Origin of the sequence: Limnohabitans sp. (genome assembly GCF_036804465.1) — a bacterium.
Classification (GTDB): domain Bacteria; phylum Pseudomonadota; class Gammaproteobacteria; order Burkholderiales; family Burkholderiaceae_C; genus Limnohabitans.
This window is the reverse complement of record NZ_DAIRSK010000010.1, coordinates 56105-113315: the sequence shown is the minus strand read 5'-3', so window position 1 is coordinate 113315 and position 57211 is coordinate 56105. Positions and strand designations below refer to the sequence as shown.

At 55.3% G+C, this 57211-nt stretch carries 54 protein-coding genes and 1 pseudogene (1 of these 55 only partly in view); 35 read left to right on the top strand and 20 right to left on the bottom strand.

All coding sequences use genetic code 11. The annotated features are described in order from the left end of the window. Positions 1–117 precede the first annotated feature (117 nt). From lptF to V7Q41_RS07185, 13 genes are read left to right on the top strand one after another with little or no spacing between them, the layout of a single operon-like run. Positions 118–1206, top strand: a complete 1089-nt coding sequence (gene lptF / locus V7Q41_RS07245) for an LPS export ABC transporter permease LptF (RefSeq protein ID WP_333844806.1) — start codon at positions 118–120, stop codon at positions 1204–1206. 12 nt (positions 1207–1218) lie between these two features. After that, the gene (lptG, locus tag V7Q41_RS07240; protein ID WP_333844804.1) at positions 1219–2319 is read left to right on the top strand and encodes an LPS export ABC transporter permease LptG; all 1101 of its coding nucleotides are present in this window, start codon (positions 1219–1221) and stop codon (positions 2317–2319) included. An 8-nt stretch (positions 2320–2327) separates the two neighbouring features. Beyond that, on the top strand, positions 2328–2726 hold the full coding sequence (locus V7Q41_RS07235; RefSeq protein WP_333844802.1) for a sirohydrochlorin chelatase: 399 nt from the start codon (positions 2328–2330) through the stop codon (positions 2724–2726). An 18-nt stretch (positions 2727–2744) separates the two neighbouring features. Then, the gene (locus tag V7Q41_RS07230) at positions 2745–3911 is read left to right on the top strand and encodes a nucleotide sugar dehydrogenase (RefSeq protein WP_333844800.1); all 1167 of its coding nucleotides are present in this window, start codon (positions 2745–2747) and stop codon (positions 3909–3911) included. 26 nt (positions 3912–3937) lie between these two features. Continuing rightward, positions 3938–4741 carry a phosphatase PAP2 family protein gene (locus V7Q41_RS07225; RefSeq protein WP_333844798.1) on the top strand — a complete coding sequence of 268 codons (804 nt, stop codon included), beginning with the start codon at positions 3938–3940 and terminating at the stop codon, positions 4739–4741. Beyond that, a complete protein-coding gene (locus tag V7Q41_RS07220; RefSeq protein ID WP_333844796.1) occupies positions 4738–5667 on the top strand; it encodes a lysylphosphatidylglycerol synthase domain-containing protein in 930 nt (309 codons plus the stop codon). Before V7Q41_RS07225 ends, V7Q41_RS07220 begins: the two co-directional genes overlap by 4 nt. A gap of 12 nt (positions 5668–5679) precedes the next feature. Next, positions 5680–6693, top strand: a complete 1014-nt coding sequence (locus tag V7Q41_RS07215) for a glycosyltransferase family 2 protein (RefSeq protein ID WP_333844793.1) — start codon at positions 5680–5682, stop codon at positions 6691–6693. Next, a complete protein-coding gene (locus V7Q41_RS07210) occupies positions 6690–8252 on the top strand; it encodes an ArnT family glycosyltransferase (RefSeq protein WP_333844791.1) in 1563 nt (520 codons plus the stop codon). The genes V7Q41_RS07215 and V7Q41_RS07210 overlap by 4 nt, the downstream gene beginning before the upstream one ends. A gap of 22 nt (positions 8253–8274) precedes the next feature. Beyond that, positions 8275–9843, top strand: coding sequence for an ArnT family glycosyltransferase (locus V7Q41_RS07205; RefSeq protein ID WP_333844789.1), 1569 nt, complete (start codon positions 8275–8277; stop codon positions 9841–9843). Further along, positions 9840–10526 (top strand): phosphatase PAP2 family protein, encoded by a 687-nt coding sequence (locus tag V7Q41_RS07200; protein WP_333844787.1) that lies wholly within the window; start codon positions 9840–9842, stop codon positions 10524–10526. Before V7Q41_RS07205 ends, V7Q41_RS07200 begins: the two co-directional genes overlap by 4 nt. A gap of 32 nt (positions 10527–10558) precedes the next feature. Next, on the top strand, positions 10559–11566 hold the full coding sequence (locus tag V7Q41_RS07195) for an NAD-dependent epimerase (protein ID WP_333844785.1): 1008 nt from the start codon (positions 10559–10561) through the stop codon (positions 11564–11566). A gap of 57 nt (positions 11567–11623) precedes the next feature. Then, positions 11624–12565 carry a CysB family HTH-type transcriptional regulator gene (locus V7Q41_RS07190; protein WP_333844782.1) on the top strand — a complete coding sequence of 314 codons (942 nt, stop codon included), beginning with the start codon at positions 11624–11626 and terminating at the stop codon, positions 12563–12565. Positions 12566–12575: 10 nt separating this feature from the next. Continuing rightward, positions 12576–13739 carry a pyridoxal phosphate-dependent aminotransferase gene (locus V7Q41_RS07185; protein ID WP_333844779.1) on the top strand — a complete coding sequence of 388 codons (1164 nt, stop codon included), beginning with the start codon at positions 12576–12578 and terminating at the stop codon, positions 13737–13739. Between the two features lie 258 nt (positions 13740–13997). On the opposite strand, the gene V7Q41_RS07180 is transcribed toward V7Q41_RS07185, so the two are convergent. The 11 genes from V7Q41_RS07180 to hrpA all read right to left on the bottom strand — a co-directional run bounded on the left by V7Q41_RS07180 (position 13998) and on the right by hrpA (position 30036). Continuing rightward, a complete protein-coding gene (locus V7Q41_RS07180; RefSeq protein WP_333844776.1) occupies positions 13998–15026 on the bottom strand; it encodes a LacI family DNA-binding transcriptional regulator in 1029 nt (342 codons plus the stop codon). 72 nt (positions 15027–15098) lie between these two features. Continuing rightward, positions 15099–16052, bottom strand: a complete 954-nt coding sequence (locus V7Q41_RS07175; protein WP_333844774.1) for a glycoside hydrolase family 16 protein — start codon at positions 16050–16052, stop codon at positions 15099–15101. After that, on the bottom strand, positions 16036–17319 hold the full coding sequence (locus tag V7Q41_RS07170; RefSeq protein ID WP_333844771.1) for a hypothetical protein: 1284 nt from the start codon (positions 17317–17319) through the stop codon (positions 16036–16038). Before V7Q41_RS07170 ends, V7Q41_RS07175 begins: the two co-directional genes overlap by 17 nt. Before the next feature lie 37 nt (positions 17320–17356). Beyond that, positions 17357–18103 carry a hypothetical protein gene (locus tag V7Q41_RS07165; protein WP_333844769.1) on the bottom strand — a complete coding sequence of 249 codons (747 nt, stop codon included), beginning with the start codon at positions 18101–18103 and terminating at the stop codon, positions 17357–17359. Between the two features lie 130 nt (positions 18104–18233). Continuing rightward, entirely contained in the window at positions 18234–20495 is a 2262-nt protein-coding gene (locus V7Q41_RS07160; RefSeq protein ID WP_333844766.1) for a glycosyl hydrolase, read from the bottom strand. Positions 20496–20525: 30 nt separating this feature from the next. Continuing rightward, positions 20526–21599, bottom strand: coding sequence for an ABC transporter ATP-binding protein (locus V7Q41_RS07155; protein ID WP_333844763.1), 1074 nt, complete (start codon positions 21597–21599; stop codon positions 20526–20528). Position 21600: 1 nt separating this feature from the next. Then, on the bottom strand, positions 21601–22926 hold the full coding sequence (locus V7Q41_RS07150; protein WP_333844759.1) for a GH1 family beta-glucosidase: 1326 nt from the start codon (positions 22924–22926) through the stop codon (positions 21601–21603). A 17-nt stretch (positions 22927–22943) separates the two neighbouring features. Continuing rightward, entirely contained in the window at positions 22944–23786 is an 843-nt protein-coding gene (locus V7Q41_RS07145) for a carbohydrate ABC transporter permease (RefSeq protein WP_333844756.1), read from the bottom strand. Continuing rightward, positions 23783–24706 (bottom strand): carbohydrate ABC transporter permease, encoded by a 924-nt coding sequence (locus V7Q41_RS07140; RefSeq protein WP_333844754.1) that lies wholly within the window; start codon positions 24704–24706, stop codon positions 23783–23785. Before V7Q41_RS07140 ends, V7Q41_RS07145 begins: the two co-directional genes overlap by 4 nt. Continuing rightward, on the bottom strand, positions 24706–25935 hold the full coding sequence (locus V7Q41_RS07135; protein WP_333844751.1) for an ABC transporter substrate-binding protein: 1230 nt from the start codon (positions 25933–25935) through the stop codon (positions 24706–24708). Before V7Q41_RS07135 ends, V7Q41_RS07140 begins: the two co-directional genes overlap by 1 nt. Before the next feature lie 87 nt (positions 25936–26022). Beyond that, on the bottom strand, positions 26023–30036 hold the full coding sequence (gene hrpA / locus V7Q41_RS07130; protein ID WP_442918819.1) for an ATP-dependent RNA helicase HrpA: 4014 nt from the start codon (positions 30034–30036) through the stop codon (positions 26023–26025). 163 nt (positions 30037–30199) lie between these two features. On the opposite strand from hrpA, the gene argA reads away from it, so the two are divergent. Beyond that, on the top strand, positions 30200–31546 hold the full coding sequence (gene argA / locus V7Q41_RS07125; RefSeq protein ID WP_333844745.1) for an amino-acid N-acetyltransferase: 1347 nt from the start codon (positions 30200–30202) through the stop codon (positions 31544–31546). Positions 31547–31593: 47 nt separating this feature from the next. On the opposite strand, the gene V7Q41_RS07120 is transcribed toward argA, so the two are convergent. Beyond that, positions 31594–32154 (bottom strand): disulfide bond formation protein B, encoded by a 561-nt coding sequence (locus tag V7Q41_RS07120; RefSeq protein WP_442918817.1) that lies wholly within the window; start codon positions 32152–32154, stop codon positions 31594–31596. 32 nt (positions 32155–32186) lie between these two features. On the opposite strand from V7Q41_RS07120, the pseudogene V7Q41_RS07115 reads away from it, so the two are divergent. The 7 genes and pseudogenes from V7Q41_RS07115 to V7Q41_RS07085 all read left to right on the top strand — a co-directional run. Then, positions 32187–32693: pseudogene (locus V7Q41_RS07115) on the top strand (cysteine dioxygenase); the annotation flags it as partial. Positions 32694–32786: 93 nt separating this feature from the next. Then, positions 32787–34424, top strand: a complete 1638-nt coding sequence (locus tag V7Q41_RS07110) for a rhodanese-like domain-containing protein (protein ID WP_333844817.1) — start codon at positions 32787–32789, stop codon at positions 34422–34424. A 55-nt stretch (positions 34425–34479) separates the two neighbouring features. Beyond that, positions 34480–34752: an oxidative damage protection protein gene (locus V7Q41_RS07105; RefSeq protein ID WP_333844740.1), complete on the top strand. Its 273-nt coding sequence runs from the start codon at positions 34480–34482 to the stop codon at positions 34750–34752. 5 nt (positions 34753–34757) lie between these two features. Continuing rightward, positions 34758–36332, top strand: a complete 1575-nt coding sequence (gene mnmC, locus V7Q41_RS07100) for an FAD-dependent 5-carboxymethylaminomethyl-2-thiouridine(34) oxidoreductase MnmC (protein WP_333844738.1) — start codon at positions 34758–34760, stop codon at positions 36330–36332. A gap of 30 nt (positions 36333–36362) precedes the next feature. Further along, the gene (gene chrA / locus V7Q41_RS07095) at positions 36363–37739 is read left to right on the top strand and encodes a chromate efflux transporter (protein ID WP_442918816.1); all 1377 of its coding nucleotides are present in this window, start codon (positions 36363–36365) and stop codon (positions 37737–37739) included. Positions 37740–37810: 71 nt separating this feature from the next. Further along, complete coding sequence (gene ppx / locus V7Q41_RS07090; protein WP_333844735.1) at positions 37811–39316, top strand: exopolyphosphatase; 1506 nt, start codon at positions 37811–37813, stop codon at positions 39314–39316. Positions 39317–39389: 73 nt separating this feature from the next. Continuing rightward, entirely contained in the window at positions 39390–39890 is a 501-nt protein-coding gene (locus tag V7Q41_RS07085; RefSeq protein WP_333844732.1) for a hypothetical protein, read from the top strand. Here the strand turns inward: V7Q41_RS07085 and V7Q41_RS07080 are convergent. Together V7Q41_RS07080 and ppk1 are read right to left on the bottom strand one after the other, a co-directional pair. Then, positions 39859–40359, bottom strand: a complete 501-nt coding sequence (locus V7Q41_RS07080; protein ID WP_333844729.1) for a SixA phosphatase family protein — start codon at positions 40357–40359, stop codon at positions 39859–39861. The two genes, V7Q41_RS07085 and V7Q41_RS07080, sit on opposite strands and share 32 nt — an antisense overlap. Positions 40360–40379: 20 nt before the next feature. Beyond that, the gene (ppk1, locus tag V7Q41_RS07075; RefSeq protein WP_333844727.1) at positions 40380–42506 is read right to left on the bottom strand and encodes a polyphosphate kinase 1; all 2127 of its coding nucleotides are present in this window, start codon (positions 42504–42506) and stop codon (positions 40380–40382) included. Between the two features lie 144 nt (positions 42507–42650). On the opposite strand from ppk1, the gene V7Q41_RS07070 reads away from it, so the two are divergent. Further along, on the top strand, positions 42651–42911 hold the full coding sequence (locus V7Q41_RS07070) for an MgtC/SapB family protein (RefSeq protein WP_333844724.1): 261 nt from the start codon (positions 42651–42653) through the stop codon (positions 42909–42911). 79 nt (positions 42912–42990) lie between these two features. Here the strand turns inward: V7Q41_RS07070 and V7Q41_RS07065 are convergent, their stop codons facing one another. The 3 genes from V7Q41_RS07065 to phnF are packed head-to-tail and all read right to left on the bottom strand — an operon-like array spanning position 42991 to position 45018. Then, positions 42991–43569 (bottom strand): phosphonate metabolism protein/1,5-bisphosphokinase (PRPP-forming) PhnN, encoded by a 579-nt coding sequence (locus tag V7Q41_RS07065; protein WP_333844721.1) that lies wholly within the window; start codon positions 43567–43569, stop codon positions 42991–42993. Beyond that, positions 43566–44288: a DUF1045 domain-containing protein gene (locus tag V7Q41_RS07060; protein WP_333844719.1), complete on the bottom strand. Its 723-nt coding sequence runs from the start codon at positions 44286–44288 to the stop codon at positions 43566–43568. Before V7Q41_RS07060 ends, V7Q41_RS07065 begins: the two co-directional genes overlap by 4 nt. Further along, positions 44278–45018, bottom strand: a complete 741-nt coding sequence (gene phnF / locus V7Q41_RS07055) for a phosphonate metabolism transcriptional regulator PhnF (RefSeq protein WP_333844717.1) — start codon at positions 45016–45018, stop codon at positions 44278–44280. The genes V7Q41_RS07060 and phnF overlap by 11 nt, the downstream gene beginning before the upstream one ends. A gap of 74 nt (positions 45019–45092) precedes the next feature. Here phnF and phnG point away from each other — a divergent pair, with 74 nt between their 5' ends. The 12 genes from phnG to V7Q41_RS06995 all read left to right on the top strand — a co-directional run bounded on the left by phnG (position 45093) and on the right by V7Q41_RS06995 (position 54701). Continuing rightward, on the top strand, positions 45093–45590 hold the full coding sequence (gene phnG / locus V7Q41_RS07050) for a phosphonate C-P lyase system protein PhnG (RefSeq protein ID WP_333844714.1): 498 nt from the start codon (positions 45093–45095) through the stop codon (positions 45588–45590). Next, on the top strand, positions 45587–46204 hold the full coding sequence (gene phnH, locus V7Q41_RS07045) for a phosphonate C-P lyase system protein PhnH (protein WP_333844711.1): 618 nt from the start codon (positions 45587–45589) through the stop codon (positions 46202–46204). Before phnG ends, phnH begins: the two co-directional genes overlap by 4 nt. Before the next feature lies 1 nt (position 46205). Further along, positions 46206–47327, top strand: a complete 1122-nt coding sequence (locus tag V7Q41_RS07040) for a carbon-phosphorus lyase complex subunit PhnI (protein ID WP_333844709.1) — start codon at positions 46206–46208, stop codon at positions 47325–47327. After that, a complete protein-coding gene (locus V7Q41_RS07035) occupies positions 47324–48220 on the top strand; it encodes an alpha-D-ribose 1-methylphosphonate 5-phosphate C-P-lyase PhnJ (protein WP_333844707.1) in 897 nt (298 codons plus the stop codon). The genes V7Q41_RS07040 and V7Q41_RS07035 overlap by 4 nt, the downstream gene beginning before the upstream one ends. After that, entirely contained in the window at positions 48217–48660 is a 444-nt protein-coding gene (locus V7Q41_RS07030; RefSeq protein ID WP_333844705.1) for a GNAT family N-acetyltransferase, read from the top strand. The genes V7Q41_RS07035 and V7Q41_RS07030 overlap by 4 nt, the downstream gene beginning before the upstream one ends. Position 48661: 1 nt before the next feature. Next, positions 48662–49450, top strand: a complete 789-nt coding sequence (gene phnK / locus V7Q41_RS07025; protein WP_333844703.1) for a phosphonate C-P lyase system protein PhnK — start codon at positions 48662–48664, stop codon at positions 49448–49450. 18 nt (positions 49451–49468) lie between these two features. Then, complete coding sequence (gene phnL, locus V7Q41_RS07020; protein ID WP_333844700.1) at positions 49469–50185, top strand: phosphonate C-P lyase system protein PhnL; 717 nt, start codon at positions 49469–49471, stop codon at positions 50183–50185. After that, positions 50182–51336 carry an alpha-D-ribose 1-methylphosphonate 5-triphosphate diphosphatase gene (locus V7Q41_RS07015; RefSeq protein ID WP_333844698.1) on the top strand — a complete coding sequence of 385 codons (1155 nt, stop codon included), beginning with the start codon at positions 50182–50184 and terminating at the stop codon, positions 51334–51336. The genes phnL and V7Q41_RS07015 overlap by 4 nt, the downstream gene beginning before the upstream one ends. Before the next feature lie 79 nt (positions 51337–51415). Then, positions 51416–52270 (top strand): phosphonate ABC transporter ATP-binding protein, encoded by an 855-nt coding sequence (phnC, locus tag V7Q41_RS07010; RefSeq protein WP_333844696.1) that lies wholly within the window; start codon positions 51416–51418, stop codon positions 52268–52270. 37 nt (positions 52271–52307) lie between these two features. Further along, entirely contained in the window at positions 52308–53252 is a 945-nt protein-coding gene (phnD, locus tag V7Q41_RS07005) for a phosphonate ABC transporter substrate-binding protein (protein WP_333844694.1), read from the top strand. A 91-nt stretch (positions 53253–53343) separates the two neighbouring features. Next, positions 53344–54141 carry a phosphonate ABC transporter, permease protein PhnE gene (gene phnE, locus V7Q41_RS07000; protein ID WP_333844691.1) on the top strand — a complete coding sequence of 266 codons (798 nt, stop codon included), beginning with the start codon at positions 53344–53346 and terminating at the stop codon, positions 54139–54141. A gap of 8 nt (positions 54142–54149) precedes the next feature. Further along, on the top strand, positions 54150–54701 hold the full coding sequence (locus V7Q41_RS06995) for a phosphonate degradation HD-domain oxygenase (RefSeq protein WP_333844688.1): 552 nt from the start codon (positions 54150–54152) through the stop codon (positions 54699–54701). Between the two features lie 5 nt (positions 54702–54706). On the opposite strand, the gene ugpQ is transcribed toward V7Q41_RS06995, so the two are convergent. The 3 genes from ugpQ to asd form a co-directional block, all read right to left on the bottom strand. Beyond that, positions 54707–55456 carry a glycerophosphodiester phosphodiesterase gene (ugpQ, locus tag V7Q41_RS06990; protein WP_333844685.1) on the bottom strand — a complete coding sequence of 250 codons (750 nt, stop codon included), beginning with the start codon at positions 55454–55456 and terminating at the stop codon, positions 54707–54709. Between the two features lie 218 nt (positions 55457–55674). Then, the gene (locus V7Q41_RS06985; protein ID WP_333844682.1) at positions 55675–55956 is read right to left on the bottom strand and encodes a hypothetical protein; all 282 of its coding nucleotides are present in this window, start codon (positions 55954–55956) and stop codon (positions 55675–55677) included. 104 nt (positions 55957–56060) lie between these two features. Beyond that, positions 56061–56939: an archaetidylserine decarboxylase gene (asd, locus tag V7Q41_RS06980; protein WP_333844679.1), complete on the bottom strand. Its 879-nt coding sequence runs from the start codon at positions 56937–56939 to the stop codon at positions 56061–56063. Between the two features lie 54 nt (positions 56940–56993). Between asd and V7Q41_RS06975 the strand changes: the two genes are divergently transcribed. Next, positions 56994–57211, top strand: the 5' end (the start) of a protein-coding gene (locus V7Q41_RS06975; protein WP_333844676.1) for an aminotransferase class III-fold pyridoxal phosphate-dependent enzyme. It continues 1414 nt past the right edge of the window; 218 of the gene's 1632 nt are visible here — the first part of the coding sequence; the start codon lies at positions 56994–56996; its stop codon lies off the right edge, out of view.

Below are 57211 nucleotides of genomic sequence, written 5' to 3'. Positions count from 1 at the left end.
GGGCTTGTCCTTGGCAGATACCAAGATAATCAACGCATCGGTTTTATGCGTGGCTGCAGCGTGTAAATCTAGGGTCTTGAGCTCGAAGTTCATAATTGTGGTTTTCCTCTCTCGCTGATGTTATTCCATTCCTCTATTCGTAAAGAGCTGGCCCGCAGTTTTGGTGCCACGCTGGTCGTACTGGTCACAATTGTGATGACCATGATGCTGATCCGTACCCTAGGCCAAGCATCGATCGGCAGTGTCAACCCCACCGAGGTCACCTTAATTCTGGGTTTCACCATGCTGGGGCAGTTGCCCATTTTGCTGACCATGAGCTTGTTCATTGCAGCGGTGGGCACCCTGTCGCGCATGTATTTAGAGAGTGAGATGGTGATTTGGCTTGTCAGCGGCAAAGGGCTTCGCGCGTTGGTGACCCCTATGCTTCATTTTGCTTGGCCGATGCTGCTGAGTGTGTTTGTGTTGATGCTGCTGATCTGGCCTTGGTCGAATCAGCAAATTGGGGAACTGAAAAATCGCTATGAGCGCCGCGGCGACTTAGAGCGCGTTGCCCCTGGTCAGTTCCAAGAATCGGCTAGCGGCTTGCGGGTGTTTTTCATTGACAAAGAAAGCCTAGACAACAAAGAGGGCAAAAACGTCTTCATTTCATCGACGGATCACAACAAACAATCCATGACGTCGTCCAGAACAGGACACATTGAAACCCAAGCGGATGAACAGTATTTGGTGCTTGAAAATGGCCAACGCGTTGAACAAAACATTGGCAAATCCGACTTGAAAGTCACCCAATTCAAAAGCTACACCACGCAGCTCAACCCATCCGCCAAATTGCAAGACAAGTCACCACTCAAGACGGTGTCCAGCCTCGAGCTGATACAAAACCCAAGCCCTGGCAACCTCGGTGAGTTAGGTTGGCGCTTGGGCGTGGCGTTTTCAGCCTTCAACGTCATCGTCATTGCCTTGGCCATCACGAGCGCCAACCCGCGCGTAGGCCGCGGCGGAAATTTGGCTCAAGCCTTGCTTATTTTTGTGGTGTATTTCAACCTGATCAACCTAGGGCAAAGTTGGGTGGGTTCGGGCAAAGCAGAGCTGCTGCCTTTTTTCATTGCCTTGCACGGCGGGGTTTTTGTCCTCGCTTACACATGGCTCACCGCGCGTCATTACAACTGGAATTGGCGACAACTCCTGGGACGCGCTGGTGCTTGAAGCTGCTGACTTATGAATACCCTTCGCAAACTTATTCATCATGAAATTTGGATCGCGGTCGCTTTTGTCACGCTTTGTTTTTTAGCGCTGTTCTTTTTCTTTGACTTCATTGATGAGTTACCCAACGCCGGTGGCAACAACAACCTATACCAACTCAGACATGTGTTTGGGTTTGTGCTGCTGTCGGTTCCCAGCCATTTGTATGAGCTGCTGCCCATCACCGTCTTGATCGGCACCATTTTTGTAATGTCACGCTTGGCCAAAAGCTCAGAATTCACCATTCTGCGCACCAGCGGACTGACACCGCTCATGGCGCTGCGTAGCTTGTTGGGCTTGGGTCTGGCTTTTGTGCTCATCACGTTTGCGGTAGGTGACTACTTGGCTCCGGTGTGTGATCGCTATGCGCAACTGCTCAAATCCAAATACTTGGGTACACAAATCAAGGTAGGTAACACCGGCGCTTGGCTGCGTGAGAGCCAACCGCAGCAAAAGGTGTTTCTTAATATCAACCGACTGTCTGCCGACGGTTCACCACAAGAGATTCGAATTTTTGAATTCAACGCAGCTGGTGAATGGGTTGCCTTGAGCAAAGCCGCGGGAGCTCAGATCGAAGGCGGCGTATGGCAGCTTCAACAAGCTGAACGCCAAGCGATACAAGGCGGTGTCGATACGCAGAGGCTCAAAATCACGCAACAAGACACGCTGGCCTGGCCCAGTGAGATCACGAGCGAGATGATCGCCGTCGCCATTCTCAAGCCCGGGCGCATGGGCACGGTGGACTTGTTCCAATACATCAAACACCTGAGCGCCAACGGGCAAGCCACGCAACGCTTTGAAATTGAATTCTGGAAAAAAGTGTTTTATCCGCTCAGCTGCTTGGTCATGGTGGTGCTTGCTCTGCCCTTTGCTTACTTGCATTCGCGCAGTGGCAACATCACAAGCCACGTGTTTGGGGGCGTGTTGGCGGGCATCAGCTTTTTCTTGCTCAACAACGTCTTTGGCTATTTGGGCAACATCAACAATTGGTTGCCTTGGTTTGCTGCAGCTGCCCCCGGCTTGCTCTACACCCTCGCCTCACTGGCCGCTTTTGGCTGGTTGGTGATTCGTCAATAAGGTTTTCTATGCACGCCATCATTTTGTTTGCACACGGCTCACGTGACCCCCTGTGGCACAAGCCCATTCAAGCCGTGGCCGAGCGCATTCTTCAGCGCTCACCTCGCACCGTGGTGAAGTGCGCCTACTTGGAGCTGACCGAGCCCGCTTTGCCGCAAGTCGCTAGCGACTTGGTGGCCGACGGAGCCACCAGCTTGTGTGTGGTTCCCTTGTTTTTAGGCGTGGGCCGCCATGCGCGTGAGGATTTGCCAGAGTTGATCAGGTTATTGAAAATCGACCATCCCTCTATTGAGATCACCTGCCAACCCGCGGTGGGAGAACAGAGCCGTCTTTTAGATTTACTCGCCGATATTGCCCTGGGCCACAGCATTGACGAAGAGGGTCAAATGTTAGAATCGAAAATCTAAATCATTGCGTGGTCACTTATGAAAATCGCCATTGCAGGCACAGGTTACGTCGGTCTTTCGAACGCAGTTTTACTCGCACAACGCCACGAAGTTGTGGCCCTCGACATCGTCGACGAACGTGTCAAAGCCATCAATGCCCGACACTCCCCCATCGATGACCGCGACATTGAAGCCTATTTGGCTGAAAAAACGCTCAATTTGCGTGCCACCCTCGACCCTGTCGACGCCTACTCAGGCGCTGACTACGTGATCATTGCCACGCCCACCGATTACGACCCGCAAACCAACTACTTCAACACCCGCTCGGTCGAGTCGGTGATTGCTGATGTCAAGCGTCTCGCACCCCAAGCGGTGATGGTCATCAAATCCACCATCCCAGTGGGTTTCACAGAAAAAATTCGTGCAGAGTTGGGCACTGAGCAAGTTTTCTTTAGCCCAGAATTTTTACGCGAAGGCAAAGCCTTGCACGACAACCTCTACCCCAGCCGCATTGTGGTGGGCGAGGTCTCTGAACGTGCCCGGGTCTTCGCAGGCTTGCTGCAAGAGGCCTCCCTCAAACCAGACGTGCAAGTGCTCTACACCGGCAGCACCGAAGCAGAAGCCATCAAGCTCTTTGCCAACACCTACCTTGCCTTGCGCGTGGCTTATTTCAACGAGCTCGACAGCTACGCCGCCTCGCACAACCTAGACACCCGCCAAATCATTGACGGCGTTTGCCTAGACCCTCGCATTGGTAGCCATTACAACAACCCCAGTTTTGGCTACGGCGGGTATTGCTTACCCAAAGACACCAAACAGCTGCTGGCCAACTACAACAATGTGCCGCAAACACTCATTGGCGCCATCGTCAGCGCCAACAGCACACGCAAAGACTTCATTGCCGACGACATCTTGCGTCGCCAACCCAGCACCGTGGGTATCTTTCGCCTGATCATGAAAGCGGGCAGCGACAACTTCCGCGCCAGCAGCATTCAAGGCGTCATGAAACGCCTCAAAGCCAAGGGTGTGCGCGTCATTGTGTACGAGCCATTGTTGGCAGAGCAAGAGTTTTTCAAATCCGAGGTCACGCACGACTTGGCATCGTTCAAGTCGCAATGCGATGTGATCGTGGCCAACCGTCAAACACCTGATCTGAGTGATGTGGCAGCCAAGGTCTACACACGCGATTTGTTTGGCAGCGACTGATCCCGCGCAGCCGCTCCAAAGCCCGCATGCTCGCCACTCCCTCTGCGCCGCCTCAGGCACGTGCTTGGTTCGCGTTGGCGGTTTTGCTGATCGCTGCTGGTGTTTTAGCGCACCATGCGCCCAACCACCCCAACTGGATGCTTGGCTTCAACCATGCGTCACAGGTGCTATCTGAAACGTTTTGGTCTTGCGTCACCGTGTCAGGCTTGGGCTGGGCGGTACTGATTTTGGTCAGCACCATGAGCCGCAGCGATTTGGGCGCGCGCGTGGTGCTCACGGGCTTTGTTCTGGGCGGTATCGTGACGCACACACTCAAGCCTTGGCTCAGCTTGCCAAGGCCAGGGGCCGTGCTGGATGTCGAACTGATCCACTTCATTGGCAACCCAGTGATCAACTACCACTCCATGCCCTCGGGTCACGCCCTCGCCGCCATGTGCATGGGCACGCTGTGGATGTGCCTGATTCGTGCGCATGCTTACCCACGTTGGATGGTGTGGTTGTCATGGCCAATTGCCTTGACCATCGCGGCATCGCGCATTGCCGTGGGCGCGCATTGGCCCGCCGATGTGCTGGTGGGCGGTGGTCTGGGCCTGATGGTGGGCTGGCTGGCTTGGCGCTTTCCTTTTCCTTGGCCACGCAACAACGCCTTTGGTTTTCCATGGCTCCCTGTCTTTGTGGAAGCTTTGGGCGCATGGGCCGCCTTCACGTTTGACGAAGGCGTGCCACTGGCCTTGGTTTGGCAGTGGCTGCTGGGTGGCTTGGCAGTGGCCAGCATGCTGTGGCGCGTGCAAGCGTGGTGGACGCGCCCAACTTGTGAACCAGCCACATGAAAAAATCTTCTAAAAAACTCTGGGCATCCATCGTTGTCACCCTGATGGCCATCGCCATCATGGCGTGGATGCTGCAAGCCGTGGATTGGCCTGTGGCCATAGAGGCGTGGCGACGCGTGCCGCTGTATGTTTGGCTGGTCAGCGCGCTCGGCATGGCAAGCAGTCATCTGCTTCGGGCTGGCCGCGTTCGCACCGAATGGCGCGACACGCTGAACATGGGTTGGCGCGAAGCATGGGGCTTGATGGTGCGCCACAGCGCTTGGGTGGTGCTGGTGCCCATGCGCGGCGGCGAAGCCATCTATGTGTGGGTGTTGCACCGCCAAGGGGGCATTTCGATTCGCCAAGCCAGCATCAGTTTGCTCAGGCTGCGCGTGCAAGACATGGCGGTGTTGGGCGGCTTGTCAGTTGCACTGTTTGCCCCGTTCTCAGTAGAGATCAGTGTGGCACTGGCGCTGGCCATGATGGCGCTGGCCATCTGGATCTTGCCCTTGAGCTGGACCTGGCTGATGTATCGCATGTCTCGCAAAGAAGGAACCGAGCCTTTTCAAGCCCCGCCACCCGCTTGGGAAAGTTGGATTTACGCCATCAGCAATTGGATTGTCAAAGCCTGCGCCATTGCTTGGCCGTTGTGGGTCATGTTGCCCATCGATTTTCGAACCGCCTTGCACGGCTCAGTGGGCGGCGAGCTCGCCGCTACACTTCCTCTGCAGCCGCCAGCAGGGTTTGGGCCCTATGAAGGCGGTGTTATTTTTGGCATCCAATGGAGCGCTTCTTTGCCTTGGCCCGATATCGCCGCCACCGCTTTGGCGGTGCATTTGATGGCCTTGGCCGTCACGGTTGGATCAGCCACATTGGCGCGTGTTTTGGGCTGGAGCCAAAAACCGCTGCATCGCCTGGACGGGGCGCCAGCCACATTTTCTCAATAAGGTTTTCACATCATGTCAGACGCCACCGCCCCCATGCCGCAACACACCTTGTCGGTGGTTGTGCCCATGTACAACGAACAAGATAACGCGCCTCTACAAATTGATGCGGTGCAAGAGGCGCTGAGCCACTACCCCATGCCATGGGAATTGATCTTGGTCGACGACGGTAGCTCTGACCAGACCGTGGTCGCCTTGCTCAAGCGTGCCAAAGAAATTGGTCCACACATCCGCGTGGTCGAGCTGCGCCGAAACTTCAAACAAACGGCCGCCATGCAAGCCGGCATTGATGCCGCGCGTGGTGATGTGATCGTCACCATGGACGGCGACTTGCAAAATGACCCACGCGATATCCCCAAGCTGGTGGCGCGTTTGCTCCACGAAGACCTGGACATGGTGGCAGGCTGGCGTCAAAAGCGCCAAGACGGCTTCATCTTGCGTAAGTTTCCGTCCCTGATTGCCAACACCTTGATTCGCAAAGTCTCAGGCCTTGACTTCAAAGACTTGGGTTGCAGTCTCAAGGCCTTTCGCGGTGAAGTACTGCGCAAAGTTCGTTTGTATGGCGAGATGCATCGCTTCATTCCCGCTTGGCTGGCCACAGTCACGTCACCGCGTCGCATGGCTGAAGAGCCTGTGCGACACCATGCGCGTCTGTTGGGCGAGTCCAAGTACGGTATTTCGCGCACCTTTCGCGTCATCGTTGACTTGTTGGCCATGTACTTCTTTTTGCGCTTTGGCACCCGCCCAGGCCATTTTTTTGGGGGCATTGGTCTGATCTTTTCTGCCGTGGGCAGCTTGGTCTTGGGCTATTTAGGAATTTTGAAGTTGTTAGGCGAGCAAGTGGGCGGCCGCCCTCTGCTGTGGCTGGGATTTTTTGCATTACTGGCTGGCGTGCAAATGCTGACCACGGGGGTGTTGGCCGAAATTTTGATGCGCAGCTACTTTGACCAAAGCGGCGCTCGCTCCTACCACGTGATGCACAACCACACGCCCGCGCCTGATGAGAGCTGGCATACCGCGCACGCATGATCCACTATTGCAATCCCTTTCGCTGGAACAGCACCATCTGGGTCACGCTCGCGCTGCTGAGTTTGTACTTGGTGCGCTTGGCCGGCGCTCCTTTATTTGATGTAGACGAAGGGGCCTTTGCCCAAGCCTCGCGCGAAATGCTGGCCTCAGGTGATTGGGGGCACACCACCCTCAATGGGGCTGACCGTTTTGACAAGCCCATCTTCATTTACTGGTGCCAAGCGGCTTTGATGGCTGTGTTTGGCCCCTATGACTGGGTGGCTCGCTTGCCATCGGCATTGGCAGTGCTTGCGGCGACGTTTGCGCTTTGGCGGTTTGCAGCGCAGCAGTGGGGTGAACCGGCTGGGCAACGCGCCGCTTTCATGCTGGGCTCAAGCTTGGGACTGTTGGCCATTGGCCGCGCCGCCACCGCTGACGGCATGCTGAACGCCTTGCTCATGGCAACGGGTTTGTGTTTGTGGAACTTTGCAGCCAGTGGCTCACGCAGCGCGCTGCGTTGGGCTTATGCATGGTGCGGGCTAGGCCTGCTCACCAAAGGCCCTGTAGCGCTGCTGATACCGGGCATCACCTTATTGCTATGGTCCTTGACCACCGACCGTGGCCGCACGGCTTGGCGAGCACTTCGGGAGCCCACAGGGTGGCTGCTTTTGCTGGCCATCGCTGCGCCTTGGTACCTCTATGCGTTGCAACGCCACGAGATGGCTTTTATCGAAGGCTTTTTTCTCAAGCACAACGTGCAGCGCTTCACCGCTACTTTAGAAGGGCATGGTGGCAACTCACTCTACTACCTGGTGGTCTTGCCTTTGTTGTTGCTGCCGTGGTCCCCTTGGTGTGTGCGATTGTTTGGCAGCTTCCTCACTCAGTGGGCCAACCCCTTGCAGCGCTTTTTGTGGATATGGGTGTTGTTTGTGCTGGGCTTTTTTTCGCTCTCGGGCACCAAGCTCCCGCACTACATGCTCTATGGATTAGCGCCCTTGGTTTTGTTGATCGTGGCTCAGTCTGTCAAGCGCCCTGCATCTGTGGCGTGGCAGGCCGCGCTCTGGGGCTGTGTCGCTTTGTCTTGCGGGCTTGCCTTTGCTGTGCCCTTCATCGCAGCTTGGGGAGCCACCACCGTCACTGACACATGGGTGCAGCCTTTGCTCGCGAGCGCGCCCAGTGGTTTATCGGTTCACCTCAGTGCCAGTTTTGTGGCACTGACCGGTTTGTGGTTGGCCTTCAAACCACGCGGCGACGCTTGGGCGAGGCTCATGGCTTGTGCTTGGTTGGTCAGCATGCTGTGGGTGGGCGTTGTGATTCCTTGGTTGGGCCAAGTGCTGCAAGCCCCCTTCCAAGAAGTGGCCACTTGGGCGCGACAGCACCACCCCGAGGCACGCATCGTGCAGTGGCGCATGCACCAACCCAGCTTTGCTTTTTACTATGGCGCACCGACGACGCAACAAGCCCCCACGCCAACTGACTGGGTCATCGTGCGCCACGACCGCATGCAAGACTTGCCCATGAACCTCTACACAACAGCGCACAGCCATCGCGGTCTGTTGTTGCTCAAGCCTTTGCCTTGAGGCCCCTTTGAGCCAACCCACCATGAACCGCCCTTCCTTGTCCACGCTGGCGATCCTCGCGCTGCTGTCACTCGCCTTGCTGGGCTTGCGGATGTTCGAGTTCACCGTCAGTGGCGCAGGATTGCATGTGGACGAGGCGCAATACTGGCTGTGGTCGCGTGATCTGCAATGGGGCTATTTCTCTAAGCCCCCTGTGTTGGTGGCCCTGATCACGGGCTCTACCGCGGTGTTTGGCGATTCACTGCTGGGCGTCAAAGCCTTGGCCATGACGTGCTGGGTGCTCAGCGCTTGGGTGCTCGGCTGCTTGGCCTATCGCATCGGTGGCATGCGCAGCGCTGTCTTTGCGGGTGGCTTGTTTTCAGCCACCTTGGTGTCGGGCTTGTTGGGCTTGAGTGTCACCACCGATGCGCCCCTCACCTTGTTTTGGGCGCTCAGCATGCTCACCCTTTGGCAAGCTGCCCACGCATCAGGCTACCGTGCCACCTGTTGGTGGATCGCTTGCGGCCTGAGCTTTGGGCTGGGTGTGTTGTCCAAATACAGTGCCTTGGCGCTTGGCTTTTCCGCCCTCTGGCTGTTGGCAATGGCGCCGGCCGGGCAACGTCGCCGCATTTTTTTAGGCGGGCTGCTGGCCTGTGTCGTGGCTGTGTGGGTGCTGCTGCCCCACTTGGCTTGGAACATGGCCAACCAATGGCCTACAGCGCAACACACCCTTGAAATCACCGTGCAAGAAACCGGCTCAACCGTGGCCCAAGGGGCGGGTGGCTGGCGTCGGGTGTTGGCATCAGGCTTTGAGTTTTCGTTTGGCCAGCTCTTGATATTGGGGCCCAGTGTGTGGTTGGTGTGGTTTTGGTTGTGGCGCAAACAACGCGACGACAGTCGGCACTCTGGCGCACTATCAGCTGGCCTGACCGAAGAAAACGGCCACGCGCTCACTGCCTCACGTCTGTGGTCACCGCTCACCTATGCCTTGGCTTTTTCATGCCCCATCTTGGCGCTGGGTTTGATTCAAGCGCTCAATTCCAAGGCCCTCATCAACTGGTCTGTGCCCATGGCCTTGGGCGTGTGTTTGTGGCTGGCATGCTGGGCCAGCGCGCTTAGGCTGTCGCTCACACGCTTGGTCTGGGCCTGTGGCGCAGGCTTGGTGCTGAGTGGCTTCATCGCCACGAGCGGCGACATCAAACAATGGATGGGCCTCACCACCCAGCCCCACCAATCCAAGTGGGACATTTGGGGTCGCATGCGCGGCTGGGATGCCTCATTGCAAAGCCTCAAGCCAGCGCTAGAGCCCTACCGCGAAATCCCATGGCTGACCGGCGACCGCAGCACCTTGGTGCAAACCGCCTACAGCCTTCGTGCGCTCGAGCCCAAGCTGTATGCCTGGAACAGCGATGGCGGCGTTCATCACCACTTTGAATGGAAGCAGCCTTGGCCCGCCAACGCGCATGATCCAGCGGTTGTGTGGATCAACCCCAGCCCGCCACACCCTCTGCTGCTGAGCCGCTATCCCCATGCACGCCAACTGGCAGGGGCGCAATCTGGCCGTGTCACATTGCAAGTGTGGTTGTTGCAAACCCAACCAACCCAGCCATGACCTCGCCCCAACGCCATGAGGTGCAGGCCTGGCTTGCGCTGACCTTGATTTGCATTGCGGTGTATCTGGTGTGGCCTGATTTGGATCTGAGCGTGGCGAGTTGGTTTTACACGCCTGCCCTTGGATTTGATGCGGCGCAATGGCCGTGGATTGATCTGTGGCACTCGAGCGTGCCGTGGGTGGGGCGCAGCATGTTGTTGCTGTGTGTGTTGTTGTTAGCTGTTGGTCGGCGTTGGATGAACCCCGCCATGCGGCGCAAAACATTCGCCTTGTTCATAGGCTTGGTCGTGGGTTTATGGCTTATCTTGCATGTGGGCTTCAAAGACAATTGGGGCCGCGCTCGACCCAGCCAAATCACCGAATTGGGCGGCACACAGACTTACACCTCGCCCCTGGTTCCTACCGCGGCATGTGACACCAACTGCTCCTTCATGAGTGGCCATGCGGGCACGGGCTTTGTGCTGATGACCCTCGGCGCACTTGCGACCACGCGCACACGCCGTCGCTGGATCGCTATCGGCTGGACTGCGGGCTTGATACTGGGTTTTGTTCGCATGGCCCAAGGCGGCCATTTTTTAGGTGATGTGCTGTTTGGTGGCTTGCTGATGTGGGGCTGCGCTTGGGCCACACGCTGGTGCTATGTGCGCTGGCGCGCGCGCGGCAGCGTCAAAACTCTGCCCTGATTGGCCTTGAATTTTTGCGGGACAATGGCCGCATGAAAGTATTCCTCACTGGTTGCGCCGGCTTCATCGGTATGCACGCCGCCCAACGACTCTTAGCCCGCGGCGACGAGGTGGTTGGCATTGACAACTTCACCCCCTATTACGACGTCACGCTCAAGCACGCACGCATGCAGCAGTTGCTGGGCCAGCCCAACTTTCGCTTCATCCAAGAAGACTTGGTCAACATGACCGCCATTGAAAGCCAGTTAGGCACTTGGCGTCCCGATCTCATCCTCCACCTCGCCGCTCAGCCAGGGGTGCGCTACTCCATCGACCACCCGCATGTGTATGCGCAGTCGAACTTGGTTGCGTTCTTGAACATTCTGGAATGGTCGCGCCACTGGCAAGTCAAGCATCTGGCCTACGCCAGCAGCTCCAGCGTGTATGGCGGCAACGAAAAACTGCCCTTCAAAGAGTCAGACCCAGTTGACCACCCCGTCAGTTTGTACGCGGCGACCAAACGCGCCAACGAACTCATGGCCCACACCTACAGCCATTTGTACGGCACACCCACCACGGGATTGCGCTTCTTCACGGTGTATGGGCCATGGGGCCGACCCGACATGGCCCCGTTTAAATTTGCAGATGCCATCCTCAAAGGGCTGCCCATCGAGATTTACAACCACGGTCAGCAAATGCGCGACTTCACCTATGTGGACGACATTGTCGAATCTGCCCTGCGCGTGCTCGACCGCCCGCCCGTGCCACAAACCTTTGCCAAAGGCCAAGAACCCGGCTGCGCTGAGAGTTGGGCGCCCTACCGCGTGTTGAACATTGGCAACTCGGACCCCGTGCAACTCATGGACTTTGTCCACACCATCGAGCAAGCTGTGGGCGTGCAAGCCACCAAAATCATGAAGCCCGCCCAGCCCGGCGACGTGACCGCCACCTTTGCAGACACCACCCAACTCGAAGCCTGCATCGGCTTCACGCCTGCCACACCCTTGAGCACGGGCATGGCTCGGTTTGTGGCGTGGTACCGCGACTACTACAAAGCATAAAGAACGAGTTAGTTAGATGCTCAGGGCATAATGGGTGGTACATCACAACGCCAAGCCATGAACCTACATCAGTTCCGTTTCGTCCAAGAAGCCGTTCGCCGCAACCTCAACCTCACCGAGGTGGCCAAATCGCTGCACACCTCTCAGCCTGGCGTGTCCAAAGCCATCATTGAGCTTGAAGAAGAGCTGGGCATCGACATCTTCACGCGTCATGGCAAACGCCTCAAGCGCGTGACCGAGCCTGGCCAACACGTGTTGCGCAGCATCGAAGTCATCATGCGCGAAGTCGGTAACTTGAAGCGCATTGGCGAACAGTTCAGCGCGCAAGACAGCGGCACTTTGTCGATCGCCACCACCCACACCCAAGCCCGCTACGTGCTGCCTGTGCCCGTGGCCAAGCTGCGCGAGGCCTACCCCCATGTGAACATCAGCTTGCACCAAGGTGCGCCTGCACAAGTGGCGCAAATGGTGCTGGACGAAGTGGCCGAGATTGGCATCGCCACCGAGTCCTTGTCTGAATACCCCGAATTGATCACCCTGCCCTGCTACGAGTGGCAACACATGCTGGTCATCCCCAAGTCGCACCCGCTCGCAGGCAAAGTGCGCATCACGCTCGAAGACTTGGCGGCTGAGCCCATCATCACCTACCACCCCTCCTTCACGGGCCGCACCCGCATTGACAAAGCCTTTGCTTCCAAAGCCCTGACGCCACGCATCGCGCTTGAAGCCATCGATTCAGACGTCATCAAAACCTATGTGGGCCTCGGATTGGGCATTGGCATCGTGGCTGAAATGGCTGTCAAAGATAGCTTGGACGACAGCCTGGTGGCCCGCCCTGCCTCTCAACTGTTTGGTAAAAACGTGGCGCGTATCGCCTTCAAGCGCAGCGCCTATATTCGCCACTTTGTGTATGACTTTGCAGCGCTCTTGAGCGACCGCTTGGACCGTCACCTCATCATGAAAGCCCTCGACGGCCACCCCACCGACTTCAACATGTAAGCCACGCCACATGACAACACCACACCTCGCCACCAAGTTCCCCAACATCGGCACCACCATCTTCACGGTCATGTCGGCCTTGGCCACTGAAAAAAAGGCGGTCAACCTCGGCCAAGGCTTTCCAGACTTTGACTGCGACCCGAAGCTGGTGGCCTGCGTTAGCGACGCCATGAGCCACGGCCTCAACCAATACCCGCCCATGACCGGCGTGCCCGCCCTGCGCGAAGCCGTGGCCGACAAGATTGAGTCGCTCTACCAATACCGCTACGACCCCACCAGCGAAATCACCATCACCGCGGGTGCCACGCAAGCCATCCTTAGCATCATCTTGGCCGTGGTGCGAGCGGGTGATGAAGTGATCGTGCTCGAGCCCTGTTACGACAGCTACATCCCCAACATCGACATGGCGGGCGGCGTGGCGGTGCGCGTGCCGCTCACCCCCGGCACCTTCCGCCCCGACTTCGACAAAATCGCTGCGGCCATCACACCCAAGACCCGCGCCATCATCGTCAACAGCCCACACAACCCCAGCGCCACCGTGTGGACACGCGAAGAAATGCTCAAACTGCAAGAGCTGCTGGCCCCCACCCCCATCGTGCTCATCAGCGACGAGGTTTACGAGCACATGGTTTATGCCCCACTGCAACACCTCAGTGCATCTAGCTTCCCCGGCTTGGCCAAGCGTGCGTTCATCGTCTCGAGCTTTGGCAAAACCTTCCACGTCACCGGCTGGAAAATTGGCTACGTGGCCGCCCCTGCGGCTTACAGCGCCGAGTTCCGCAAAGTGCATCAGTTCAACGTGTTCACCGTTAACACACCGGTGCAACACGGCTTGGCCGCTTACCTCAAAGACCCGCAACCCTACCTGCAACTGCCCGCCTTCTACGCCGCCAAGCGCGACCTGTTTCGCACCGGCTTGGCACAAACCAAATTTGAGCTGCTGCCCTCTGAAGGCAGCTACTTCCAGTGTGTGCGCATCGACAAACTCAGCGTGCCCGAAAAAGACCTGAGCGAAGCCGACTTTTGCAAATGGCTAACGTCTGAAATTGGCGTAGCCGCCATTCCCCTGTCCGCCTTTTACGCCGATGGCTTTGACCAACGCGTAGTGCGTTTTTGTTTTGCTAAAAAAGACGAGACACTGAAGTTGGCGCTGGGGCGGTTGGCGCGTTTGTAAGCCCTGCACGAACAAACCTTGTCAATCAAAAGAACACTCACAATCCTTGGCTGTGCAAGCGCAGCCGTGCTCATCATTTACTTCGGATGGGCCAAAGAATTTATCGCCATCGACCGCTGTCTTGACTCGGGCGGTGCATACGATGTGCAGCGACAGGTTTGCGAACGCGATTAGCCGTTTACCCGCGCTGCTGACTACCAAGGACAAGGGGCCTAGAGTAGTGACAGCTTAGAAAAATAACACCTTTAACGATGCGGTTCAACGTGAGATTTTGCAAGCGGAAGTCGACTCTCTGATGATGAGTTCTGCCTCCACAACCTGTGATAGTGGGCTCTTCTTGTTAATCAAATCAAACATAGCCTTGGCAGCAGAAACACCAATTTCATAAACCGACTGACGCACAGTGGTCAAAGGCGGCAGCGTGAAAGCTGAGTGCGGTAGGTCATCAAAGCCAATGAGGGAGACATCATCAGGCACATTTAATCCTGCCTTGTGAAGCGCCAAGCGTGCACCATAAGCCATCTGATCGTTTGCGGCAATGATGGCTGAGAATTCAGTCTTATTTGCAACAAGCGAATTGACAGCTTTGAAGCCACCAGACTCAAGAAAATCGCTCTCTACGATGAGACTTTTATCGTTGAACATCTTCAATCGCTTGATTTCTTTTTTATACCCCTGAAGACGCTGTTTGGCATCAGGATGATCCAACGGACCCGATAGAAATACAACTTTATGATGTCCTAGTTGACTTAAATAATTGACTGCTTGAGCAGCGCCTTCGGCATTGTCAAAGTCGATACTGAAGAGATTTTTACAACTAAGTTGCCTACCCGTCACGACAACAGAAATTGATTTAGAAAGTTCTATGAGTGTGTCGTCAGAAAGCTTGCCGGTTAAGACGATGATGCCGTCCACTTTTCTATCTAACAACAACTGAATGCGTTTTTTTTCCTCCGCCTCGTTCCAGTGGCCGCTGACAAAGAGCGGGGAATAGTGGGCCTTGTTAAGCTCATCCTCAATACCACGCAAAGCCTCACCGTAATAAGGACTATCAATGAATTGCGTTAGCACGCCAATGCTCATCGTTCGACCACCAGCCAAACTTCTCGCAGCGGGATCTGGGCGAAATCCGAGCTCTTTGATCACCGCCTGAACCAGGGCTTTTTTTTCATCACTGACTTGGGCTGTGCCATTCAAAATTCGAGACACAGTGCTTGGCGAGACCCCTGCTTGTTGAGCCACCATACCCAATGTGGCGCGTGGAGCTATCGATATAGTTGAAGGCATTATTTTTGTTATTAAGAGGTAAAAAGAACGCGTTCATACGCAATGAACTTAAGCTGCGCCGTTGATTATTGATCAAGATGGCGGCTGCCACACCTTCACGTACTCTACTTTCATATTCATACTTGGCAGATTATTGACATTGAAGGCGCCCCCCAAATTACCACCCACAGCGACATTGAGCAACAAATAAGCAGGTTGTGAAAATGGCCAATTGTCTGCTGTGGCGTTGGCTGGTTTTTTGAATGAAAACGTGGGAACCCCATCCACACCCATCAAAATCTCATTGGCACTCCAGTGCAATTGAAAATTGTGGAACTCAGTGCACATATTTGCCACTGCGTTTTTCGCAAACAACAGACCCGCTGCACTGCCCCAGTGATTGGTAGTTGAATGAACACCAGACTGCACCTGATTAGGTTGGGAAATGAATGAAGCATTGCCCCCAAACCACTCCATGATGTCTATTTCGCCACGCGCAGGCCAAACGCCATCTTTACCCATCATCCAGATCGCAGGCCAAGCACCTGCTACACAAGGCACTTGGGCTCTAATTTCGTAAAAACCGTAAGGCGTTGAATTCAAGGCCGCGTAATAACTTGCCGTGTTGGTGTGCAACCTGGCCGAGGTTACGCTCACATTGCGAGCTTGTATAGCGCTCAAGACATCGGGCACAGATGGTGAATCACCATTGGCCATGTCAACCTCAGCAATACCAGCCACTGGTTGAATTACGAGTCGGCCGTTGGCATCGATGAACGAGTTCTTAGCTTGATCCGTGTAGTACTGCTTTTCAGCGTTACCCCAAACTGTTCCACCCAAGAGCGGAGATCCCAAGTCATACGACCAAGTGCTACTTGGACGACCTGGCGTAGAAAAATCGTCTGACCACTTTAGGGCGTAAGTGGTGGGTAATGTGAGCTCAAGACTTGTGGGAGCAATTGAGCTACCGCCGCCACCGCCACCGCCACAAGAGGTTAAGCCCATCAAGCTGAGTAAAGCAATATTGAATTTAGAACGTATAAACAAGACCCACTCCTGCCCAATTACCCGATTTAGCAACACGAGAATCGACACCCGTGAAAGCTGCGTGACCGGGCATGCTTAAAGGTGCCAAACCTTTATGACCGAAGTTAACCATGCCACCAAAACCATACACAGAAAATCCAGGTTCAACTTCATAGCCCACACCTAAAGTATTCAGGGTCATGGTGTTCGATTGGCCACGTTCAACTGGATTGCTGGTGTTGGCTTTGCCCAAATAAACCACACCTGTATTCACAGACCACTTAGGCATGAATTTGTACACCGCACCCAAACTAAAGTCTGTTGAGGTAGCGCTGTAACTTGGCCCTGTCAGGCTGCTGATGTTGAACATATCGTTCCACAAGTCGTTGCCTTGAGCATCTTTGCCTAACCATGCTGCTTTGTTACCACTCCAACGATTGAAACGAACGCCCGCCAGCACCTCGGTCTTGGCGTTCATCTGGTAGCGAGACATCAACATCACAATAGATTGCTTGTTGCCCTCGGCAATCAAATTTTCTTTAGATGCATCATTGGTTATGCCTTTGAAAGGTCCATGCCCCCAAGCCATGGGCATACCGTTAGTTGCAGACTGCGCTGTGACATCAAGAATTAACGGACCATTCACGTATTTGGCATACACCTCGTAAAACTGTGGTTTGTGCTTTGAGTATCCTGCACCGCCTTGGTCGTAAGTTAGCTCAAGGTACAAGTCTCCGTTGTTGACATCCATGAGTGGCAAACCGTAACGAACCGCATTGGTTAACAACCCATAACCAGCACCACTTGAAGCCCACGGGTCTGCAACACCAAATTTTGTCCCATAGGGGTAGTCCGCAACGCTCCAACCTCTGGTTGGAAATGCACCTACCTGCAACGTTCCATAGTCTTCATGCAGAAGGGTGGCATTTTTTTCGTACCAAATGCCTGGGATGTCTACCTTGCCATCGCGCCATCGTTGGCTAACTAAACCTTTAACTTTGAAGCCCTGCCCTAGCTCAAACTCTTTGGTACCGATGTAAGGCTGAGCGAGGCTAAAGTTTCTTCCCTTTGTGCCATAACTTTTTCCGGCGGCAAGGTCATCCGCCCAAGGACGATGCCGCGCTTCGCCAGCAACCAATTGACAATCACTGCATTGATTGCTGGCGCGAGATGTTTCAACCTTCACGAAGCCATTGATGGTCAAAGGACCCACGTCGATTGCATGCGAAAGCGAATGCGCCGCAAGCAGCATGAGCCCGAAGAGATTCGTTTTTTTAATATTTTTCATTTGAGCACCATCAGTAGATTCGAAGATTGATGTTTGATTAGCGCGCGAAAGCCACCAAACCCACTTTAGGCAATACAAAGTTGTTGGTTGTAGAAGTCGCATTTGCATCGCTTGCTGGCAGGACTTTGACCACCACAGCTTTCAGGTCAGACTTCAACGCAGTCAAGGCACCAGAAGAGCACGTAGTGAAAGAAGTCAGAGGTAACTTATAAACCCTCAGATTGTTTGCCGTGGCTGTGGTGTTCAATGTCACGTTCACAGAGCAAGCGTTTGCATACGAGTAAGTCGTGGAGTTGTAAGCGCCGCCATTGAGTTCCACCGTAAAAACAGTAGCACTGTTGGTTTGCACCGCACGATCCACACCATTGCCCATTTGAATCATTAAATTGCCAGACTGTGACACATCAAGTCCAGAATTTTGTGGCGTCTGAATTTTGGTGTAGATATAGTCCGTTGAGCCCAATGCAGCTGTGTGCTTGAACTGGATACCAACTGACTGGTGATAGTCGATATCATTTTGACCAAAAATTCCATAGTCTCCGTAGATGTAATTTCCACCTGATCCCATGAATACATCGCCGCCTTCGGCTGTGCTCCATTTCAAATCACCAGAGGCTGCAGCATTTGGCGTGTAGCTTGATGCGACCAATACATAAGGAGATGCCAATGCTTGCGCAATGGTGTTTGTAACGCCACCACCGCCACACGCCACCAAAGTACCCAGAATGCCCAAGGCACCCATCGTGAATGATTTACCGATATAACCCATACGTTGAAATGACATCTTGATCTCCTAAATTGTTGTTTAAAACCCCCATTTTGAAACCGCTTTCTGAAAGCGCTTTCACAAAATGTATTTAAAATCCTTTGACGGTGTTTAGGTACTGTGGTTTTCCCTTACAGTTAAAAATAATTTATGGCGAAACTGTCAAAGAAACAGGTAAGGCCTTCAAGATATAACCATCACTGAAACGTACGTCCAAAGGCAACTTCGTCGGGTTATAGACCATATAAGTGCGCTGTCCAGTGGCTGCTTTAAAGCTGGCATAAAATTTGGTATTCGCCGTCATACTGAGGTCAGGTGTACCCACTTCATTCAGAAAAAACAGCCAATGCTGCGCATGCGTTCGGGTGTCTCCAAGCTCTATAGAACCCCATTCGTTCCAGCGTGCCAGGCCTTTTTTGGGATCGACCAGCGCAACATATTTGGCAAACAGGTCTTGCCAAATATCATCAGGCTTCGCGCGCTTGCCCCTGCCCTGATAAATGTCAATTTCTTGCTCCAAGGCCGCCATGTTTTTGTGTGTAAAAACGGGACTCGCAGCAAGGTAGGTCGACGATGCGGTCAATGGCAACAAGTTGATGCCATGAATTTGTCGAGGCTCATCAATCCACCAAGTGTTGTGCGCTAATTTCCCACCAAACAGCATGCTGACTTCGACATTTTTGTACTCAGGTGGCAAGGTCAAGCCATGAATATCAAACCAATAGTGGTTGATGGATTGAATTTCAGTGGCGTATAAATAAGTACCCAAATCAACCAAATCTTGACGCCCTTGCAAGCTGCCCCACAACATCAAACCCACCCATGCGTTGATGGCTTCAGAAGAGGACTCTTGGTTGTTGCCATCGGGTGACATGCCCGTACCTGACGCCCAAGAATGCCCTTCATAGGGGTCAAAGTTACGCAAATAAGGAAAGTCTTTACGGCCACGTTGAGCGGTTGCAATGTCAGCCACCAGCAGATCAATCATGCCGCCCCACTTCTCTGCCTTGATCCACTCAGGATCTCGCATGCCTATGTCGGCTGCGGCACGAATCCAGTAACCGTAGTGGAAATGATGGTCATTCATATCCTTGACGGCATCGTATTCCTCGGGATAACTCGCAACTGTGCCCAGCGTGGGGCTGTAATGAAAATAAGTACGAGCACTTTGTCCTGACAGCCACTCTTCAGCACGTTTTTTAATGAGCGCTAACAATTTGTCCCGAGTTGCGGTTTCACCTTGCACATCGGCCACGGTCATCAAATGACTGATACGTTGAAGACCCTTGCCTTGCCAGTAAGGTCCTTGGCCAATTTCGAGCATCATGCGGCGGGCACGGCTTGATTCTTTAGACAAGTTAGACACAATGGCTCGACTTTTAGCGGTGTCTTTGACGCCTGGCCAATACGGAACAAACCCCTGATACACACTTTTTGTTGTGAATTTGTCTGCGGCATAAAACTTCAACTCACCACGAATGCTGGGCAACGAACCCACGGCAGTGGCAGGAAGGTCTTTGTTGCCAAAGTAATGGTGTGGGTACAGACCCACAATCGTTGACGCGCGGACCCCTTCTTTGTTGTGTGTCTCCACCAGAAATGTGGTGACAACTTCGTTCTTGTCTTGGTCGACGCGAAACTCTGCCTTGGTGTTGCTGATGTGGGTGTAGGCGCTCGCAAGGAACTGCTGCACCGTGCTGTCGTTTTCATTAGGCATGACAGCCACGGACATGTAGCGCTTGTCTGTCGGTAAATTCAAGGTCCAGGCCAGCGCACCTTGACGCCAAGTGCCTCCTGTCGGAGCAAACGCCGCATAGGTTTTGGATACGCCCTTGACAATCAATACACGTGCATCTCTGGACCAAATGTGCGCTTGCAAATCAGCAGCCAAATCAAAACCTAAGTCACCATGACTCAAGGTGGCAAACACGAAGGGGCTGCCATGTGCCACCGTGGTTTTGAGGGACTGGTCTTGATTAGGGAAACTAATATCAACAGACCAGTCACCATGGCCCGCGAGCAAAGCAGCTTCAGGGCGAAAGCTCAAGGGTCGCAGCGTGATGTCGGCCGTGTGCGGGTAAGTCACCTCCACATCTTTTCGGTCAGTCGGCGTGATCACTTTTTTAGGGAAACCAATCTCCAACCCATTTTGCGTTGCCTTTGCGGTCAACGGTAATGCATGCAAGACCTCAGACCAACGTGTGAACATCACCGACGAATACCACTGGTTTGTAGGCGCAGCACGTTGCAACATATCGGGGGTGCGAAATGGCGCTTCAGGTACTTTTTGGTCTGCGGCACTCGGCTGAGTACGCCAACCACCCGCACCCACCTGAACCACATCTGTCGAAGCGTGGGAAAGCGATGTTGTCAACAAGAGCGTCGCCATTAGGGTATTGAGTTTATTCATCACGTTAAATTCTTTCCAATTTAGGTAGGGTCACTTCACCAGACAACCCTGTGCATCAAAGACCAATAAATTCTCGAAATTGGGAGATAAGTAAATCGTCTGCCCCATAGACATGGAAACGGCGTTATGCGTGAGCTTCACGGTGAGGAGTTCTGGCAAGCTAGGCATGCGTACGTAAACAACTGTCGAGTCGCCCAGGTTCTCCATGAACTCAATCACCCCTTTCAAACCCATATCTGCGATCGTGAGGTTCTCAGGACGAACACCCAGCGTTGAGCCTTGCAACAACTTGTGCTTAATGGCAGCGAAGTGCTCATTAGCCAGCAACACGTCTTCACCAATGTGAAGGTCTGTGTTGACTGCATCCAAGGTGTAGGGCAGCAAATTGATTTTTGGCGTCCCCAAAAATTGAGCCACAAACGTATTGGCGGGTGAAGCATATAGCTCCATGGGACGGCCGACTTGCTCAATGCGGCCTTGGTTAAACACAGCAATGCGACTGCCCAATGTCATGGCTTCTGTCTGATCGTGTGTCACGTAAATCATGGTCGTCTTCAGATCTGCATGCAACTTGGCCAGCTCAATGCGCATCTGAACGCGCAGCGCAGCATCCAAATTTGAAAGAGGCTCGTCAAACAAGAAAACCCTGGGACGTCTGACGATGGCGCGACCAATCGCAACACGTTGGCGTTGGCCACCAGACAACTGCTTAGGGTAGCGCTTGAGCAATGGAGTCAGACGCAATTTCTCAGCTGTACTCAATACCAACTCAGAAATAGCAGCTTTAGAAAGACCTCCCATTCGCAAGCTAAAGCCCATGTTTTCTTCCACCGTCATGTGGGGGTACAAGGCATAGCTTTGAAACACCATCGCAACACCACGGTCAGACGGGCTCTTTTGATTGACGATGTCACCCCCAATCAAAATGTCCCCCGATGTCATCGTCTCCAACCCAGCGATCATGCGCAACATCGTGGATTTACCGCAACCCGATGGCCCCACAAACACCATAAACTCACCGTCCTGAACCAGTAAATCTAGCTGAGGAATGACTACCGTTTCTCCAAAAATTTTGGAAATATTTTTCAGTTCAATTTGTGCCAATTTAGTTGCCGCCTAAAAAGTTTTGATACCAAAGCGCGCTGTTTTTTAAGGTTCGCTTCTGCGTGGTGTAGTCCACATAAATCAGTCCAAATCGCTTTTCATAGCCACTGGCCCATTCAAAGTTATCCATCAGACTCCAAGCGAAATAACCAGTCACAGGGACCCCTTGAACAATAGCGGCGTGGGTTGCAGCGATGTGGTCATGAAAATACTGCACGCGTGATGCATCATCAATCACACCACCGATCAACACATCTTTGAACGCAGCACCGTTCTCAGTGATCATCACGTCTGGAAGGTCGTAATCTTTGTGCAATCGACACAACAGCTCCGTCAACCCATGTGGATAAACCTCCCAACCCATGTCTGTGACTTCGTTGCCCGTGCTTTTGACATCCCATGGATTGCCAGTTGACGAAAAATTTCTTGTGTAGTAATTCACGCCTATGAAATCGAGCTGTTGATGGATCATGGCCATATCGCCCTCTTGCACGTGTGGCATGTCGCTGCCTAAATGCGCGATGACATCCTCGGGGTAGAACCCACGCGTCAACGGGTCCATGTACCAGCGTAAATTCAGACCGTCATCCAGATGTGCTTTTGCAATATCGGCAGGATCCGCACTGGCAGGGTAAATCGGCGATAGGTTGAGCACAATACCCAAGGGCGTTTGAATGCCAATTTCCCGCAATGCTTTCAAAGCCATTCCGTGGCTAAGCAACAAATGGTGTGTGACCTTCATCGCAACCGCTCGCGATTTAATACCTGGCGCAAAGATACCGTGCTCATGGCCCAAGACGGCCACCACCCAAGGCTCGTTGTGCGTGCAAATGCTATCTGCCATGTGCTCAAAACGCCTCGCGACCTCTGCGGCGTAGCGGACAAATTTTTTGCAAATTTCACGATTGGCCCAACCGCCCTTGTCTTGCAAGGCTTGTGGCAAATCCCAGTGATTGAGGGTGATATGCAGACCAACACCGCGGCTTTTGAGTGCGGTCATCAAGTTTTCGTAAAACTTAAATCCAGCCTCGTTCCATTCGCCCTCGCCATCCGGTTGCACGCGAGGCCAAGAAATTGAAAACCGATAAGCGTTCACCCCCAACGAAGCGATCATGTCCACATCTTGTGGCCACAGGTGATAGTGGTCGCATGCCAGGTCACCGTTTGATTGATCAGCAATGTTTATGGGGTCGTCACAAAACGTATCCCAAATCGACTTGCCCTTGCCATCCGCAAGGTGAGCACCTTCAATTTGAAACGATGAGGTAGCAACACCCCACTTAAATCCAGCTGGAAAATAATGATGATGAATGGTGTTTTTATACATTTTTAATTGACTAAAGTTCAACCGCGAACCGCGCCAGACGTCAAGCCGTCAATGAGTCTGCGCGATGAAAAAATAAAGATGATGAGCAGCGGAATAACAGCAATGGCAGATCCCGCCATCAACGCCCCCCACTCGGTATCGACAGGGCTTTGAACGCTGCGCAATGCCAGTGGGAAGGTGTACATCTCAGGGGAGCGCATCACCACCAACGGGCCAATGAAGTTGTTCCATGAGGAAATAAACGCAATCAAACCTAGCGTGCCGAAGGCTGGGCCAAGCAAGGGAACGACCACACTCCAATAAATGCGCAACTCGCCACAGCCATCCATACGTGCAGCTTCGATCAACTCTTTAGGAATGGCTGAAGAGATGTACTGACGCATCAAAAAAATACCCATTGCAGGCGCCGCCCCAGGCAGATACAGCGCCCGGGGTTGGTCGATCCAGTGGAGTGCGTCCATGATCAAAAACGTGGGGATCATGCCCAAAAAGGCAGGTACCAACATCGTGCCCATCACCAAAGAAAACAATGCATTTTTGAAACGAAACTCATACACCGCAAATGCGAAACCCGCCATCGAACAAAAAAGCAAAGTCAAGCCCGTGCTCATGATGCCCACGTAAAGCGACCAACCAAGATTGATCCAAAAAGGAATCTTCTTCATCAAGATTTCCATATTCATGAAGAAATGGTCGCCAAAAAACAGCGGCGGCGGTACGCTGAAAATCTCGCTTCTTGGCAGCGTGGCAAAGACAAACATGAAATAAAACGGTCCGAGCATGAGTGCGGCACCCAGCAAGAGCGCCAGCCAACCGCCCCAGCCTAATGTGCTGCCTTCGCTTTGTTGCGCAGCACTCATGACTGCCCCTCTTTGCTCTTGAATGCTCTGCCGGTCAAAATGGTCATGGCAAGAATAATGATGAACAACATCCAAGAAATAGCGCTCGCGAGCCCATAGTCGTTGTAATCAAATGCTGTTCTATACATGTACATCGCGGTCGTCATGCCTGCGTACTCCATGCCGCCCTTACCTCCTGTCAAGATGAAAGGCTCCTCAAATAACTGCAGTCCACCAATGATGGTGAGCGTGACCCCAAAAAACATGATGGGCTTGAGTTGTGGCAAGGTGATGTACCAAAACTGCTGAAAGCTCTTCGCACCATCCATACGTGCGGCCTCGTATTGATCTAGTGAAATAGCTTGCATCGCAGCCACATACAAGATCACGTTGAAACCCAGATAGCGCCAAAACACCACAAACGCAACGATAGGCTTGATGGTGCGCGGATCGCCCAGCCAATCCACATTCGTGCTAGGTAAGAAAGGTTCAAACACCTGCGACTTAGCCAGTGATGTCAGCATGGCATTCACCATGCCGTAATCCGTGGAAAACAGCGTGCTGAACATCATGGCAATCGCCACGGTCGAGGTGATGTAGGGTAAAAAATACGCCCCCATCACCGCGTTGCGCCATCGACCTAGCTTTTCATTGATCAGATAAGCCAACGGAATCGCTACAAGGTGCTGCGGCAAACCTGAGACAACCGCGAGCCAAAGGGTGTTACCCAACGAGGTCCAAACCAATGGATCCTCAAAAGCAAAAGACAAATTCTCAAGCCCCACAAACTCCATGGATGCCAATCCTTTGACCGGATCCCAACTGTGGAACATCAGCACAAACGAAAACAAAATCGGGAACAACCCAAATACCAAAAACAAAAAAATGAATGGGCTAATCAACACATAAGGTGCAACAGCAGGTTTAACGATGGGCTTCATCAGCGCCTCGCACGTCGTTGAATTTGGCTGTCTGCATCTTTGATCGCTTGTTCCACAGACTTGCCTTTGGTCAAGACCAAGTCCAACTCAGCATTGACAATCTCTTCTGCAATCGTGTCGTTTTTGAAAACGCGCGTTGGCTTGATTTGCGACGCAGTGCTGCGCCATTCCACACGGGCTTTTTGCCCACCTAAAAACGCGACCGGCTGCTCGAAAAATGCGCCTGATTGCGCTTCAAGTAATGCAGGAAATGCGTTAAATTTCTCAAAAGCCAGCTGCTGTTGCTGACGATTGAGCGTGAGGTATGAAATCAAGTCCCAAGCCAACTCTTTGTTTTGCGCATTCTTTGGAATTGCATAAAAAGTTCCGCCCCATGAGGTGGCCGCCCGCTCGGGCAATACCGTAGAACGCCAGAGACCCGACGTATTGGGTGCTAACCAGTTGGCCAAATGGCCACCCAACCATGCGCCCATCATTTGCACAGACACGGTGCCTCGCTTCAGTGACTCACCCCATTCGCCAGACCAAGCATTCACCTTGGCATCCAAGCCCTCGGCCCTGATTTTTTTAGCCAATTCAAAACCTTTTTTGAAGCGCAGAGATGTTCCGACCACCGACTGCCCCTTCGCATCAAAGTACACACCTTCATCCACAGGAATGCCTGTGCGAATCACGATGTCTTTGACATCCCTAGCGTGCGCCACCAAATAAGCACCTGTTGCAGACTTGATCTTTTTGCCACTTTCAATAAAGCTGTCCCATGACTCGGTCAAGTCGGTATCTTTGACCTTCGCTTTTTGAGCGAGATCGTGTCTAAAAAACATGACGCCAGGTCCGATATCCGTTGGAATTGCAGTCTGACCTTGGCTGTCTGTATATCCCTGCGCCATTGCAAAAGGCACTACTTTTTTAACCGCATCTATGGCGCGATAGGGTGGTTTGCTCAAATCTTCCAAGGCGCCACTTTGTGCGAATCGTCCCAGGTAGCCATATTCAATCGTCATCACATCAGGCAATCCTGTCGCAGTCGCCAATGCCGTGGTCATGGCCGTGTGATGGTCAGCATACTCACGCCCAACCACTTTGACGTCAACACCAGGATGACCCTTTTTCCATTCCACTAATGCCGCTTTGACGATTTCATCTACCGCTGGGTAAGCAGCAACCGTTAAGGTTTTTTTATCAGCGTTTGCACTGAAAACAATCAACATGGCAACAATGGAAAACAATATTTTTTTCATATAACCTTAAAATGAAAGCGCTTTCATTTTAGACCATTAAAGAAAAAAACTTTCCACGTTTACCCTGATCCGACGCTAATAACTCAACTGCTGCCAAGCCTTATCAAGCCGCTTCACACTCACCGGCTGTGGTGTGCGCAGCTCTTGCGCAAAGAAGCTCACGCGCAGCTCTTCCAGTAGCCACCTGAACTCTTGCATGCGCGCATCGGTCACGCCTTTGCGTTCGGCCACCAGACGCCAATACTTTTGGTCCAGCGGTTTTAGCTCGGCCAGTTTGGCAGCATCACGCGCCGCATCGGCCCGCAGTTTGTCAAGGCGCAGCACCACGGCTTTGAGGTAGCGCGCAAAGTGCTGCAGCTGTGTGTAGGGCGTGTCGGCAATGAAGCGTTTGCCCACCAAGCGTTGCAGCTGTTGCGCAGCGTCGGCCACGCTGTCGGGGCTGATTTTGGTGTCTTTGACTTTGCGGCTGGCCGCGGCAAACTCGGTCAACACGGTGCTGGCCAAGCGGGCGATTTCGTTGGCAATCAGTGTCAGTCGGCCACGGCCTTCTTCAAGGCGGCGTTTGAAATCGGCCTCGCTGGTTGGGAGTGGGTCAAGCAAGAAAGCGCGGTCTAGGGCCACATCCAAAATTTGCTGCTTGAGTTCTTCGGCCGTGCCGCCGCCCGAACCATCGGGCGACTTGCCAACCATCATGTACGCCACCGACATTTTTTGCAGGTCAGGCAAGTTCTTTTCAAGGTACTTGAGCGCGTCTTTGATTTGCATGGCAAACAAGCGGCGCAAGCCCGCGCGGTGTTTGGTCGCAGCCAACTCGGGCTCGTCAAACACTTCAATGCACACGGCGTCGCCCACATCGACCAACGCTGGAAAACCAATCAAAGTTTGCTTGCCTCTGGTGATTTCCATCAGCTCAGGCAGTTCGCCAAAGGTCCAGCTGGTGTAGCGTTGCTCCGCAGGCGAAGAAGCGACAGCGCTAGAGACAGACGCACCTCGACCAGAAGGTGTTGGCTGATGGGGAGCAGCGGGTGACGATTTCTGATACGCATGAGGAACCCGCTGCTCCCCATCAGCCAACACCGCAGCACGGTCAACGCCAAGACCAGCGCCAGAAAGAGTGCCTACACCTTTAAGTGCAGCCAAAGCCTGAAACGCCCCCCGCGCCTGACTCCCCAACTCGGCTTTCAAAGCCCCAAGGTTGCGCCCTGTCCCAAGTTGCCGCCCATGCTCATCCACCACACGAAAGTTCATGAATAAATGCGGCGGCAACATGTCCACCTTCAAGTCCGCACGCTTGACATCCACTTGCGTGGCGTCGCGCACCCGCTTGAGCAAGGCATCCACCAAAGGGCCAGCACCAAACAGCGTGTCAGCCGACAAAGCCTCGGTCAAGCGGGCTGCACTCTCTGGCAAAGGCACGAGTCGCGAGCGGGGTCGCTGGTGCAAGGTTTTGAGCAAGGCATGAATTTTTTGGTTCAGCATGCCGGGCACCAACCACTCCGCACGCTCTTCGCTCACCTGGTTCAACACAAACAAAGGCACGGTCACGGTCAGGCCGTCTTTGGCATCACCAGGTTCGTGCAAATAGTCGGCCGCACAGTCCACACCGCCTAGGCGCAATGTTTTGGGAAACGCTTGCGTGGTGATGCCTGCGGCTTGGTGGCGCATCAGCTCTTCGCGGCTCAACAAAAGCAGCTGAGGTTGGCGTTTGACTTCTTCGCGGTACCAGTGCTCCAGCGTGACCAAGCTGCACACATCGGCGGGCAACTGCTGGTCGTAAAACGCGTAGATGAGCGCATCGTCCACCAACACGTCTTGGCGGCGCGACTTGTGTTCCAGCTCTTCTACTTGCGTCATGAGCTTTTGGTTGGCGGCAAGGAATGGCAGCTTGGTATCCAACTCGCCCGCTACCAATGCTTCGCGAATGAAAATTTCGCGCGCGCCGACTGGGTCCGCCAAGCTGAAACTCACGCGTCTACCGTTGTAAACCACCAGGCCATACAGCGTGGCACGCTCTAGGGCTTTGACCTCGCCAGCTTTCTTTTCCCAATGCGGATCGAGCAATTGTTTTTTCAGCAGGTGGCCACCCACCTGTTCTAGCCACTGCGGCTCCATCGCGGCAATGCCTCGGCCAAACAAGCGCGTGGTTTCCACCAACTCGGCCACCACAATCCAGCGGCCCGGCTTTTTGCGCAAGTGCGCGCCCGGGTGGCGGTAAAACTTGATGCCCCGTGCGCCCAAATACGCCTCGTCGTCGTCGAGCTTGCAGCCCACGTTGCCCAACAAGCCCGCCAACATTGACAGATGCAATTGCTCGTAGCTGGCGGGCAAGGTGTTGATGCGCCATTTGTGTTCGTTCACCACCGTCAGCAGTTGGGTGTGCGTGTCGCGCCATTCGCGCACGCGACGCACATTGATGAAGTTTTGCCGCAACAAGTTTTCGTATTGACGGTTGCTCAGCTTGTGTTCGTTATGGTTGCCACCGCGTGCGTTTTCGAGCCACTTCCACAGGTTGAGGTAACCGCTGAATTCGCTGCGGTCGTCGTCAAACTTGGCATGTGCTTGGTCAGCCGGGGCTTGAGCCTCCATCGGACGGTCGCGCACATCTTGCACACTCAGCGCTGCGGCAATGATCAACACTTCATCCAAGGCCTTGCGCTCACGCGCTTCCAAAATCATGCGGCCCACGCGGGGGTCAAGGGGCAGGCGTGACAGCTCGCGCCCCATCGGCGTGAGTTCGTTGTCGTCATCCACGGCGCCCAGTTCGCTCAGCAGTTGGTAGCCGTCCGCAATGGCTTTGGGGCGTGGCGCTTCGAGAAACGGAAACTGCTCCACGTTGCCCAAGTGCAAAGACTTCATGCGCAGAATCACACCAGCCAAAGATGAACGCAAAATTTCAGGGTCGGTGTATGCGGTTCGGCCGTTGAAATCCACCTCGTCGTACAAGCGAATGCAAATGCCGTTGGCCACACGGCCACAGCGGCCAGCGCGTTGGTTGGCCGCCGCTTGACTGATGGGCTCGACCATCAGCTGCTCGACCTTGCTGCGCCAGCTGTAGCGCTTGACACGGGCGTTACCCGCGTCAATCACATAGCGAATGCCCGGCACGGTGAGCGAAGTTTCTGCCACGTTGGTGGCCAGCACGATGCGACGGCCGCCACGGGTGTCAAACACACGGTCTTGCTCTGCAACTGATAGCCGCGCAAACAAAGGCAGCACCTCGGCACTGCGCATCACGGGCGAGTGGCTCAGGTGCACGCGCAGGTGGTCGGCCGCTTCGCGAATTTCGCGCTCGCCGGGCAAGAACACCAAAATATCTCCCTGCTGAGATGGGTTGCTCCACAACTCATCGACAGCGTCGGCAATGGCGTTGTTGAGGTCGTAGTCACGCTTTTCTTCAAACGGGCGGTAGCGCATCTCCACGGGGAAGGTTCGGCCCGACACCATCAGTACAGGCGCAGGACATAACACCATGCCCCCACGCTCCCCCACTTCGTGTAGGTCGCTGCCCCCCGAGGGGGCTGAGCCCGCCTTGGGGTGGCCCTGCGCCGGTCTCATTGACGCAAAGTGCCTCGCAAATCGGTCGGCATCAATCGTGGCCGAGGTGACGATGATTTTTAGATCAGGCCTGCGCGGCAAGATTTCGCGCAAGTAGCCCAGCAAAAAGTCGATGTTCAGGCTGCGCTCGTGGGCCTCGTCGATGATGATGGTGTCGTAGGCTTTGAGCAGCGGGTCGTTTTGTGTCTCGGCCAGCAAGATGCCGTCGGTCATCAGCTTGACGCAAGCGTCTTTGCCCAAGCGGTCAGAGAAGCGCACCTTGAAGCCCACCACGTCACCCAATGGCGTTTTGAGCTCTTCGGCAATGCGCTTGGCTACCGAGCTGGCGGCAATGCGGCGTGGTTGGGTATGGCCAATGATCTGCTTACGCGGCAATTTGGGATCGGACCCCGATTTCCCTGATCCGCGCACATCATCGGCGCTTGGTCGCTGACCACGACCAAGGGCCAGCGCCATTTTGGGCAGCTGCGTGGTTTTGCCCGAGCCCGTTTCGCCGCACACGATGATGACCTGATGCGCCTGCATGGCAGCCATGATTTCCTCGCGTCTGGCCGAGACGGGCAACGATTCTGGAAATTCAATCTGGAAGGGAACGGGCGTAGACAAAACAGGCACTAACTTGGGTGACAATCCGCAATTATCTCCGTCCGGCCCGCCGCAGGTCGCCAACACACTTACCCGCCATCCCCCCCCACACATGTCCGCTGTTTTTGACTTCACCTTTGTGCCTTGGTTTCGTTCGGTCGCGCCCTACATTCACATGCATCGCGGCAAGACTTTTGTGGTTGGCATCGCGGGCGAGGCCATTGCCGCAGGCAAGCTGCCTAACTTAGCGCAAGACTTGGCGCTCATCCAAAGCATGGGTGTGCGCATTGTGTTGGTGCATGGTTTTCGCCCACAGGTCAACGAGCAATTGCTGGCCAAAGGCCATGTGCCGCACTATTCACACGGCATGCGCATCACCGACGGCGTGGCCCTCGACTGTGCACAAGAAGCTGCAGGTCAATTGCGCTATGAAATCGAGGCCGCCTTCAGCCAAGCCTTGCCCAATACGCCCATGGCCGGCGCCACGGTGCGCGTGATTTCTGGCAACTTTATTACCGCTCGCCCTGTGGGTATCTTGGACGGGGTGGACTTTCAACACTCTGGCTTGGTGCGTAAGGTGGACGTGGCCGGCATCACCCAAACGCTCAGTGCGGGCTCGATGGTGTTGCTCTCGCCCTTTGGCTTTTCGCCCACCGGTGAAGCGTTCAACTTAACCATGGAAGAAGTGGCCACCTCAGTGGCTACCGCGCTACAGGCTGACAAGCTGATTTTTGTCACCGAGACGCCGGGTATTCGCATCAACCCCTCCGAGCCTGCCAGCGAAGACAACCCCGTGGACACCGAATTGCCTCTGGACGCAGCCAAAAAACTACTGGCCACTTTGCCCCACACCAGCAACCCATCAGACATTGCGTTTTACTTGCAGCATTGCGTCAAGGCTTGCGAGACCGGCGTGGAGCGCAGTCATATCTTGCCGTTTGCGGTGGATGGCTCGCTGTTGCTGGAGGTCTACATGCACGACGGTATCGGCACCATGGTGGTGGACGAAAAGCTGGAAGAACTTCGTGAAGCCACCCACGAGGACGTGGGCGGCATCTTGCAGCTGATTGAGCCATTTGAAAATGATGGCTCGCTGGTCAAACGTGACCGCAACGAAATTGAGCGCGACATTGGGCAATACACCGTCATCGACCATGACGGTGTGATCTTCGCCTGCGCCGCGCTCTACCCCTACCCCGAAGCCAAAACCGCAGAGATGGCAGCGCTCACCGTGTCACCTCAATCGCAAGGCCAAGGCGATGGCGAGAAGGTGCTCAAACGCATCGAGCACCGCGCTCGCAACAAAGGACTGAGCAGTATTTTTGTGCTCACCACACGCGCCAAACATTGGTTCTTGAAACGCGGCTTTGTGCAAGTCGACCCTGACTGGTTGCCAGAAGCGCGCAAGCGCAAATACAACTGGGACCGCAGAAGCTTGGTGTTGGTGAAGAAACTATAAAAAAACGGGGCTCGCAAGCCCCGTTTCATAGAGAACGGCTATGCACGTCAGGCATCGCTGCCTAGCTGAGCGGCGATCGACTGCATGCGCAGCATGCCAAGCACGGTCACAAGGGCCAACACACCCATGCCGACAAACGCGACAAAAGACCAGTTGGCAATCGAGCCGCCCAAGAAGGTCCAGTCGACCTGACTGCAATCGCCACCACCTTTAAAAATCATTGGAATGGCACGTTGCAGCGGAAACGTTTCGATCATGCCGTAGAAGTCGCGGCCACACGACACCACCTCAGGCGGGTACCACTGCAGCCAAGTTTGACGTGCCGCCACATACGCACCGCTACCGCCCAACAGCACCAAACAGCTACCCGTCACCAAAGAAGTTGTGCGACCCGGCAAGCACGCCCCCAAAAGAGCCAACAAAGCCATCAACACCATGACATAGCGCTGCACAATGCACATGGGGCAAGGCACCAAACCCACCCCATGTTGCAAATACATGCCAAACGACAACAGGCCCACACAGACCAGCAAAATGAAGCCCCAAACACGACGGGGTGAATTCAAAAGTTTTACAAGCACGAATCTCTCCACATAGCAAGTTTGCATTGTCGCTGTGAAACAATGTTGGCATGGCATAAATGCCAAAAAACCAGAGACAAGCCATGACACTTCGCACACCCCAGCTCGCTGATACACCACGACTTCACACGTTCGTGAGCCAACTCGATGCCTTGCTGGCAAGCACATCCGACGAAGCCGCTATCTTGGCGAGTGGCAAAAACCTGTTGGCTGACTTGGTCGCCCAAGACGATTGGCTGCCCAACGAATACGCGCAGTCCAACCCCGAGCGTTACCAACAATACTTGCTCTACGCCGACCCCGATGATCGCTTCTCAGTGGTCAGCTTTGTCTGGGGCCCAGGCCAAGCCACGCCCATCCACGACCACACGGTGTGGGGCTTGATTGGCATGCTGCGCGGCGCAGAACTGTGCCAACCCTTTGCCAAAAATGACCAAGGCCATTGGCTGCCCAGCGGCGAGCAAGACCGCCTAGCCATTGGCGATGTTGAAGCTGTGTCGCCCACGATTGGGGATGTGCATCGCGTGTGGAACGCACACGCCGACCAAACCTCGATCAGCATTCATGTGTACGGCGCCAACATTGGCAAAGTCAGCCGCCATGTGTTTCATGAAGACGGCACGGTGAAAGACTTTGTGTCGGGCTACAGCAATGCCAAGCTGGAAGCGGAGGGTGAGTTTCCCCTCACCGCAGGTGAGTTCCCGTTCTCGTCGTTTGCCCAAGTGCGCGAAACCCTGCTGAAACGCCAAGAAATTGCCATCCTCGACGTACGCGAAGAAGACCCCTTCGCCCAATGCCACCCTTTGTTTGCAGCCAACCTGCCGCTGGGCCGCATGGAAGCCGATGCATGGACACGCATCCCTCGGCTCAGCACCTTCATCGTGGTGTACGGCACGGCTTTGAATGGCGATGACCTGTCCCTGCCTGCAGCCCGCACCTTGAAGCGCATGGGCTACACCCATGTGCATCTGCTTGCCGGCGGCCTGCAGGGTTGGCAAGATGCCGGCGGTGAGGTGTTTCGCGATGTCAACGTGCCCAGCAAATCGTTTGGCGAAATGGTGGAAGCCAAGCGTCACACACCGTCTCTGTCAGCACAAGAAGTCAAAGCCTTGATCGACTCAAAAGCCAATGTGGTGGTGATGGACGCACGCCGCTTTGATGAGTACCAAACCATGAGCATTCCCAGCGGCATCAGCGTGCCGGGGGCTGAGTTGGTGTTGCGTGCGCGGGCGCTGGCACCCAATGCCACGACGCGCATCATCGTCAACTGCGCAGGTCGCACGCGCAGCATCATTGGGACGCAGTCCCTCATCAACTCAGGCATTCCCAACCCCGTCAGTGCCTTGCGCAACGGCACGATTGGGTGGACGCTGGCGGGCCAAGAATTGGTCAAAGGGGCAAGCCAGCATTTCCCCGAAGTAGACGACGCCATGCGTCTCAAAGCCGCCGCCAGCGCTTTTGCTGTGGCCATGCGTGCAGGCGTCAAGCGCGTGCGCTTGGACGAACTCCACACTTGGCTGACCGACGATTCACGCACCACTTATTTCTTTGACGTGCGCACCCCTCAGGAATATGCAGCAGGTCATGTGGCTGGCTCTCGCAGCGCACCTGGCGGTCAATTGGTGCAAGAGACCGACCACCAAGCTGCGGTCCGAGGCGCACGCATCGTGTTGTGCGACAACGATGGCACACGCGCCCACATGAGCGCCTCGTGGCTGGCCCAAATGGGTTGGGAGGTGTATGTGTTGGCTGGCCTGCGGGCCGAAGACTTCAACCAAACCGACGAGCCCCCTGTGCACTTGCCCGAGGCGCAAGGCAAGGTGAGCGCTGTGAATGTGGCTCAAGTCAAGGCTTGGTTGGCCGACCGCACCAGCCACACCGTGGTGCTTGACTTCAGCAGCAGTGCCCAATTTGTGCAAGGTCATATCCACAGTGCTTGGTGGGTGCTACGCAGTCAACTCAAAGAGTCGCTTGCAGCGGCCCACAAAGGCCACCGTTATGTGCTGACCTGCCAAAACGGCAGCCTGTCACGCTTTGCATGCGCCGATGTGCAAGCCGCTGTCAAAAAAGGCGTAGAGGTGGTGTGGCTCGACGGCGGCAACGCCGCTTGGCTGGCCAAGGGTGGCAAGCTGCAAACAGGCGAACACCAAATGGCTGTCGCGCGTGTGGACCGCTACCGCCGCCCCTATGAGGGCACCAACAACCCTGTGCAAGCCATGCAGGGCTACCTCGATTGGGAGTTTGGTTTGGTCGAGCAACTGGCCCGCGATGGGACACACCACTTTAAGGTGATCTAAACATTGCTACAGTCTTGTCTTTCGTTTTTTACCTTCATCACAGAAAAGCACACCCATGGCACGCACCGTTCAATGCATCAAACTCGGCACCGAAGCAGAGGGCCTCGATTTGCCACCCTACCCAGGCGAATTGGGCAAGCGCATTTGGGAAAGCGTGAGCAAGCAAGCTTGGGCCGACTGGATCAAACAACAAACCATGTTGGTGAACGAAAACCGCTTGAACTTGGCCGACCTGCGCGCCCGTGAATACTTGAAGCGCCAGATGGAAAAACACTTCTTTGGCGACGGCGCTGATGCGGTGCAAGGCTACGTCCCCCCAAGCCCATAAGCTGTGTGGCCCTGACGCCATACGCGCAAAGTTGGCAGCGCTGCAGCAGTTGGTGCCACACCCAAGCCAGCTTTGACGCGCTGGCTTTTCTTCGTCTGTGGCACACGTGGGCGGCAGATGCACATCGCCCTATGCAGCTGCATGTGGTGGCGCACACCGCCCAGCCCTTACCAGCAGACAAGCTGCTGAGCCTTGGCTCATCGCACCCTGAACTGTTCGCTCATGCCCAACAGTTGGCTGCGCAATGCTGGGGCTTGTTGCCGGGCATACACCGTTTGCGTTTTGCGCTGAATGGCAATGCGCCGCACTTGCCGCTGTCGCTCACGCTATGCGTGGGGTCGCATGCAGACTGGCCCGAATTTTCTGAAGTGCTGCGTGCACACGCAACAGGCCCTTGCCAAATACCGCCTGAGCTTGAGGCGCTCGACGCGCACAGCGTCACGATCATTGGCGCTGGTCTTGCAGGCGCGGGCACTGCGCGTGCATTGGCCGAACGCGGCTGGCAAGTGACTGTTTTAGATGCAGCCGCTTCGCCAGCCGCAGGTGCATCAGGCGTGCCAGTGGGGGTGGTGGCCCCGCACACCTCACACGATGACAGCGGCGTGTCACGCCTCTCACGCGCCGGCTTGAGACTCATGGAGCAAACCATGCGCGCATTGCTCACTGAAGGCGTGGATTGGGGCTGCACGGGCGTGCGCGAGCGTCGCTTACCCGGCAAAACGCGACGCGGCGGTGTGCCGCTGAGCTGGCTCAACGAACATGCCCACACGGCCAAAGACTGGACGCACAAAGCCCCTGCGCCCGCGCCCGAGGACGCCTATTGGCATCCACGCGGTGCGTGGCTGCGACCCGCGTCATTGGTGCGTGCGCTGCTAGACCATCCCAACATACAGTGGCAAGGCAACGCACAAGTTGATGCACTCAAGCCAAGCCGCTCAAAGTGGCAAGTGCTGCAAGGCCAGACCGTCTTAGCCGAATCTGCGCGCGTGGTGCTGGCCGCTGGCCCTGGCTCAGCGGCATTGATCGCCACCGCCACACCCGACGGCAGCGCGCCACGCATCCAGCCGTTGCGCGGACAAATCACTTGGGGCTTGATGGCCGATCTGCCCGCAAACGCACGCCTGCCAGCGACACCCGTGAATGGCAACGGCAGCTTTGTGCACAACATTTCATCGGCCGATGGCCCCGCTTGGTTCACAGGTGCCACGTATGACCGTCTCCACGGCGACGCCCGTTTGCTGGACTGCGACCATGCTGAAAACCTAGAACGCTTGGCGGCCTTAGAACCAGACACGGCAGCCTCCCTTGCCCCCTTGTTTGCCACGGTGGGCACAGACACACCGCTTGTTCAAGGCTGGGCCGGTGTGCGCTGCGGTGTGCACGACCGCTTGCCCATGACAGGCCGCGTGCCCCAGACGCCCGAGGGCTTGTACATGAACACAGCCATGGGCTCGCGCGGATTGACTCTGGGGCTACTCTGCGCTGAATTGTTGGCAGCGCAGTGGCATGGCGAGCCGCTCCCTGTTGAGGCACGCTTGGCACAGTTTTTAAATGCCACACGATTCAGGTCAAATGCGTGAAGCACGGACTGCCCACACACCAAAGCCCCTATGACTGACACATCGCACCACACACCTAGCCCAGAAGATGGCAGCGGTCCCGCGGCTCCGTCCACCGTTCGCATGGCCGAGGCCTTTTGGTTTTGGCTCAAACTCGGCTTCATCAGCTTTGGGGGGCCTGCGGGGCAAATTGCCATCCTGCATCAAGAACTGGTGCAGCGCCGTCGCTGGTTGTCTGAACGTCGCTTTTTACACGCGCTGAACTACTGCATGGTGTTGCCTGGACCAGAAGCGCAACAACTGGTGACCTACATTGGCTGGCTCTTGCACAAGAGATGGGGCGGCGTGGTGGCGGGTGCTTTGTTTGTGTTGCCATCCCTGTTCATCCTCATCGGCCTGTCTTGGATGTACATCGCTTGGGGTGATGTGCCTTGGGTTGCTGGCATTTTTTTTGGCATCAAGCCCGCTGTCACCGCCATCGTGGTGCAGGCGGCGTATCGCATCGGCTCGCGTGCATTGAAGAACAACACCTTGTGGGCAATTGCCGCAGCATCGTTTGTGGCCATCTTTGCTCTCGATGTGCCCTTCCCGCTCATCGTCGGGCTAGCCGCTGCGGTGGGTTATGTGGGTGGCCGGGTATCGCCACACACGTTTGAAACAGGCGGTGGTCATGGCGCGTCTCATGCGACGCATGGGCCTGCCATGATTGACGACCACACACCACCACCGCCACATGCGCATTTCAGCTTGGCTGGTTTGGCACAAGTGCTGTTGGCGGGTGCTGTGTTGTGGGCGGTGCCCATGGGTGTGCTGTGTGCCGTGTTTGGCTGGGAGCACAGCTTCACACAAATGGGATGGTTCTTTACCAAAGCGGCCTTGCTCACTTTTGGAGGCGCGTATGCCGTGTTGCCTTATGTGTACCAAGGCGCGGTCAGCCAGTTTGGTTGGGTCACGCCGACGCAAATGATGGACGGCTTGGCGCTAGGCGAGACCACACCCGGCCCGCTTATCATGGTGGTGGCGTTTGTGGCCTTCATCGGTGGCTACGTCAAAGCCTTGCTAGGGCCCGAGAGTTTGTTTGTCGCAGGTGCATTGGCTGCATGTTTGGTGACGTGGTTCACGTTCTTGCCCTCCTTCATCTTCATCTTGGCAGGCGGCCCGTTGGTCGAGAGCACGCACCGCAACCTCAAGTTCACCGCACCGCTGACTGCCATCACCGCCGCTGTGGTGGGTGTGATCGTGAACCTTGCCTTGTTCTTTGGCTATCACCTGTTGTGGCCCCAAGGTTTTGATGGTCCCTTGGATATCCGCTCTGCGATCATCGCCGTGTTCGCTGCCGTGGCGCTTTTCAAATTTGAGCGCAAGGTGATCGAAGTCATCGGACTGTGTGCATTGCTTGGGTTAGCCGTCAAACTGATTCCGCTGTGAGAGGCTCATCCGCAAAAAGATGACAGCAGCATGACATATATCTGTCATGAATAAACGGTAATATTGTTTTCATGAAAAACGGCACTCTCCTAGCAGCTATTGACTTAGGCTCTAACAGCTTTCGTCTCGAAATTGGTCGCTACGACCATGGACAAATTCAACGCGTCGCTTATTTAAAAGAAACTGTGCGCCAAGGCAACGGCCTAGATGCCGAACGCAACCTAACCGCTGACGCCATGGAGCGAGGTTGGGAATGTTTGGCAAGGTTTGCAGAGCGCCTGTCAGGCTTCAAAAAAAACCAGGTCCGTGCCGTGGCCACGCAGACCTTGCGTGAAGCCAAAAATAGAGAAGAATTTTTAAAGCGCGGTTGCGAAATTTTGGGCTTTCCGATTGAGGTGATCGCAGGCACCGAAGAAGCTCGCCTTATCTACCAAGGGGTAGCTCATCTATTGCCCACGAGCAACGAACGCCGCTTGGTGATTGACATTGGTGGTCGGTCCACCGAGTTGGTGCTTGGCCAGGGTCTGAATGCCTCTGAAACCGCTTCATTTCGCGTTGGCAGTGTGACGTGGTCGATGAAATATTTTCCAGACGGCGTGTTCACCGAGCAAACCTTTTACCGAGCTGACATCGCCGCGCAAGCGGTATTGGAAGAGGCCATTTCCGCATACCCACCCAGCCAATGGAACAAAGCCTATGGCGCGTCTGGCACGGTAGGCGCCGTGGCCGAGATTTTAGAGCTGGCAGGATTTCCTCAGGGTGAAATCACTCTCGAGGGCTTGGACTGGTTGGTCAAATGTTTGGTCCGCGCTGGCAATGCCGGCAAAGTCCAACTTGAAGGCTTGAGGGATGACAGACGCGCCGTGATTGGCGGCGGTGTCAGCATCTTGCGCGCATTGATGACCATTTTGCAGGTCAACAACTTGTATATGGCTCAAGGCGCCCTGCGCCATGGTGTGCTCTACGAAATGGTGGAGCGCGAGGACCATGACACCGACATGCGAGACTTGTCGGTACAACGGTTGGCCCTCAAATTTGCGGTCGACGCACAACAAGGTCAACGTGTCAACCAAGTCGCCCAACATTTGCTGCACGACATGTATGCAGTCAACCCCATCGAGACCCCTCAAATTGACCGTCTGCGCCGAAAACTAAACTGGGCGGCGCAACTGCATGAGGTGGGTGTGGCGATTTCGCACAGCGACTACCACAAGCACGGTGCCTACATCTTGGACAATGCCGATTTGGTGGGTTTCAGCATGTTCGAGCTGCACCGATTGGGCTTGTTGGTTTTGGGGCAACGCGGCAAGCTCAAAAAACTTGAAAGCGAATTAGAAGAAAACGAATTCGCCAAGATGTTGATGGCTCTGCGGTTGAGCCTGATCTTGTGCCATGCACGCAAAGACCCAGACCACCAATCGCTTCACTTGACATGCGATGAAGTCAAACAACGTATTACGCTCACCGCCCCCGATTCGTGGGTGTTGGACTACCCCCAATCTACGCATTTGCTTAAGTTAGAGATGACTTCTTGGCAAAAGGCGCCTTGGCTGTTTGAGTTTGTGACAAATCAATGACTCAAATTTCACTAGGCTTTTTTAAATAAACGATATAAACTGTTTACTCCATTAATTCCTAAGGAACGCACCAGTGAATACCTCTGCTCAAAAAGAACTCGTCCAAGCTGCTGTCAACGCACCTAGCACCAAAGCTTCCACGGCTAAAAAGCCTGCAGCGAAAGCAGCTGCAGCCAAAAAACCAGCGGTTAAAAAAACAGCTGTTAAACAAGCCGCCGCTAAAAAACCTGTCGCCAAAAAATCCAGTGCCGCAGCACCTACCAAAGTGGCAACAAAAACTGCTGCTAAAAAAGCACCCGCGCCATCAGCTGTCACCAAGGCTGTTCAAACAGTCAAGCCTGCCAAGCTGAAAAAACCTAAGTTGGTGCGCGACAGCTTCACCATTCCTAAAGACGAATACGTTGTCATCGAAAGCCTGAAAACTCGCGCTGGCAAGCTTGGTCAAGCGGTGAAGAAAAGCGAATTGCTGCGCGCGGGCGTGAAAGCCTTGGCCGCCATGAGCGATATTCAGTTCAAAGCAGCTTTGAGCAACGTGCCGACCATCAAGACCGGTCGTCCCAAGGGTTCGAAATAAGCTCTGGACAAGCGACAGTCAGCAACACGGTTTGTAGCTGACCGTCGCGAAAGCGGGACCGCAGCCACCACACGCCGCCCTTGCGAACGGGGCACGTTTCTTCTTTCATCTCCAGCAACTGCGCCACCAGTTGCCCCAAATAAGGCTGATGTCCAACCAACAAAACAGAGCCCTTCAATTGAGGTCCTGTCTCAGGGTGCCATTTCAGCAACGCCAGCACATCGGCCACCGATGTCTCTGGCACCAACTCATCGCGCAACTTGAATTTGCGATCCAAAGGTGCCACGGTTTGTTGTGTGCGAACCGATGGGCTGACCAACACACGCGTGCCCTCGGGCAAGTTCCGGTCTAGCCAAGAGGCCATCTTGGCTGCCTGCTTCTCACCTTTTTTGGTGAGAGGACGAGACAAATCATCACCGCCTTCGGGCGCGACTTCGGCTTCGGCATGACGCCACAAAATCAAGTCCATCTTTGCTCCTTCATGATGCATCACCCCTTGGAAGCATAAAGCGCCATCAAGACAGCTTGCGCGCCATGTGTTTTGACGGGCTTAGGCGCTTGTGTGGCTGAGCTTTTGCTGCGTCTGGGCTTGGCAGGCTGGACGCGGGTGTAGTGCCCTTGGGCATCCATGGTCCAAGCGTCTACGTTGTCGTGCAAATAGGCCATCAAACATTCATCTATCAAGCGTTTGCGCAGGCTGACATCTTCCACCGGCCAAGCGAGCTCGACGCGGCGCAACATGTTGCGGTTCATCCAATCGGCGCTGGACAGATACAACGACTCGTCGCTGCCCACGCGGAAATAAAACACGCGTGAATGCTCCAACAATCGACCAATGATGGAACGCACACGGATGTTGTCAGTCTGGCCTGCACGCTGAGCAGGCAACATGCAGGCGCCGCGAACAATCAAATCAATCTGCACGCCGGCCTGACCTGCATGCACCAAAGCTTCCATGAGCTTTTCGTCCGTGAGTGTGTTCATTTTCAAGATGATGCGACTGGCCACACCTCGGGCTGCCGCCAAAGCAGTTTTCTCAATCTTGTCAATCAAACTGCGTTGCAGATGAAATGGCGCAATCATGAGTTTGTTCAAGCGCGGAATCTTGCTTTGGTTGGCCAGCAGGCTAAAGACGCTCTCCACATCTTGGGTGATTTTGACGTCACTGGTGATGTGACTCAAATCGGTGTAGAGCTTGGCCGTGCGAGGGTTGTAGTTGCCCGTTGACAAGTGCGCGTAGCGGCGAATGGTGCGCCCTTCGCGGCGCGACACCAACAGCATCTTGGCGTGGGTTTTCAGGCCGACCACGCCGTACACCACCTGGGCGCCAATGTATTCGAGTTTCTCAGCCCAGTTGATGTTGGCTTCTTCGTCAAAGCGAGCTTTGAGCTCCACCACCACGGTGACTTCTTTGCCTCTTTGCACAGCCTCCCGAAGCAGCTCCATCAGCTCCGAATCAGCACCCGTGCGATAAATGGTTTGCTTAATGGCCAACACGCTGGGATCACGGACCGCCTCGCGCAAGAAGGCCAGCACCCCATCAAAACTCTCGAAGGGCTGATGGATCATCACGTCACCGGCTTGCAAGCGCTCAAAAATAGACCCATTCGTCACCAACTGCTCGGGGTAACTGGCGTTGTAGCGTGGGAACAGCCACTTGGGGTTGTCCACCAAATCAATGAGCTGGTTCAAGCGAACCAGGTTCACGGGGCCATGCACAAGGTACAGGGCTGAAGTGGGCAACTCAAATTGCTCCAACAAAAAGTCAGACAAATAATCAGAGCAACCCGAAGACACCTCCAAACGCACGGCTTGTCCGTAGTTGCGATGCACCAAACCTTGACGCAATGCGGTGCGCAGGTTTTTGACGTCTTCTTCGTCCACCGACAGGTCTGAGTGACGCGTCACGCGGAATTGAGAAAATTCACCCACATCACGCCCAGGAAACAGGTCGCTCAAGTGGGCGCGAATCACACTGGAGATAGACACAAACAGCTGGCGTTTACCACACAGCTTTTCTGGCAAAGCAATCAGGCGTGGCAAGCTACGTGGCACTTTGACAATGGCAATTTCGTTGTCACGGCCAAACGCGTCTTTGCCCGACAACCGAACGATGAAATTGAGCGACTTGTTGGCCACTTGTGGAAACGGATGGGCGGGGTCTAAGCCCACAGGCAACAACAAGGGCCGCACTTCACGCTCAAAGAATGACTTCACCCATTGGTGCTGCGCCAAGGTTCGCTCGTTGTAAGACAAAATGCGCACCCCTTCTTTGGCAAAAGCAGGCAGTAACACATCGTTGTACAAGGTGTATTGCTCGTCCACCAATTCATGGGCCACTTTGCTCAGTAAATTTTGCGCATGCACACCCGCAGCATCAAGCGGCGCCAGGGGACGGTTCAAACTGGCATACAGCGCAGCACGCACTTCAAAAAATTCATCCAGATTGGAGGAGACGATGCACAGGTAACGCAAGCGCTCGAGCAATGGGACCTCGGGGCGCTTGGCCCAGTCCAAAACACGTTTGTTGAAAGCCAACAAGCTTTGGTCGCGATCAAGCCACTGCACTTTGACGCCATTGGACGTCTGAGTCTCGGCCATTGTTGCTGTTGTCATTGCTGTACCAGTCTATCTAGGGCGTCAAGTGTCACAAATTTAACTGACAAAACCGTGACATTGAAAATGAAAAAAAGCAGCACTGCTGGCGAAAAAATACGGCAAACAAGCCACCCAACACACGACAGTCATTAAGATGACATGATGAATTCACAAACATCTTATATCGGACTGATCACGGCTCTCAGCACTGGCTTGCTCATTGGCACAGTGCGTGGAAGGTTACATCGACCTGGCCCCATGAAAGCAGGTGTTCGCACACATGCCATCGTGGCACTCCTAGGTGCGATCACTTTTGACATGGGGCCAAATTTTTTCATTGCTGCTTTGCTCGTGACGGGCTTGATGGTTGCTGTGGGCTATCACCAGGCGGCGCACAGCTCAAAGTTGTTGCTGGCCTATTGAAGTGGCGGCAAAAACTATGGCGCTAAAGTCAGACTGGGCTTGGGGCTGGGTCTATGCGCCGCCATCACAGGCATGCTGGTCATGGACTGAGGGGCCAAAGTCCCAGAGCCTCAAGCTGAATCAGCAGTTGCTGACCTGCCGCGTCTAAGGTGCTGTCGTTGTGCACTTCAACCAAGGCACACGCCGCGTCAACCTCAAGCGGAATGTGCCGCAACATCCGCGCCTCAACCGCTGACTCAGATTCGCGGCCTCTGGCCAACAAACGTTGACGCAACACAGCGGGCGAGGCAGTGATGTGCAACACCGTCAAGCCAGGATAGTCTCGCGCAGCCGTTGGCAGGTGCGCCCGTGAGCCATTCACCATCACACACCCCGTCGAATCTTGCAGACGCATGAGCTCAGCGTGTCGGATGCCATAGCGGTGCGTGTTGGCATCCCAATGCATGGCAAATGCAGCATCGGCCACCAACTGCTTAAACGTCGCGGCATCGACGCGCTCATGATCTTGTGCGCCAGGCTCAGCAAAGTTCAAGCGATCAATGGTACGGCGTGCCAAATACACAGGTGTTGATTTTGATGTGTGCTGGTGCAACCACGACAACACACTGTCTTTGCCAGCGCCAGAGGGGCCGACCACATAAATCAGACGGCGGTTCATGAACGCAACGCCACTTGGTCAAACAACACAAAATCCGCGCCACGCTCGGGTTCGACAAACAAAGCCAAACGATCGAAACGGCACACACCCAAAGGCGCAAAGTGCGCATGAGCCGCTTGCTGCCAAGCAGTGCGCTGCGCCTCGCTCAAGCCGTCGAGCTTGTGCGTGAGCGACAAATGAAATGCAAACTCATCCATCACATAAGGGTAGCCCCAAGCCAACATCAAACGGTCTTGCTCTGGCGTGAGCGGCGCCAGTCGACGACGCGCTAAATCGGCCTCGCTTAAGGGTTTGGCCAAACGGTGCAAAGCTGTCACGCACGCTGCTGCTGTGCTTTGGATACGCGACGCATCGCCCTCGGGCCGCAACGCCATAAAGCCACTGCGGGTGCTGACCTGCAAGGCTGGCAAGTCAAATGCAGTCAAGCTGTGCGCCAAGGTCTGCAACGCAGACATGACGGACTTTAAATTTTCGCCTGGCATGATTTTGAAAGGTGCTTTCAGCGTGGCATGCCATCCATAACGGCGAGGCTCAGCCGTCATGGCCCACTGCGCTTGCGTTGAAATGCCCGCCAACGTTGGTTGCACCACCGCTTGCCCCGTGGCTGCACAGCGCCCCAACCAAGCGCTGCCCGCTTGCCACCATGCAGAGTCAATGCGTGGCACAAAATACACCGCACAACGGTAAGGTGTGGCCAAATATTTTTCATCAAGAATCATGGTGGTTCACCGTCAATGTCACGCGGTCGCCCGCAAACCAAGCTTTGGAAAATTCGATCGGCACGCCCTCGGTGTCCACATTGACACTGGTCACCAGCAAGGCAGGCCGTGACACCGATTGCGCCAACAGCTCCGCCACATCTTTCTCAGGCAATCTTGCACTGATGCGACTTTCTTGCCGCAAATAATCTGCCACACCATGCCGTGCGAAGGCCTCGGAGATTGAACCTGTGTTGTGCACCTCTTGCGCTAAATTGGCAAAACGTGGCAGGGGGAAAAACCGCTCACTGACATGCAATGGCTGACCAGCGCCCTCGCCCAGCACTTGCAAATACAACAAAGCGCTGCCTTCAGGGACACACAAAGCCTTTGCCTCATCTGACCCCGCCTCGACCAAGGCGGACTTCAACACCTGCAAAGCGCCTCGCAAACCTGCATGCCGCAAACTGTGGCGATGACGTGTTCGTTTACCCAGCACCAGCTCCACCGCGAATGACGCCACAAACGTGCCGCGCCCTTGCGACGCATTGACCAAGCCACGTTGCACCAAACTGGCCAAGGAGCGCCGAATCGTGTGGCGATTCACCCCAAACTGCTGCGCCAAGCTGTGCTCAGATGGCAGGCGAACGCCGGGCGCATACACACCTTGACCAATGGCCTGCGCCAACTCGTTGGCAATGCGCGACCAAAAGCGGTCTGCGTCACGCGAGGTAGAAATTACATCCGTCATGAAAGTTACATATGCAATGCTTAAGCTTGCATCCAAGTATGAGTTGTATAGACAAGTGATAGGGTGCCATAAAGATGTTTCAGACGTTTGACACAAATTCTCCGCATGCGCGACAGTCATGGATGGCTTTGTTGGCCAGAGCCCCGCAGCCACTGCTTGACGCGGCACTCGCTGAACACACCCAGACCCAGCCCCAATGGCTGCGGCGCCCAGAAACGGGTTTGATGATGGTGCAAGGCCGCGTCGGCAACACGGGCGAGCGCTTCAACCTTGGCGAAGTCACCGTGACCCGTTGCGCCTTGCGCCTTGATACGGCAACGGCCGATGCGCCCGTAGGTGTGGCGTATGTGCTGGGGCGTAACCACCGACAAGCGCAGCTGGCTGCTGTGGCCGATGCCTTGCTGCAAGACCCCAAGCAACACCCTGTACTGGAAGCCAGCCTGCTCACACCGCTGCGCCAGCACCTACAAACACGGCAAGCCTCTCGCCATGCGCGCGCCCAAACCACCAAGGTGGACTTCCTCACCGTGGCGCGCGAAGCCGGTAGCCTCGACGCAGGAGACGAGGCATGAAAGCACAAGACTTGCAACACATCTCAGCAGGCTTTGACCACGAAGCCTTTGGCAGCCAAGCCGTGTTTCGGGCTGCACTGGATGCGCTGTCTCACCCCGGACGACCGTTTCAAATGCCCACTGACTGCGCCCTGCCCAAGCACGGCCAAGCCGCCGCCGCGGCACTGATGCTGGGTCTGCTCGATGCCGACACCCGCTTGTGGTTGTCTCCCACGCTGGCTCAAAAAGACGCTGCCGCATGGCTGCGCTTTCATACGGGCTGCCACATCGTCCCTGCGTCCCACGAAGCTAACTTTGTTTGGGTGGGCTTGGGTGATGCCTTGCCTGACTTTCAAAACCTGCGCTTAGGCAGCGACGCCTATCCCGACGAATCGGCCACCTGTGTGATTGAAACAGAGGACGTACAGGCGGATGTGGCGGGCTGGACGCTGCAAGGCCCAGGCATCAAAGACCAGCGCCACTTGCAGGTGACTGGCATTGCGCCTGATTTCACCCAACAGTGGTCACACAACCACGCCAGCTTTCCTCGCGGCGTGGATGTGTTTCTCACCACACCCACTCAGCTGGTTGGCCTGCCCCGCACCACACTGATCTTGAACACCCAGGAGGCCTGACATGTACGTGGCCGTCAAAGGCGGAGAAACCGCCATCCTCAACAGCTACAAGTTGCTCGCCGAGCAGCGCCGTGGCGACCTCACACAAGCCGAACTCAGTGTGGAACAAATTCGACATCAGCTCAAGCTGTCGGTCGACCGTGTCATGACCGAAGGCTCGGTCTACGACCCTGAGCTAGCAGCACTGGCCATCAAGCAAGCCAGCGGCGATTTGGTAGAAGCCATTTTTTTGCTGCGCGCCTACCGAGCGACCTTGCCGCGCCTAGGCAAAACCTGTGCGCTAGACACCGCGCGCATGCAACTCGATCGCCGCATCTCCGCCACCTTCAAGGACCTGCCCGGCGGCCAAGTGCTGGGCCCCACGTATGACTACACCCAACGGTTGTTGGACTTCACCCTGCTGGCCAATGCACACCATCAGACGCACGCCCATCACGCTGAGCCAACCCCAGAGGCAGCCATTCCAAGCCCACAACCCGAACCAGTGCCCCGCGTGGTCGACTTGCTCAACCAAGAGGGTTTGATCGAAACCAACCCCTGCCCGGCACACGACCCCGACCCCATGGACCTGACACGCGAGCCCTTGCGCTTTCCAGCCAATCGCGCCACGCGCTTGCAAAACATCGCGCGTGGTGACGAGGGCTTTTTATTGGCCATGGCGTATTCGACCCAACGCGGCTATTCGCACACCCACCCCTTTGTGGGCGAGGTGCGCGTGGGCCAAGTGGCCGTAGAAATTGAACCCGAAGAGCTGGGCTTTGCGATATCGATTGGCGACATCGAGATCACCGAATGCGAGATGGTCAACCAGTTTGGCGGCAGCAAAACAGAGCCACCCCAATTTACCCGCGGCTATGGACTTGCCTTTGGCCACAGCGAGCGCAAAGCCATGGCCATGAGTTTGGTGGACCGCGCCCTGCGAGCCGACGAGTTGGGTGAAGCCATTGAGTCGCCCGCGCAAATGCAAGAGTTTGTGCTCTCGCACAGCGACAGCCTAGAGGCCTCTGGCTTTGTGCAGCACTTGAAGCTGCCCCACTATGTGGACTTTCAGTCCGAGCTCGAGCTGGTGCGCAAGATGCGCACCACCCACCCCAGCAGCGACGCACCCCAGGAGCACACATGAACACGCCACAAACGGCTGTGGCCCCCGCCACCGAAATCCCCGACAACGGCCCTGATGTCAACTTCGCGTACTTGGACGAGCGCACCAAGCGCATGATTCGACGCGCCATTCTCAAAGCCGTCGCCATCCCTGGCTACCAAGTGCCATTTGGCTCGCGCGAAATGCCTCTGCCTTATGGTTGGGGCACAGGTGGCATTCAAGTCACCGCCTCGGTGATAGGCCCCAAAGACACACTCAAAGTGATAGACCAAGGCTCGGACGACACAGTCAACGCCGTCAATATCCGACGCTTTTTTGAACGCACCGCAGGCGTGGACACCACCACGCGTACCCACCTCGCCACGCTGATCCAAACGCGCCACCGCATCCCCGAAAAGCCTTTGGTTGAAGGCCAAATCATCGTGTTTCAAGTACCCGTGCCTGAACCGATGCAACGCTTGGAGCCTCGCGAGACCGAAACACGCACCCTGCATGGCTTGGCCGAATACGGCCTGATGCATGTCAAACTGTACGAAGACATTGCGCGCTATGGCCACATCGCCACCACCTACGACTACCCCGTCATGGTGAACCACCGCTACATCATGTCGCCCTCGCCCAACCCCAAATTTGACAATCCCAAAATGCACATGAACCCTGCCTTGCAGCTGTTTGGTGCGGGCCGCGAAAAACGCATTTATGCCGTACCACCCTACACCGCGGTGGAGAGCTTGGCATTTGAAGACCATCCGTTTGAAATTCAAAAGTGGACAACGGCTTGCGCCCAGTGCGGCTCTACCGAATCCTTTCTAGACGAAATCATCACCGACGATGCAGGCGCTCGCAGGCATGTGTGCTCAGACTCCGATTACTGCCAAACACGGCAAGACGAACCATCGTCGGAGGCCGCATGAGTGTGCTTGTGCGTCCAGCCACCGCCGCCGACTTGCCCAGTGTGTTGTCGCTGTATGCGCAGCCTGCCATGGACAACGCCAACGTGCTGTCCATTGAACAAGCCGAACAGTTGCTGGCTGAGTTCAGCCACTACCCCAACTACCGCTTGTTTGTCGCCTGTCAAGACGAGGCCGTCGTGGGCACATTTGCTTTGCTCGTCATGCACAACTTGGCCCATCAAGGCACACCCTCTGCCATTGTCGAAGACGTGGTGGTGAGTGAAGCACACCAATCCCAAGGCATTGGCCGCGACATGATGCACCACGCCATGGCGCTCGCCCGTGAGGCAGGTTGCTACAAATTGGTGCTGTCGTCCAACCAAAAACGTGAACGCGCCCATGCGTTTTATGAGTCGTTGGGTTTTCAGCGACATGGCTTTAGTTTTTCTATTGAGATGTGATATGCCTTCCTTAGACAACTCTCCCCCCTTGTTGCGTGTTCGCGGCTTGGCCAAAAGCTATGGCGAGCGCATTGCCATTCACGAAGCCAGCTTCGATGTGTGGCCAGGCGAAGTGATGGCGGTGGTGGGCGAATCGGGTTCGGGCAAGTCCACCCTGCTCAACGCTATCGCCGCCCGCAGCCGTCCTGATGCAGGCCAGGTTGAGTTCTTGAACCGCGATGGTCAGCTGCAAGACATCTACCAAATGACCGAGGCCCAACAACGCCTGTTGGCACGCACCGACTGGGGCTTTGTGCACCAAAATGCCGCCGATGGTTTGCGCATGGACGTGTCTGCCGGCGCCAATGTGGGCGAACGCCTCATGGGCTTGGGCGAGCGCCACTATGGCCGCTTGCGCCTGACAGCCCAAGACTGGTTGGCGCGTGTAGAGATTGACCCCGCACGCATCGACGACACGCCGCGCACCTTCTCTGGTGGCATGCGCCAGCGCCTGCAGATTGCGCGCAACTTGGTGACCCAGCCGCGCTTGGTCTTCATGGATGAACCCACTTCTGGTTTGGATGTATCGGTGCAAGCCCGCTTGCTTGATTTGCTGCGCCAACTCACGCGCCAAATGCAATTGGCAGTGGTCATCGTCACCCACGATTTGGCCGTGGCACGGCTATTGGCCCACCGCATGATGGTCATGCAAGGCGGCCATGTGGTGGAGGCGGGCTTGACCGACCAAGTGCTGGATGACCCCCAGCACCCCTACACCCAGTTGTTGGTGTCTTCTGTTTTGCAACCCTGATCCGTTTGAGAGAACCCCATGCTGTACATGAAAAAAGTGTCCAAGCGCTTCACGCTGCACCACCAACACGGCACCGAACTGCAGGTGCTCCACAACGTGGATTTAAACGTCTCATCCGGCGAATGCGTGGTACTTGACGGGCCTTCGGGCATGGGCAAGAGCACGCTGCTCAAGCTGGTGTATGCCAACTACCGCGCCAGCAGCGGCCTGATTGAGGTCTGCCAAGCCGATGGCCGCATGCTCGAGCTGACCCAAGCGACCCCCCGCGAACTGGTGCGCATGCGCCGTGACACCGTCGGGTATGTGAGCCAGTTTTTACGTGTCATTCCCCGCGTATCAGCGCTCGATGTGGTCGCCGAACCCTTGGTTGAGGACGCACCCGATCAAGCCCTCGCCATCGAAGCCGCGCGAGAGCAAGCCCGCATGTGGCTGACGCGCTTGCGCATTCCACAACGGCTGTGGGGTTTGCCACCGGCCACCTTCTCTGGCGGAGAACAACAACGCATCAACATCGCCCGCAACCTGATCAAACCTCGCCCCATCTTGTTGCTCGACGAGCCCACCGCATCACTGGATCCGGCCAACACCCAAACCGTGATTGAGCTGATCCATGAAACGGTAACACGCGGCGCTGCCGTGATGGGTATTTTTCATGACCCACAGGTGGGCCAAGCGGTAGCCACCCGCCACATCGATGTGACGCAATTCAGAAACACCACCAAGGACAACGCATGAGCACCCCCGTTTTCAAAAACGCCCAATTGGTTTTGCCTCACGAGGTGGTGCGAGGCAGTGTGTCGGTGGCCGATGGCTTGATCACGGCGGTGGACCAAGGCCCCGCCTCACATGCACAGGGCTGGGACTTGGAAGGTGACTACCTGATGCCTGGTTTTGTAGAAATGCACACAGACAACTTTGAGCGCCACCTCATGCCCCGTCCCAAAGTCCAATGGGCCGAATTGCCCGCCTTGCTCGCGCACGATGCCGAGGTTGCCGCAGCTGGCATCACCACTGTGTTTGACGCCTTGGGCGTGGGCGACGCCGACCCTGACAGCTTGCGCGGTAGCACGTGGACGGCAGTGATTGACACCCTTGACACCTGCGCCCGTGAAGACTTGCTGCGGGCCGATCACCACCTGCATGTGCGTTGCGAACTGCCTGCGCCCAACACCATCGACTTGTTCGCGCCCTTTCATGACCACCCCCGATTGGCGCTCATCTCGTTGATGGACCACACACCCGGCCAACGCCAGTGGGAAAACATCGAGGTGGCCCGCGTGTACTACACCGGTAAAAAAGGCTGGTCGCACGAGAAGTTTGAACGCCAAGTGGCCATTGCCGCCGACTTGCAAGCCCGCTATGCCGCGCCCCACCGCGCCTATTTTGTGAACTACTGCCAAAGCCACGGCATTGCGCTGGCCAGCCATGACGACACCACGGTGGCCCATGTGCAACAAGCCCATGCAGAGGGTGCCAGCATGTCTGAATTCCCCACCACCCTGCTGGCAGCCCACACCGCACATGAGCACGGCATGCTCAACGTCATGGGCGGCCCTAACGTGGTGCGCGGTGGTTCGCATTCGGGCAATGTGGCGGCGGCTGATTTGGCACGACATGGTTTGCTGGATATTTTGTCGTCTGACTATGTGCCAGGCAGCTTGTTGAGTGCGGCCATGCGCTTGGTTGGCGATGACATTTTGTCGCTGCCGCAAGCCATTGCCACCGTCACGCACCACCCCGCACGAGCCACAGGGCTTCATGACCGGGGCCAAATTGCAGTCGGGTTGCGGGCTGATTTGATCCAAGTTCGGGTGGTGAATCTGCCAAATGGACAACACCACGCGGTGGTGCGCGCCGTTTGGCGCGAGGGACAACGGGTTTTGTGATTTTTTTGTATTGTCAAAAGCCTGTCACACAGGCTCTGCACACTCTGTTTGTACAGACAACTATAAAAAGGTCGCTGCCATGTCGCTGCGCATTCAAAAACTCGACAAGCACTTTGCCAACGGCAAGCACGCTTTGCGTGACATCAATTTGCATATTGGCGACAGCGAAATGGTCGCCCTTATTGGCGCCTCTGGCTCAGGTAAATCAACGTTGCTACGCATGGTGGCGGGCTTGTTACAAGCCGATGCTGCACCAGGCTCTCTCATTGAAGTCAATGGCCTGTGCGTGCAACGCGAAGGCCGCATTGCCAGCAATGTGCGCAGCATTCGCTCGCAAGTGGGCTTTGTGTTTCAGCAATTCAACTTGGTCGACCGCCTGCCTGTGTTGGTCAATGTGCTGGTAGGACGCTTGCACGACATGCCTTGGTGGCGCGGCGTGATGGGCTGGTTCAATGCCCACGAGCGCTCAAGAGCCCTTGAAGCCCTAGAGCGCGTGGGCATTCTGGAGTGCCACGCCCAACGCGCCTCTACCCTCTCAGGCGGCCAGCAACAACGCGCAGCCATTGCTCGCACCTTGGTGCAAGGTGCCAAGCTGGTGCTGGCCGATGAACCGATTGCATCTCTGGACCCCGAATCGTCGCGCAAAGTGATGGAAATTTTGTCTACCATCCAACGCGAAGATGGCCGCACCGTGGTGGTGTCGCTCCACCAAGTGGACATGGCCATTCGCTATTGCCCGCGCATCATTGCCCTGAACCAAGGCCAAGTGGTGTACGACGGCCCCTCAGCCAATCTCACGCCCGCGTTGTTGCGCGAACTTTATGGCATGCAAGCTGATGAATTTTTGAGTGGCGGTGAATTGCTCTCCAGCTCACCTGAACATCACCCTTCGCCCACTTTGGCTTGGTCGAATACCGTCGCGCAAGCGGCTTAATTTTTTCTCTTTTTTCAACCCCTCGGAGCTTTTAGCCATGTTTAAGAAAACCCTCACCGCCTTGGCCTTGGGCCTGAGCATCACCAGCGCCATGGCGCAAGACATCAACTTCGGCATCATCTCCACCGAAGCCACGCAAAACCTGAAGGCCGACTGGCAGCCTCTCATTGACGACATGGAGAAGCAAACCGGCCTCAAGGTCAAGGCGTTTTTCGCCCCTGACTACGCCGGCATCATCGAAGGCATGCGCTTCAACAAAGTGCATATCGCTTGGATGGGTAACAAATCTGCCATGGAAGCGGTGGACCGCTCCAACGGCGAAGTGTTCGCACAGATGGTGAACGCCGACGGCACCCAAGGCTACTACTCGCACCTGATCGTGCACAAAGACAGCCCTTTGAACAACCTGAACGACATGTTCAGCAACGCCAAAAACCTGAGCTTTGGCAACGGTGACCCCAACTCGACATCGGGCTTCTTGGTCCCCGGCTTTTATGTGTTTGCACAAAACAAAGTGGACGCCAAGTCCGCTTTCAAAGTGGTGCGCAACGCCAACCACGAAACCAATGCCTTGGCTGTGGCCAACAAGCAAGTGGACGTGGCCACCAACAACAGCGAAAACCTGGACAAGCTCAAAGAGCGCCAGCCAGAAAAAGTCAAAGACATCAAGATCATCTGGACCTCGCCTCTGATTCCTCTGGACCCCATGGTCATGAGCAAGAACTTGCCTGAAGCCACCAAGGCCAAGATCAAGACCTTCTTCTACAACTACGCCAAGACCGACGCACGCGAAAAAGAGATCGTCATGAAGATCTCTAAGCTGTCTGGCTTCAAAGTGTCGACCAATGACCAACTCAAGCCCATCCGCCAGTTGGACCTGTTCGGTCAACGCAACAAGATCGACACAGACTCCACCCTGTCAGATGCTGAAAAGAAAACCAAACTGGCCGACATTGACCAGAAATTGGCAGCCTTGAAGTAATTCCTCTGTTCGACAGATCCATCGGCTTCTTCCTGCACCGCGCGTGCGTGAAGAAGCCGTCTTTGCTTTGAGTGAAGTTCCTATGTCCCTGATGACCCACCCCCCCTTACACGCACTGGCTCACACGGCCGGCACCAAACGCAGCCTGACTTGGTATTTGACCTGGGGTTTTATCCTCGTGTTGTTGGCCGCCTCTTGGGAAGGCGCTGACATGCGCCCTGTCGAGTTGTTCCGCGACTCCAGCAACATGGCCAGCTACGCCGCAGACTTCTTTCCGCCCAACTTTCGCCAATGGCGGCTGTATGTCGAAGAAATGGTGATCACCCTGCAAATCGCCTTGTGGGGTACGGCCTTGGCGGTGGTGACTGCGGTGCCCATGGCCTTGTTGGCCTCAGCCAACATCGTGCCTTGGTGGGTGTATCAACCTGTGCGCCGCTTGATGGATGCGTGCCGCGCCATCAACGAAATGGTGTTTGCCATGTTGTTTGTGGTGGCGGTGGGCTTGGGTCCGTTTGCGGGCGTGTTGGCCTTGTGGATTCATACCTCGGGCATTTTGGCCAAGTTGTTTTCAGAAGCGGTTGAAGCCATTGACCCTCAGCCAGTGGAAGGCATCCGTTCCACAGGCGCAACGGCGCTGCACGAAATTGTGTACGGCGTTATTCCTCAGGTCATTCCCTTGTGGATTTCATTCACGCTGTACCGCTTCGAATCGAATATTCGTTCCGCTTCAGTGGTGGGCATGGTGGGTGCAGGCGGCATTGGCGTGGTGTTGTGGGAAATCATTCGCGGCTTTCAGTACGCCGAAACCTGTGCAGTGATGCTGATCATCATCGTCACCGTGAGCATCATTGATTTGATATCTTCGCGTATTCGTCAACATTTTGTGTGAGCTAATTCATGTCACTGAACTTGCAAGAAGTCCACGACCTGCTGCTGCGGCGTGGCCAAACTCAATACGGCTTAGAAGCCGTCAGCCAACTCGAACATGCGCTGCAATGCGCTCACCTCGCAGAGCAAGCGGGCGAAACCGCTGACACCATTGTGGCTTGTTTGCTGCATGACTTAGGCCATTTGTTGGCGGCTGAGCGCGAAGGCGCAATGGAGCAAGACACGCACAAAGATGATTTGCATCAATTCATCGCGCTGCCCTTCATTCGTGGGCTGTTTCCAGACGCTGTGCTCGAACCCATTCGCATGCATGTGGACGCTAAGCGCTATTTGTGTTGGTGTGAGCCGACCTATTGGGACGATTTGTCGATGGCCTCCAAACGCAGCCTTGAGCAGCAAGGCGGTGTGTTTGACGAAGCGCAAGCCCACGCCTTCATCGCACAACCCTACGCCGAAGAAGCGGTGCGTCTGCGCCGCTACGACGACCTGGCGAAAGTCAAAGACAAGCAAGTGCCAAGGCTAGAACACTACCAAGCGCATTTGGCTGCAGTGGCAATCTGAGGTCTTCAAAGAGAAGGGTTGAACTGGTCGACGCGATCGGTGATCAATCCGTCGACTTGCCATGCGCGTAGTTGATCGGCAAACTCTGGCGCATTGACCGTGTAAGCCAAACAGCGCCATCCATCCGAATGAACTTGTTTCACCATGGCTTGGTTCAAGAGTTTGTAGTGAAAGACCACCGCGCAGCATTCAAGCGCTGCAGCAGTCTCACGCCACCCGTCCCACAAGGTATCGAGCAACAACCCCCTCGGTAGATGTGGTGCTGCAATTTTTGCAGCGCTTAATGCCTCTGGTTTGAATGAAGTGAGCAAGGGTGCGACCTCGCAATCAGCCCACAGCGTGGCTGCCTGACGAGCCACCACATCGCCAGTCAGCGCGTCTGTGCCAGGCGTCGGTTTGATTTCAATGTTCAGGTGATAACCATTTGCTAAACAAAACTCAGCGATGTCTCTCAAGCTAGGCAATGGCTCACCCGCAAAAGTGCTGGAATGCCAAGCGCCTGCATCCAACTGCTGAAGATGCGCCCAAGTTTGCTCGCCCCCTACCCCATGGCCATTCGTTGTGCGCTCTAAAGATGCGTCATGCAACAAGAAAACCACACCATCGCTGCTGAGTTTGGCGTCACATTCAAACATGCGATAACCATGCTGCGCTCCCACGCGAAAGGCGGCTAGGGTATTTTCAGGCGCCAGTTTGCCAGCACCTCGGTGTGCGATCCAGCGTGGATATGGCCAATTCTTCAGTGCGTCACTCATACAAGCTCCTTGCGTAAACCAGTAGCCAAGTCAAACCAATGCAGCTCATGGCTGCGCGGCGTGGCACGCAAAATGTGTATTGTGGAATTTATTCTATCTTTATCAAATGACAGTGCTGTGAACACCCAATGAAATTCAGACGAGAAAAAGGGAAGACACCTGAAGGAGTCTTCCCCAGAACACACCCAGATGCGTGTGTCATTGGTGCATCAGCACTGTCAAGCAGCGTGAGCTTCGTCTGAATCGTCGTCTGCCAACTCATCGCTTTCGATCACAGCCATCTCAGCGTACTGATTGGCCACGAGCTTGTGGCGATAAGCCAAAAACACGTGTGAGTTACGGGCCTCTTCATGGCCTTGGTCATCTGCATCAGCAGCCAATGAATGGTGCTTGGCGGCTTGAGAATAGTGCAAGGCTGCAATGCGGTGGTAGTCAGCCAAGGACTCGTATTCCTCTTCATCTTCGTGGATTTCAGGATCAAGGTTGTGCTCATTGGTCATTGAAAAAGCTCCATGTAGATTGCAGCGGATTGCTGCATCCCCAAGGATGAACGCCTAAGGTGAACCTTTGGTGACATTCACAAATTAAATGACCGGTTGCAGACCTAGTTCTTCACCAACAGCGCCTCGCCCATTCGGATGCGCTTGCCGTTTTCAATGCCTGCGGCCAAGGCGTAGCCAGGCGGCACAAACACCAAGATGGTGGAGCCGTGCTCGAACCAGCCCATCTCTTGGCCCTTGCTGTAGTGAGCATCGCAAGGGATGTCGTTGGGGCCTTTGTAGCGCAGGTTCAGCAACACATCGACAGCATGAAAACGCATGCTGGCCACCAACACGGCGGCCACAGGCACGATCAAAAATGGCGTGCCTTCGGCCGTCTTCATTTGCAACACGGCGCGTTCGTTTTTGCAAAACAACTCTTTGACTCGGGCCAAAGCAATGGGGTTGACGTTCCAGGTGTCACCTGAGATGTAGGTCACGTGGCTCAGGTGCGCATCGCACGGCGCATGGAATCGGTGGTACATGCTGCTGGTCAGACGCATGGTGACAAAGGTGCCGCCCTCTAGCGCGCTGGGCCAACGCTGAGCCAAGTCGGGTGAGCTCAACAAACTGTCCAAGGTATAAGGAAAGCCTTTGGCCTGAAACACCATGCCATCACTGATCACGCCGCAAGCGCCCACGATGCAGTCGCAAGGCGAGCTCATCACGGCTGGATTGGGATCAATCGGGCGCAGGCCGGGCTTTAACTCACGCGTGAAACACGCGTGCAAGGTGGCAAATGTTTGTTGCTTGGATTCGGACAAATCCAAATCTGTGAACCAACGCCAGACCGCAATCGACGCTTTCACGATCAAAGGGTTACGCAGCTGGCTCCACCACCCCATGAATCGCGTGAGGGTGATGCGGGGAATTCGGTTGGTGACTAAAAAGTTGAGGTCTTCTTGCAGCATCAAATTTTGAAATTTATCGCGGATCTTCATCATTTTGTCACTTAAATTGAATAAAACAGAAACATCTCTAACACAAGGAAATTGACTGTGAACACCACTTTGATGAGCTTGGGCGCTCTGGCAGCATTCACGCCGTCGATCTATCGACGACTTCAACTCTCTCGGGCCAAGCACCCTTCTCTGGCTGGTCACTCACGCATGGCCAAACGACTGGCGCGTTTGTTGCCCGGCTACCATTTTGACGAAGAAGTGTTCTTTAAATGTGACAACGCGCCACTTGAGATACAAAATCTACGCCGCCAAGC

What these genes read in the sequence shown, in the direction of transcription:
- V7Q41_RS07210 (WP_333844791.1), top strand. Translation starts at nt 6,690, where the DNA reads ATGATCCACTATTGCAATCCCTTTCGCTGGAACAGCACCATCTGGGTC.
- lptF (WP_333844806.1), top strand. Translation starts at nt 118, where the DNA reads ATGTTATTCCATTCCTCTATTCGTAAAGAGCTGGCCCGCAGTTTTGGT.
- V7Q41_RS07170 (WP_333844771.1), bottom strand. Translation starts at nt 17,319, where the DNA reads ATGAAAAATATTAAAAAAACGAATCTCTTCGGGCTCATGCTGCTTGCG.
- V7Q41_RS07080 (WP_333844729.1), bottom strand. Translation starts at nt 40,359, where the DNA reads ATGGACTTGATTTTGTGGCGTCATGCCGAAGCCGAAGTCGCGCCCGAA.
- V7Q41_RS07030 (WP_333844705.1), top strand. Translation starts at nt 48,217, where the DNA reads ATGAGTGTGCTTGTGCGTCCAGCCACCGCCGCCGACTTGCCCAGTGTG.
- V7Q41_RS07215 (WP_333844793.1), top strand. Translation starts at nt 5,680, where the DNA reads ATGTCAGACGCCACCGCCCCCATGCCGCAACACACCTTGTCGGTGGTT.
- V7Q41_RS07145 (WP_333844756.1), bottom strand. Translation starts at nt 23,786, where the DNA reads ATGAGTGCTGCGCAACAAAGCGAAGGCAGCACATTAGGCTGGGGCGGT.
- V7Q41_RS07120 (WP_442918817.1), bottom strand. Translation starts at nt 32,154, where the DNA reads ATGCAAACTTGCTATGTGGAGAGATTCGTGCTTGTAAAACTTTTGAAT.
- argA (WP_333844745.1), top strand. Translation starts at nt 30,200, where the DNA reads ATGTCCGCTGTTTTTGACTTCACCTTTGTGCCTTGGTTTCGTTCGGTC.
- V7Q41_RS07200 (WP_333844787.1), top strand. Translation starts at nt 9,840, where the DNA reads ATGACCTCGCCCCAACGCCATGAGGTGCAGGCCTGGCTTGCGCTGACC.
- V7Q41_RS07225 (WP_333844798.1), top strand. Translation starts at nt 3,938, where the DNA reads ATGCTCGCCACTCCCTCTGCGCCGCCTCAGGCACGTGCTTGGTTCGCG.
- ugpQ (WP_333844685.1), bottom strand. Translation starts at nt 55,456, where the DNA reads ATGAGTGACGCACTGAAGAATTGGCCATATCCACGCTGGATCGCACAC.
- ppx (WP_333844735.1), top strand. Translation starts at nt 37,811, where the DNA reads ATGAAAAACGGCACTCTCCTAGCAGCTATTGACTTAGGCTCTAACAGC.
- V7Q41_RS07140 (WP_333844754.1), bottom strand. Translation starts at nt 24,706, where the DNA reads ATGAAGCCCATCGTTAAACCTGCTGTTGCACCTTATGTGTTGATTAGC.
- V7Q41_RS07190 (WP_333844782.1), top strand. Translation starts at nt 11,624, where the DNA reads ATGAACCTACATCAGTTCCGTTTCGTCCAAGAAGCCGTTCGCCGCAAC.
- V7Q41_RS07015 (WP_333844698.1), top strand. Translation starts at nt 50,182, where the DNA reads ATGAGCACCCCCGTTTTCAAAAACGCCCAATTGGTTTTGCCTCACGAG.
- V7Q41_RS07070 (WP_333844724.1), top strand. Translation starts at nt 42,651, where the DNA reads ATGAATTCACAAACATCTTATATCGGACTGATCACGGCTCTCAGCACT.
- V7Q41_RS07180 (WP_333844776.1), bottom strand. Translation starts at nt 15,026, where the DNA reads ATGCCTTCAACTATATCGATAGCTCCACGCGCCACATTGGGTATGGTG.
- V7Q41_RS06985 (WP_333844682.1), bottom strand. Translation starts at nt 55,956, where the DNA reads ATGACCAATGAGCACAACCTTGATCCTGAAATCCACGAAGATGAAGAG.
- V7Q41_RS07235 (WP_333844802.1), top strand. Translation starts at nt 2,328, where the DNA reads ATGCACGCCATCATTTTGTTTGCACACGGCTCACGTGACCCCCTGTGG.
- V7Q41_RS07165 (WP_333844769.1), bottom strand. Translation starts at nt 18,103, where the DNA reads ATGTCATTTCAACGTATGGGTTATATCGGTAAATCATTCACGATGGGT.
- hrpA (WP_442918819.1), bottom strand. Translation starts at nt 30,036, where the DNA reads ATGGCTGCCATGCAGGCGCATCAGGTCATCATCGTGTGCGGCGAAACG.
- phnH (WP_333844711.1), top strand. Translation starts at nt 45,587, where the DNA reads ATGAAAGCACAAGACTTGCAACACATCTCAGCAGGCTTTGACCACGAA.
- V7Q41_RS07040 (WP_333844709.1), top strand. Translation starts at nt 46,206, where the DNA reads ATGTACGTGGCCGTCAAAGGCGGAGAAACCGCCATCCTCAACAGCTAC.
- phnD (WP_333844694.1), top strand. Translation starts at nt 52,308, where the DNA reads ATGTTTAAGAAAACCCTCACCGCCTTGGCCTTGGGCCTGAGCATCACC.
- asd (WP_333844679.1), bottom strand. Translation starts at nt 56,939, where the DNA reads ATGATGAAGATCCGCGATAAATTTCAAAATTTGATGCTGCAAGAAGAC.
- phnG (WP_333844714.1), top strand. Translation starts at nt 45,093, where the DNA reads ATGTTTCAGACGTTTGACACAAATTCTCCGCATGCGCGACAGTCATGG.
- V7Q41_RS07060 (WP_333844719.1), bottom strand. Translation starts at nt 44,288, where the DNA reads ATGATTCTTGATGAAAAATATTTGGCCACACCTTACCGTTGTGCGGTG.
- V7Q41_RS07195 (WP_333844785.1), top strand. Translation starts at nt 10,559, where the DNA reads ATGAAAGTATTCCTCACTGGTTGCGCCGGCTTCATCGGTATGCACGCC.
- V7Q41_RS07230 (WP_333844800.1), top strand. Translation starts at nt 2,745, where the DNA reads ATGAAAATCGCCATTGCAGGCACAGGTTACGTCGGTCTTTCGAACGCA.
- V7Q41_RS07160 (WP_333844766.1), bottom strand. Translation starts at nt 20,495, where the DNA reads ATGAATAAACTCAATACCCTAATGGCGACGCTCTTGTTGACAACATCG.
- V7Q41_RS07035 (WP_333844707.1), top strand. Translation starts at nt 47,324, where the DNA reads ATGAACACGCCACAAACGGCTGTGGCCCCCGCCACCGAAATCCCCGAC.
- V7Q41_RS07220 (WP_333844796.1), top strand. Translation starts at nt 4,738, where the DNA reads ATGAAAAAATCTTCTAAAAAACTCTGGGCATCCATCGTTGTCACCCTG.
- ppk1 (WP_333844727.1), bottom strand. Translation starts at nt 42,506, where the DNA reads ATGACAACAGCAACAATGGCCGAGACTCAGACGTCCAATGGCGTCAAA.
- chrA (WP_442918816.1), top strand. Translation starts at nt 36,363, where the DNA reads ATGACTGACACATCGCACCACACACCTAGCCCAGAAGATGGCAGCGGT.
- V7Q41_RS07185 (WP_333844779.1), top strand. Translation starts at nt 12,576, where the DNA reads ATGACAACACCACACCTCGCCACCAAGTTCCCCAACATCGGCACCACC.
- V7Q41_RS07105 (WP_333844740.1), top strand. Translation starts at nt 34,480, where the DNA reads ATGGCACGCACCGTTCAATGCATCAAACTCGGCACCGAAGCAGAGGGC.
- phnE (WP_333844691.1), top strand. Translation starts at nt 53,344, where the DNA reads ATGACCCACCCCCCCTTACACGCACTGGCTCACACGGCCGGCACCAAA.
- lptG (WP_333844804.1), top strand. Translation starts at nt 1,219, where the DNA reads ATGAATACCCTTCGCAAACTTATTCATCATGAAATTTGGATCGCGGTC.
- V7Q41_RS06995 (WP_333844688.1), top strand. Translation starts at nt 54,150, where the DNA reads ATGTCACTGAACTTGCAAGAAGTCCACGACCTGCTGCTGCGGCGTGGC.
- phnF (WP_333844717.1), bottom strand. Translation starts at nt 45,018, where the DNA reads ATGACGGATGTAATTTCTACCTCGCGTGACGCAGACCGCTTTTGGTCG.
- V7Q41_RS07205 (WP_333844789.1), top strand. Translation starts at nt 8,275, where the DNA reads ATGAACCGCCCTTCCTTGTCCACGCTGGCGATCCTCGCGCTGCTGTCA.
- phnL (WP_333844700.1), top strand. Translation starts at nt 49,469, where the DNA reads ATGCTGTACATGAAAAAAGTGTCCAAGCGCTTCACGCTGCACCACCAA.
- V7Q41_RS07150 (WP_333844759.1), bottom strand. Translation starts at nt 22,926, where the DNA reads ATGTATAAAAACACCATTCATCATCATTATTTTCCAGCTGGATTTAAG.
- phnC (WP_333844696.1), top strand. Translation starts at nt 51,416, where the DNA reads ATGTCGCTGCGCATTCAAAAACTCGACAAGCACTTTGCCAACGGCAAG.
- V7Q41_RS07065 (WP_333844721.1), bottom strand. Translation starts at nt 43,569, where the DNA reads ATGAACCGCCGTCTGATTTATGTGGTCGGCCCCTCTGGCGCTGGCAAA.
- phnK (WP_333844703.1), top strand. Translation starts at nt 48,662, where the DNA reads ATGCCTTCCTTAGACAACTCTCCCCCCTTGTTGCGTGTTCGCGGCTTG.